The organism is Bacillus sp. FSL K6-0073 (assembly GCF_038006085.1).
Classification (GTDB): Bacteria; Bacillota; Bacilli; order Bacillales; family Bacillaceae_G; genus Bacillus_A; species Bacillus_A cereus.
Genome location: NZ_JBBOUN010000001.1, coordinates 5,097,432 through 5,155,102, shown reverse-complemented (window position 1 = coordinate 5,155,102; position 57,671 = coordinate 5,097,432). Strand labels below are relative to the sequence as shown.

Here is a 57,671-nt window from a genome sequence, read left to right as displayed (position 1 = left end):
TTTATATCAATAACATGTTACACCTCTTTACTTGATTGATCACACTGTAGTACCTAACTTTATTATAGAAGAAGCCCCATTTGCTAAGACGGTAGCAAATGGGGCTTCTGTTGTTTATAAGGCGAAGAAGAGATGTACCCAGTAGAATAAGAGGAATAGTGTGACGACTGTTGTGAGCGGGATAACGATAAGGGATACACTTAAATAGTCTTTCCATTTTACTTTAATTTTGTTTTGTTTCAGAATATACATCCAAATGAGTGAAGCTAGCGTGCCAATTGGTAGTAATAGTGAACCGATGTCACTACCAATGATGTTTGCAAGATAGATAGTTTTTAATGTGACTGGATCTAGTCCCATTTCTGTTAATGTGATTGTACCAATCATAAGGGCAGGATGGTTATTGAAGACGTTAGAGAGGATGGATACAAGTCCGCCCATCGCAAAGCTAGCATAGAGTAGATGCTGATTCACAAATGGCTCGAGCCATTGTACAAGTGCAGCTGTTAATCCTGCGTTGTGTAGTCCGTAAATAATGACGTACATAGAGAAGGCGAAAATTAAAATGTGCCACGGTGTCTTTTTCAAAATGTCGACAGGATTTGTTCGTAAGTAGTACCATCTCCAAATGAGCAGAACGAGTGAACCAAGTACCGCAACGATTTCAATTGGGATGGATAAGAAGGATGCAACGAATAGAAGACAGCGCATAAGGAAGACGAAACCTAATACTTTTAACATGAATCTTGTCCGTTTTTGTTTCGTATCAACAGAATTATTTCCTTTTAGTGGATGGAAGTTTTTCGTGAAGAAAATTTCTTCAATATCATATGAAGAAACAGGTAATTTTTTTGGAAGTTTTTTCTTCAAAACTGTATACATGAGCCATGACATAAATAATAAGCCTAATGTTGCAGGTACAAACATCATAGCAGTATGCATATAAAGAGTCATATGGACGATGTTTAATGCGATTAAATTTACGATATTACTTACACCAATTGGTGCACTAGATGCCGTAGCGATTAAAGCACCACTTAATAAATAAGGAATTTGTTGATGTGGTTTTAATTGAAGGTTTTTTAGAAGAAGAATTAAAATTGGAGTTGTAATTAAAATACTACCGTCGTTATTAAATAAAAGAGTCATAAGAAAACATAATAATTGAATATACCAGTATAAGCGGCGCCCAGAACCCTTTGCTAAATTTGCTAGTTTCGCTGCGGACCAATGGAAGAAGCCGAAGCTTTCTAATATAACTGCCATAACAATAGTTGCTAATATTGTTATGGAAGCACCGCCAATTTTACTTATAATATCCATGATGTCTGGTTTTGATACAAGTCCAGTAATTATGATGATACCAGCTCCGATTGCTGCTGGCCACGCCTCATTTAAACCTCTAGGCCGCCAAAAGATAACAATCATTGTTAAGAAGAATACAATAATAGTAATCCATATTTCAATGCTCATATTTTGCCTACCTTTCTATTTTCCCTTAAACAGATGTAGCTTGTCTCAAGTTTATATTGGTAGTATATTCAGCAAAAAATAAGAAGAACTAGACGTATAACGAGATGAAGTGAATATGTGTTTTTCAAGCTAAAGGACAAGTGTCACGAATAGTGAAATAACTATTATGAGAGGAGTCTATAAATTATTGGGGCAGTAAGATAGTAAATGAAATTTATATGGGCGATTATTGAGATATATTGGCGCAAGTTAAAATATATCAGCGCAACTCAAAATATATCAGCGATTTTTAAAATCTATCGACTTATCGACAAAACACGACAAAAGGAGTCTATCCCAAAATGCCTTTTGGAACAGACTCCAATGCTATATTATTTTTCCTTCAAAAAAGTACGATCCTTCAAGAATAAGTTCCAGAAGAAAATAAATCCTGGTAATAAAATTGCAATCCCAATTGCGTATAGAATGAGAAGTGCATAGAACGTTTCTTTCGTTGTAAAGCTTGTAAATACCGTTACGTCAGGATAAATAATATACGGTAAATGCGCGACCCCGTAAGCATAGCTTGCAAATGCATATTGAGCGACGACAGCTAAAACGGCAATGCGAGGGTATCCTAGTGTATTGTACTTTTTGTTTGTCCACCAAAGGGACGAGTATCCGATAACGAATAAAACAATAGAAACTGTAAACCACGGGAATTGCTTTATTAATCCTTGCATAAGCCAATGTGTTTCTGGATCCATTACAACGAGGGCAATAATTGCCGTAACGAGCGTTGCAGGACCAAGGATGATAGCATTTCTTCTATAAATTCTATACGTATCTTCTGAACTTTGTTCTCTCGAAAAATCAGCAAGAAAGAGAGAGGAGAGAAATAGTTCAGAAGTTAGTCCGAAGAGCATATAACAGTAGATAACTGGGCTAGAAAGAAGTTTTCCATATAGGAGTACTTCCTTTCCTTCAGACATTGTAATATAGGCTCCCTCTGTAACGGGTAAAACGGTAATTAATAGTGCTGGAATTAATAGACCAGTAATACCTGAAATAACCCGAAGAAGGTATTGATATTTTGGCAAGGAGTAAGCAAATACCATAAATGTACTACGTACTGCAATGAGCACTAAAATTAACATAACTGGTACGAACATTACTGTCGCAAGAGTAAAGGCCGCTTTCGGAAAGAAGCCGAGAAATGCGACAACGACGAAAACGAGAAACGTATTTGTTACTTCCCAAGTTGGTGATAAGTACCGATTCGCAAGTTTAGCAGCGAGCGTCGGATGTTTTGCGTATACCATGCCCCAAAAACCAGCGCCAAAATCAATGGACCCTAGTATACTGTATACGAAAATAAGGGCCCATAAGATGATGATTGCAATACTTTCCTCATGCATGAGAATCGCCTCCTTGGTGTTGTAAATCATTCTTTAATGGATGTCTTCTAAAGAATGTCCGTAGAACAATGACTGTTAAAATAGCGAGTCCAATATATAAAATGATGAACAAAACAAATAAAGGACCGACGAAATCGGCGCGTGTAGATGCATCGACGGTACGTTGCATACCATAAATTGTCCATGGTTGACGACCGCTACAACTGAAAATCCATCCGAATTCAATACCGAGCATCATAATTGGTCCGCATGCGGCAGCCCCCAAAAGTAGCCACTTCGGTAGTTCTGTTCCTTTTTTTCGGTAAACGAAGTACCAATATAAGAGCGCAATTGCTGCAACAGCGAAGGTAAACGCAGCAGTGCCGACCATTAAGTTGAATAGTGTATGTGTATAAAATGGTGGCCATGTTTCTTGTGGGAATTCGTTTAGTCCTTTTACGACAGTGCTAGGGTCTAGTCCCACTAATAAGCTAAGCATGTTTGGAATTTCAAGTGCATAGTTTAGTTCAAGTGTATTAGGATCCACAACTCCACCAATGGATAGCGGTGCGTGTGATGTCGTTTCAAATAAAGCTTCAGCAGATGCAAGTTTTTCAGGTGAGTGTTTATGTAAGGCAATCGCTGATTCATGTCCTGAAAGCCACATCGTAGCGCCTGTAATAAATGTAACGACAAGCCCTAATAGCAGCCCTTTTTTATGATAAGCAATTTCACGTGTACTTAAATTTTTCTTCAATAATTTAAATCCAGCAATAGAAGCAATGACAGCCGCACCAGTTGCATAAGCCGTAATAACGACATGAAATGCACTTGTGCCAAAACTTGGATTAAAGAAAGCTTTCCACGGATCAACGTTAAAAACAGATCCATCTGGATTCATTGAAAAGCCTGCTGGTGTATTCATCCATGTATTTGCTGATGTAATAAGAACGGCGGATGCCGTGGCACCAAGCATGACGAAAAATAGCGAGATTAATCTCATAAATGGAGGAAGTTTATCGGCTGCATATACGTAAATCGACATGAATAAAGCCTCCAAAAAGAAGGCGAAAATCTCAATTTGGAAGGGAACAGAAATAACTTGCCCAACAATTTTGGCGAAACCAGGCCAAAGAAGTGAGATTTGCACACCAACAATTGTTCCAGTTGGAATTGCTACACCGAGAAGAATAGCAAACGCCTTTGTCCATCTTTTCGCCATAATGGCATAGTCGGAGTCTTTCTTCCAGTGATAGAGTATTTCGCTTATAAAAATCATCAATGAAAGTCCGACGCCAAGTGTTGCAAAAATAATGTGGAATGCTAATGAAGAACCAAAAAATGCTCTTGCTAATGTTACCGTATCCATATGTAAACTCCTCTTCTTTTTTGCCATTATTTTCTGATTGAATTGGAAGATTTATTCAAAAAAACTACCAAAAATATATATGTATTTAAAAAGTGAATATGATAATATAATGTTGTAATATTTTGAATAGAAAGAAATAAATAGTTTCTCATGTTTTGTTTGTTTTTTTTACAGGAATCTTTTATAATCTTTTATGCGAACATAAGTTCTGTTTTTCGGAATAAAGAAGTTTATGTGAAATGGAGAGGGTGTTTTATGTATCCTGAAGTCATTAAAAAGATGGCATTTTCAAAAGAGCATAGAGATTTATTATTGAAGCTATATAATAAAGAGATTACACGTCGTGAATATGATCGACTTGTACAATCGCTATATAAACCTTCTAAAGAGGTTTGCGAGGGATAGAAATGGGAGAGACAATCTAGTGGATTGTCTTTTTTAAATTTATGTATGTTCTGATAAAATTAAGGTTAGCCTTACTAGGGAGGTGAAAAGATTGCGGAAACGTTTATATATAGGGATTGGAGTTATCTTCTTAATCGCTTTAGGTGGAATTGTATTTTGGTCAGCTTTACAAGGAAACCGTACAGAAAATTTTATTTTAAGACATATGGTGAATGATAATGGAACTCTTGCCACGTATCGTTTAGTAGATACTAAGGCAGGTACGGGTGAAGCCGAGGGACGTGAAGCTTTATCAGAATCAGCGGGATTATGGTTACAATATACACTTGATAAAGATGATCAGGCGTTATTTGATGAGCAAGTAAAGGTTATTCAAGATAATTTCGTATATAAGAATCATATCGTTTTATGGAAACTCTCTGAAAAGGGAGAGAGGCAGTCAGCTACAAATGCACTTATAGATGATCTTCGTATTATAGAACAATTATATCGTGCTTATGAAATGTATAAGGAAGAGCGTTATAAAAACCTTGCCGATCAATTAAGTGATGCTGTACTTCGTTATAATAAAAAAGATAATTATTATGTTGATTATTATGATGCAGATGCAGGGAAACAAAATAATTTTGTAACAACATCATACATAAATCCGCGTGCATTCTCCTATATGAAGAAGTACGACAAAGTTTCTGCTCAGCAATATCAGGAAGTCGTTCAATTTTTAGCGGATTATCCAAGGCATGGCTGGGCATTCCCGAAAGAGTATAAAGAAGATGGTACATTTACGTACGATAAAGAAGTGAATCTTATTGACCAATCATACGTTGCATACCATCGAAGTTTAGGTGGTCTTTCATCAGCTGCTTATTTGGAATTTATAAAGAAGAAATTCCAGGAGGATGGAAAACTATACGGTCGTTACAATTTAGAAACGGGAAAACAAACTGTGAATTATGAATCGCCAGCCGCATACGGATTAACGATTTTGTACGTACTACAAACAGGTGATAAAAAGTTTGCGAAAGAATTGTATGATCATATGGCCACATTCCGAAATGATAACGTATTTAGTAGATATTACGGTGGATATGTAACAGGTGAAAATAATAATACGCATATTTTTGATAATGTACTACCACTTTTAGCTGAAATGGAATTAAAAAAGAGTGAACAATAAAAGTTGCCACCATATGAGGGTGGCAACTTTTATTTGTTGATATAATTTTACGTCCTAATGTTGGAGAAGTAATCAATCACGAATTCACGGAATTGCTGAGCTGTTTTTGATAAGTAGCGTTTTTTTGACCAACTTAATCCGATGGTTCGCTGACAATTGGGTTCAATAATACGCAACTTGCTTGATGCTAAAGTAGAGTTTTTTAATAAAGTTAAACTTGGAACAAAAGCGATGCCGAGACCTTGCTTAATGAGGTCGCTAATCACAGTCGGTTCATCTACTTCAAAAGCAATATGCGGAGTGAAACCAGCTTCTTTGCAAAATCCATCCGTTAAGTGTCGAAATCCATAGCCAGTGTTCATACTAATAAACGGTTCGTTTTTTACTTCATGCAGGTGGATATTTTCTCGGCCTGATAAACGATGGCCTGAAGGGACGACTAAGAAAATTTCTTCTGTAATAAGTGGTTCCCAAACAATCTCCTGACCTTCAATTGGCACAGAGGAGATACAAAAGTCAATTTCTATATTATCTAGTTGTCGTTTCATAGAAGGAGTGGATGCAAGAAATTGTTGGAATCGAACGTTACGATGTTCTAGTAAAAAAGAGCCAAGTAGTTCTGGTAATATTCTTGGAATAGAAACGGCCAGTGTAATAGAGCTTTGTTGTAATTCGGCTAAATCTTTAATTTCTCGTTGCCCTTCACTTAATTCATGAAAAATACGTTCTACTCGTTTTAAAAATACTTTTCCGAAAGAATTTAAAGTAATCTGTCGGCCTTGGCGATCAAATAAAGGAACTCCTAAATCCATTTCGAGTCTAGCGATTGTTTTGCTGAGTGAAGGTTGCGCAATATGCAATTCTTCAGCTGCCTTTGTCATGTGTTCTAGTCGTGCAACTGTCTGAAAGTATTTTAACTGGAGCAGTTCCATTTCGAGTCTCCTTTCTATAGACCAAAAGGAATGGATTAATAATTAAAGATGTATTATACAGTATGTAAAGTGACGTGTATAGTAAATCTGTTAAACCATTCGAAGGGTGTTAAATTAGAAGAGGAGTATGTTTCATGAAGGGAATTAAACTTATATTTAAAGATTGGAAAGCGATGTGGCACCATAAACATGGACGTATCGCTTTAATTTTTTTATTAATCGTTCCGTTAATTTATTCAGGATTCTTTTTAGCTGGATATTGGGATCCGTACGGAAAATTAGATAAATTACCTGTTGCGGTTGTGAATTTAGATAAGGGTGCTGCGATGGATGAAAAAACAATTCATGCAGGAGACGATTTTGTTAAAAATTTAAAAGAGAATAAGGAATTGGCTTTTCATTTCGTATCAGAAAAAAATGCGGATGAAGGGTTAAAAGAAGATAAATATTATATGGTTGTTACGATTCCGGAAGATTTCTCTAAAAAGGTAAGTACACTTATGAATGAGAAACCAGAGCCAGCAAAGTTGCAGTACAAAGTAAATCCAGGTAAAAACTTTGTAGCGGCTCAAATTGGAACGACAGCTGTTGAAAATATGAAAACAAAAATCTCAAACAGTATTACGAAATCTTATACAGAAGGTGTCTTTTCAAAGTTTCAAGATTTGGCACAAGGGTTGAGTGATGCAAGTAACGGTGCGGGGAAATTACATGAAGGAACGACCGATGCAAAAAATGGAGCAAGTCAGCTTGCGAATGGTATTGATCGTTTAAGTGATGGGACATCGAAATTGAAAGAAGGAACTGAAAAGCTTGCATCTAGTCAATCTGCTTTAACCGGGGGAGCAAATGAGCTGAGTCAAGGAGCGACATCACTTCATAGTGGTATGGAGTTATTAGCACAAGGTGAAAAAACGTTACAATCAGGAATTAGTGAATTAAGTGCTGGTACAAATGATTGGGTGAATGGAAATGAAAAACTTGCTGAAGGGCAAGCGAAAGCGGACAATGCGGCAAATAGTGTGAAACAACAATTAGAAGAGTACGTGAAAAATCATCCAGAAGTGCAGCAAGATCCCGCTTTTCAAAAAATTGTTGCTACGTCTAATGGACTAGCTAAAGCAACAAGTACTTTAAATAATAGCCAACAACAATTGACACAAGGTGCGAAGAAGCTAACTGATGGTCAACATAAGATTGAAGAAGGCATGAATACATTCGGATTTAAGTTAAATGAAGCTACTGCTGGAACGAAAAAGATAGCAGATGGTGCATCGAATTTGGCTGATGGATTTATGAAGTGGGGAAATGGCTTTACATCATTGCAAGAAGGTGTAAATCAGCTTGCGAGTGGTGGAACGGAGCTGAATAACGGTGCTAGTAAATTAACAAATGGACTTGTTAAACTTGATGATGGTGCGAAAGAACTTTCTACGAAATTAGGAGAGGGCGCAGAGAAGATAGCGGATGTTCGTAATGATGATGCACGCAATACGATGTTCTCAGAGCCAGTTCAGTTAGTGAAGTCAACAGTTTCTGACGTTCCTAACTACGGTTCAGGCATTGCACCATATTTCTTATCACTTGCATTTTATGTTGGCGGAATTATGGCATCGAATATTTTACCTCTTGGCCGCAGACAAAACATGAAGGTAAGCGGAACGGTACATTTTATTAATAAACTAGGATTGGTATATTTAATTGGACTCATTCAAGCGCTACTCGTAGATGTAGTTGTGCTAGGAGTTATGAAATTAGAAGTTGCAAGTGTGCCACTTTTTGTTTTATCAAGTATTGTTATTTCCTTTACGTTCATGACATTTATTCTTATGTTAGTAACAGTATTTGGTCTTGTTGGAAAGTTCTTAGCGGTAACGCTTCTTGTCCTGCAATTAGCGACGAGCGGAGGTACTTTCCCAGGAGAATTAAATATAGCTGTTCTTAGCAAAATTGGACAGTTTCTCCCAATGTCTCATTCTCTTAGAGGATTACAAGATGTTATCTCTTTAGGAGATTGGTCGCAATTACAAATGCAAATTTTAATATTGTTATGTTATCTCGTTGTTGCCGGTGGAATTGCTTGGGTCACGAGCCATATACAGCATAGAGAAACGAATGCAGAACAAGTTTCTTAAAATGAAATAAGCTATCCGATTTTTTCGGATAGCTTATTTTTTATTTACGTTCCATTACTGCAAAGTAATTATTTTCATTATCAGCAAAGTTGAATGCTCTACCAGTAGGTAAATCTACAACCTGTCCAACTGTGACATTTTTCTCAGAAAGATCTTTATATAGACGGTCTAAGTCATTTGAGAAGAACATAAGTGAAGGTGTATTTAGGTTTAGTTCAGGTTGCATCTTCGCGATTAACGCTTTATCGTGAAGGACGATGCTTGTTCCTGCTTCTTTCGCCGGTGCAATTTCAATCCAGCGGAATCCGTTTCCGTTATTTTCTTCCGCAATGATTTGGAACCCTACTTTTTCTGTCCAAAATTGTACTGTTTCGTCTTGGTTATTTACATATAGCATAATTTGTCCAACTTGATTAATCATAGGTGTCTCTCGCTTTCTTTTTATATGCGTATTATTATATCAAATATATGGCTTGAATAGTTTTTTATGATTTTTTCGTAATACAACCTTCGTCCATTTCATCTTTGTTGTAGGAGAAGGACCTGTAATCCAAGTATGAAATGGTATTGTGCTACAAATGACCATTGTTGAAATAGAGATAATAGCCGTTAACACAAATAGTAATAGGCTATATAATATAGTATTTTCTTGCAGCGTGAATAAGGAAAGAAGTTTTGTGCATAGTTGCAAGAAGAATAAATGAGCTAAATAAGCACCATACGTGTAATTTCCAATGAAACGTAACGTTTTATATAAGAAACCACGACGCTGTACTATCATAATAGATAACACATACAGTATGATAATTTCGCATACGATATATAAAAACATAGATGGTTTTAAATAGGTAGAAACAGTTAAATGAATAGAGTTTGCTCCGTAAAAACTAAACAACTCATAATTGATGAATAAAAATAAGATGAAAAATAATATTGTTATAAGCGGGATATGTTTCATGACGAATAGACGCCAAGTTTTTAGTGCTACAGCGGCAATGCCGCCCATAACGAAATAGAATGAGTAGAATAGAAATGATCGATCTGTATAATGTAAAATTGTTGAACTTGTTAATTTTTCTCCATTAAAAATATAGTGAGAAGAGAACCACATTAATAGAAAATATAGGCAAGCGAAAAAGGTCATATATTTATATATGTCTTTTTTATTTTCTGTTCGTTTTTGAAACCAATAAAAAAGTGTGCATAGTAAAGGGAACAATAAGTGAATTTGGAACATCATAATAACGTACCAAAGATGGGGCGCGGCTGTTCCGAGTAATAAACTTTTTATTCCACTTTGTAATGTAATAAGATCGTTTGTTGTTAATAAGTAAAGAATAGACCAAAAGAAATACGGAATGAGTAAGTGTATCGCTTTTTCAGAAATATATTCTTTATATACTAATTGCTTCGTATAGTGACGAATTAAGTGGAATCCAACGATAAATATGAATGCTGGTGCTGAGAATTTTGCAAGATTAAATAGCATGCCCATAATGAGGGATTCCTCAAGTAAGACATTTCCTTGATTCATTGTATATAATAAAGAACTTTGCAAAACGACAGCGAGAAATGCAATGCTTTGCAAAACTTTAAATTCTGGTGCGCTTTGAGTCATTAGATCCATCTCCTTTTCCATACATGATTATAGTACGGAGAATGGATAAGAGGTGTGGAATATTTGTGAAGGTTTTAACAAATTTGTGGCGGAATGGATTAACAACAAAGAAAGAGGATGCTCGTTTGGAGCATCCTCTTTCTATTTATTAAGCAAATTTGTTTTTGATCCAGTTCTTACCTTCTACAAGGCGAGCTGTCATTACGGCACAAGCGTTATCTGCTGTTACGTTTAACATCGTTGCAGGAGGATCAATGATTGTACTGATTGCTGCGATAATTGGCAATGCTTCTGGCGGGAAGCCATATAAAGAAACGATTAACATTTCACCAATCATACCGCCGCCTGGAATAGCGCCCATTACTGTTCCTACTAATAGAGAAACAACAAGTGCGATTGCTAATGTTTTCGGTCCTTCGAATTCCATGTTGAAAATACCGAATAAGAAAGCAATTTTTAATACGCCGCCTAAAACAGAGCCATCTTTATGAAGAGTAGAACCAAGAAGGACAACTGTTTCACGAACGTCTGAAGAAATACCCATTTTCTTTGTTGCTTCTAAGTTTGCTGGAATACTAGCAGCACTACTACAAGTTGCAAGTGATGTAACTGTAGGAGAGACCATGTTCTTCCAAAATACTTGTACACCTTGTTTGCGACCTGCAAGGTATGCATAGAATGTGAAGAATACAAAGAAATAAATTAGAGAAGCAGGATAGTATACCATTGCTGCTCGGAAGTAAGTTCCAAGAAGTTGTGGTCCGAATTCGCCAACTAATGCTGCGAAGTAAGCAGCAAGTCCGATTGGAGCGTAGTACATAATGAAAGATACAACCTTCATTGAAATCTCTGCACCAGCTTGTAGGAATGTAGCAAATGGCTTTCCTTTTTCGCCAACTGCTGAAGTTGCAATCCCCATTAAGATAGAGAAGAAAATAAGAGCTAACATATTTTCACGAGATAGTAACTTCGAGAAGTCAGATACTGTTAAAATACCGACGATTTGATCTGCAACACTAACAGCTTTGCCGGCTTTGTCAGGTTGTGTTAGTTCTAGTACAACACCTTGTGCTGGCGGGAATACTTTCACGACAATAATCATAAAAATAGCAGCTAAAATACTTGTAAATAAGAAAGTCCCAGCCATACTAGACATAATTTTACCGAAACGTTTTAATCCATCCATATTAGCAATAGACGATGCGATGCTAAAGAACACTAGAGGTACAACAATCGTAAACATTAAGTTTAAGAAAATGTCACCAAGCGGCTTTAAAGCAACTGCATCGGCACCCATGAAATAACCAATGAAACCACCAATTAGGATAGAAGATAATAAAATAAGTGGAAAGCGATATGCCTTCATAAATATATCCTCCTATCAATTAAAAAAATCATACTGAATCATTATAGCGAGTTAGGGGCCCCTTTACTAGGAGAATACGGATAAATGGAATAGCGTGAAAATCAAGAAATTTTTGTTTTTAAGCTCGGCATACAGCAGGAAATCTAGACATATATATTTGTAACCTAGTGGTGGCAAGGAGTGCACCATAGCTTAGGTAGAGAAAAAGGGGGAGGGAAGCGGGATGAATATTTTACTTTGCTGTGCAGCGGGAATGTCTTCCAGTTTGATTGTTACAAAGATGGAGAAAGCAGCAGAGGCAAGAGGGATAGAAGTAACAATCTGGGCAGTATCAGGTTCTGAAGTGAATAGTCATATTGATAAAGCTGATGTCCTTTTACTTGGACCGCAAGTACGTTATTTATTACCGAAAATGAAAGAACTATGTAAGGATAAAGGGATACCTGTTGATGTCATTCAATCTGTTCATTACGGACTTTGTAATGGAGAAGCTATCTTGCAAGCAGCTTTGTTAATGAAACCATGAGGAGAGTGGGATAGATGATACGGTTTTTAGAGAAGTATGTGATGCCGGTAGCAGGGAAGGTTGCAGAGCAGAGGCATTTACAAGCAATTCGAGATGGAATTATTTTAACGATGCCTTTCTTAATTATTGGATCGTTTTTCCTCATTATTAGTGCACTGCCGATACCGGGATATAACGATTTTATGGCAGGTTTGTTTGGGGAGAATTGGCAGCGAGCTTTAGGGTATCCAGTTAGTGCAACTTTTAATATAATGGCTTTAATAGCTGTTTTTGGAATCGCTTACAGACTTGGAGAGTATTATAAAGTAGATGCTTTAGCATCCGGGGCATTGTCGCTTGTGACGTTTTTACTTGCGACTCCATTTCAAGTTGCATATATTATACCAAGTACAAAAGAAAGTGTACTTGTAGAAGGCGCTATCCCAGCTGCATTAATGGGAAGCCAAGGGTTATTTGTAGCAATGATTATTGCACTTATATCTACTGAACTTTATCGGTTTATTGTACAAAAAAAGATAATTATAAAGATGCCAGAGACAGTTCCACCAGCTGTCACGCGTTCATTTGCAGCACTTGTTCCAGGATTTATTGTTGTAACAGTTATTTGGATTTTACGCTTAATTATAGAAAATACTTCTTTTGGCAGTATCCATAATATTATAGGACAAATTTTACAGGAACCGCTTAGTGTAATTGGTGCTAGTCTTTGGGGCGCAATAATAGCAGTTATTCTCGTTCATGTTCTTTGGTCGTGTGGAATTCATGGTGCTACTATTGTTGGTGGTGTAATGAGCCCCGTTTGGTTGTCGTTAATGGATCAAAACCGAGTTGCTTTTCAAGCTGGGCAAGATGTACCAAATACGATTACGGCACAGTTTTTTGACTTATGGATTTATATGGGCGGTTCTGGTGCAACGCTTGCTCTAGTTGTCGGAATGTTACTATTTGCACGAAGTCAACAATTAAAAAGTTTAGGGAGATTGTCAATTGCACCTGGTATATTTAATATTAATGAGATGGTAACTTTTGGTATGCCGATTGTGATGAACCCACTTTTACTAATTCCATTTATATTAGTTCCAGTCGTGCTAACAATTGTTTCTTACTTTGCAATGGAATGGGGATGGGTTGCACGTCCGAGTGGGGCCGCTGTACCTTGGACGACACCTATTCTTTTTAGTGGATATTTAGGATCGGGCGGGAAAATTTCAGGTGTTATTTTGCAACTTGTTAACTTTGCGCTAGCATTCTTCATTTATTTACCGTTCTTAAAAATATGGGATAAACAAAAACTGGCGGAAGAAAAGGGGGAGTAAAGAACTACAATGGATACGATAGAGACGAAAGCTTTTCATTTAATCTTGCATGGGGGAAACGCGAGAAGTTGTTCAATGGAAGCAATTGATTGTGCGAAGCGTGGGGAGTTTACAGAAGCTGAAGCTAAATTACAAGAAGCACTAGAGGAATTAAAGGAGGCGCACCGCGTACAAACGGAGCTTATCCAGAAAGAGGCTGGTGGCGAAAAGACCGAAGTTACTCTTTTAATGGTACACGCGCAAGACCATTTAATGAATGCAATTACGGTGAAAGAATTAGCGAGTGAGTTTGTAGAGTTATATAGGAAGATGTCGGTGGATGAATGAACCTTGCTTATGCAAGGTTTTTTTATGTATGTTTCTGTACCATCAGTGGAATGTTCGTTCCACTGATGGTATTTTACAATCCTCCTTTTTTCGGATGAGTAAGAGTTATAATTAATCGGCAGTAACAATTTCTCCTATACCACGAATTAATCTTTTTATATGCATCCGTTCCGGTTTTAATATATTTACGATATAATCAATCGCTATTTGTGGTTCAACGGTTGTACCGCAAGTATAACAGTCAATAGCTGCAAAATTTTGTTCCGGGTAAGTGTGAATGGAAAGATGGCTTTCTGATAATAACACTAATACAGTAACACCATATGGCTGGAACTCTTTTTTACTTACGTTTAAAACATGGGCACCAGAGTAATCTGCAGCTGTAACTAGATGATATTCTAAAAAGTGCATATCATCTAATAGGGAAAAGTCCACTCCCCACAAATCTACTATTATATGCTTGCCAAAAGTAGAATATTCCATAGGGCAGCACTCCTTACTATTAATATCGTCAAAACTTCATTTCCTGTTTGTAGCATCGATGTAAGATAAGATTTGATTCTGAATTTAAAAGAGCGAGGTTACGTTGTTCTAGATGTTCTTCTTTAAATTGGAATAAAGGAAAAAGAAGAGAAGGCAATGTTCGAGGATTTGGTATTACATATAATTGTTCAATTTGATCGAGTACATGTGCAGAATTAGTAGCAAGATGAAATCCCCAGTCAGTTCCGAAAGAAGGAACGATTGTATGATAACTTTTCACAGTTAATCCTGCATGTTCAATTGTGTTACCAATACTCCAATACACTAGTGGTGCATCAGCTGGTGAATTAGATTGACAGACGAAAGCACCATCTTCTGTTAAGAATGTAGCTATACGAGCAAATAGTTCGCTTGTATATAAAGTACTTAGCAACTCTGTCGCTGGTAAAATCGGATCGCAACGTCACTTAGCTGCGATCCGTGACGGATTTATTGCAGTTATGCCACTTATTTTAGTTGGTGCACTGGCATCACTAATTAATGGTTTTCCATCTGAAGTTTTCCAAGATTTCATGAAAGGTTTGTTTGGTGAAACGTGGAAACAAGTCGGCGGCGGAATGTGGACTGGTTCTTTCGCGATTCTAGCACTAATCATAGCATTTACAACAAGTTATAACTTAGCAAAATCTTACGGCGTTGATGGTTTGTCAGCAGGTATTATTTCATTTGGTGCGTTAATTATTCTTACACCAACAACACCGAAAGAAGGCGGATTGAACTTAGCTTGGACAGGTGCACAAGGGTTATTCGTAGCAATTATTGTGGCACTCCTTGTTACTGAAGTATTCCGTTTCTTTGTACAAAGAAACATTACTTTTAAAATGCCTGATGGAGTACCACCAGCAGTTTTAAGATCTTTCGCAGCTATAGTTCCAGCATTTGTTATCTTAACAGTAGTTGCAGGTATTCAATTAGCAGTGAAATTATCTGGTACAAGTGTTCATGAATTTATTTTTAATACGATTCAATCACCACTGCAAAGTTTAGCAGGGACATTACCAAGTGCAATTATCATTGTAATCCTTGTTCATCTTCTTTGGTTCTTCGGTTTACATGGGCCAAATATCGTTGGTGGTATTATTGAGCCATTATACTTACCGGCATTAGAGAAAAATATGAATTTATTCAAAGGTGGTACATCTGCATTTGATGTTCCAAATATTATTACAAAACCATTCTTTGATACTTTCGTATACCTTGGTGGTTCTGGTGCGACATTAGCATTCTTAGTAGTGGTATTACTCGTAGCAAAAAGTGCACAATTACGTGGTGTATCTCGCTTATCAATTGGACCTGGTGCATTTAACATTAACGAACCAGTAATATTTGGTACACCAATTATTTTAAATCCAATTTTATTCTTACCTTTTATCCTAACACCAATTGTATTAGTAATTACTTCTTATACAGCTATATCTATGGGGTGGGTACCAAAAACAGTTGTGATGATTCCATGGGCAACACCACCAATTATTAGTGGTTATCTTGTAACAGGTGGACATATTTCTGGTGCAATTCTACAGTTATTCAACTTTGTAATTGCAATGGTAATTTATTATCCATTCGTTGTGTTATGTGACCGTTCAGTTGTTCGTACTGAAAAAGCAGCAGCGCAAGGTAATAGTAATTCTTTACCTATGTAACATAGTAATTGTTCTCATAGACAACGATACCTGTGAGAACAATTACCTTTATATCATGTTCAAAAAGATGAAAAACATCTATATGAACACTAAACTATCATTAATAAATTCATACTTTAATAGACATGTTCAAACTGAAGGGGTATTTAAATCGGTTGAACCTTATAGAGAGGGCGGTAATTATGATGACTACAGCAGAACAAATTCCATTCCAATTGATTTTAAATAGTGGTAACGCACGAAGCTTTGCGATGGAGGCACTTCAATTTGCCAAACAGGGGAAAATGGTAGAAGCAGATGAAGCGATGGTAAAGGCGAAAGAAGCGATTAATGAAGCGCATCATTTCCAAACAGAGCTCATACAATCAGAAGCAAGAGGAGAAAAAACAGAGGTTAGTGTTCTTTTAATTCACGCACAAGATCATTTAATGAATGCGATTACAGTAAAAGAATTAGCAGCAGAGTTTATCGATCTTTATAAAAAGTTTGAAGCGAAAGGGGAATAAAGCATGACTGGAATTAAAATTGCTACAATCGGCGGTGGATCTAGTTATACACCAGAGTTAATTGAAGGATTTATTAAGCGTTATGATGAGCTTCCTGTTCGTGAAATTTGGTTAGTAGATATTGAGGCAGGAAAAGAAAAGTTAGAAATCGTTGGTAACTTAGCGAAACGTATGGTGAAAAAATCAGGTTTACCAATCGAGGTTCATTTAACACTTGATCGCCGTGAGGCATTAAAAGATGCAGACTTCGTAACAACACAACTTCGCGTTGGTTTATTAGAAGCACGTGCAAAAGATGAAGCAATCCCGTTAAAATATGATGTAATCGGTCAGGAAACAAATGGTCCTGGTGGTCTATTTAAAGCGTTGAGAACGATTCCTGTTATTTTAGATATTTGTAAAGATATGGAGGAGCTCTGTCCGAATGCATGGTTAATTAACTTTGCAAATCCAGCTGGTATGGTAACAGAGGCTGTCCTTCGTTATACAAATATCCAAAGAGTAGTTGGTCTATGTAACGTTCCAATCGGAATCCGCATGGGTCTTGCAAGATTACTTGAAGTAGATGCAAGTCGTGTCCACGTTGATTTCGCAGGTTTAAATCATATGGTATACGGACTAGACGTATACTTAGATGGCGTAAGTGTAATGGATCGTGTGTTAGAGCTTGTGACAGATCCAGAAAAGCAAATTACGATGGAAAATATCGCAGCGCTTAACTGGGAACCAGACTTTATTCGCGGCCTTCGTGCAATTCCATGTCCATACCATCGTTACTACTACAAAACACGTGAAATGTTAGAAGAAGAGAAAGAGGCTTCTGTTGAAAAAGGTACACGTGCAGAAGTAGTAAAACAATTAGAAAATGATTTATTTGAGTTATATAAAGACCCGAACTTAGATATTAAACCACCACAATTAGAAAAACGTGGCGGAGCTTATTATAGTGATGCAGCATGTAGCTTAATTACGTCTATTTACAATAATAAAGGTGATATCCAGCCTGTTAATACACGAAACAACGGAACAATTGCAAGCTTGCCACATGATTCAGCTGTTGAAGTGAACTGTATTATTACGAAAGAAGGTCCAAAACCAATTGCAGTTGGAGACCTTCCAGTACCAGTTCGCGGTTTAGTACAACAAATTAAATCATTCGAGCGCACAACAATTGAAGCTGCTGTTACAGGGGATTATCATAAGGCGCTGCTTGCTATGACAATCAATCCACTTGTACCATCAGATACAGTTGCAAAACAAATTTTAGATGAAATGTTGGAAGCACATAAAGAATATCTTCCACAGTTCTTTAAAAAGGTAGAGAAGTAAAAGCGGCGCTATTTAGCCCGCTTTTTTTATTCTATTAGGAGGTATTATGATGATTAAGTTAATTGTAAATGCAGATGATTTCGGTCTTACAGAAGGTACAAATTACGGCATTATTGATGGGCATATAAATGGACTTGTAAATTCAACGACGATGATGATGAATATGCCAGGAACAGAGCATGCGGTACGCTTAGTGAAAGAGTATAACCTACTCGGAGTAGGCGTACATCTCGTATTAACAGCAGGGGAACCACTTCTTGGAGACGTACCATCACTTGTAGGTAGCGACGGATCGTTTCATAAACAAAGTGTTGTAAGGGAAGGGAATATAAATCCAGAAGAAGTTGAGAGAGAGTGGACTGCTCAAATTGAGAAATTCCTATCTTACGGATTAACACCAACTCATTTAGATAGTCATCATCATGTACACGGATTACCGATCTTACACGATGTTCTTGAGAGATTAGCAGCTAAATATAATGTTCCAATTCGTCGTTGTGGGGAAGATAGAGCGGTGCATCCATTTTCTGATGTATTTTACAGTGACTTTTATGCGGATGGTGTGACGGAAGATTACTTTGTGAAGTTAAAAGAAAGAGTACAAGGTGAACAAACGGTAGAAATTATGGTTCATCCAGCTTATATTGATCCAGAGCTTGTGAAGCGTTCTTCTTACGTAATGGATCGTGTGAAGGAATTGCGTATTTTAACAGAGAGTGAGTTGCCTGAAGGGATAGAACTTGTGAAGTTTTAATAGAAAAACGACGGCTACATCATGCCGTCGTTTTTTATTTATAAAATGGATAGAGCATATCCGCCAAATGCCCCGAGTATAACGATAACCCAAGGTGGTGTTTTCCAAAAAGCTAGTAAGCAAAAAAGAAGCGAAGCGAAAACGAAATCTGAAGCATTCATAACTGTACTCGTCCAAATGGGATCGTAAAAAGCGGCAATTAAAATACCGACAACAGCGGCATTGACTCCAAGTAGTGCGCCTTGTATGAATGATATTTTTCTCACGCTGTTCCAAAATGGTAAAACACCAATAACGAGTAAGAAAGCAGGGAGGAAAATCGCAATTGTTGCGAGTATTGCCCCAATCGTCCCGTTTAACACTGCTCCTATATACGAGGCGAATGTAAATAGTGGTCCTGGTACTGCTTGTGTTAATCCGTATCCAGCTAGGAACTGTTCTTTCGTCATCATGCCGTTTTGTACGAACTCACCTTCAAGAAGGGGCAGCACGACGTGTCCTCCTCCAAATACAAGTGCGCCAGAGCGATAGAAACTATCAAATAAAGCGATGTAATAAGAGAACGGTCTTAATATTGGTAGCAGTAGTAAGAGTCCAAAGAATAAGACGAGACAAGAAACTGCTATCTTTTTTGAAATAGGTACTTTTATATGTTGAGATTGGCTAATTGGTTGGTTGCGATATAAAAACCAGCTGATAAAGCCACATATTATAATGAGGATCACTTGCGTCCAGCTACTTGGCCATAATAAGGCGATTGCGGCAGTTACAATCGCAATCGTCGCACGGTTGCGATCTGGAGTTAACTTTTGCGCCATTCCCCATATGGCGTGAGCGACAATAGCGACTGCTACAAGTTTTAGTCCATGAATCCAGCCAGCACTCCCAAGATCGAACTGATTAAGGAATGAGGCGAAGAAAACTAAAACAAGGACAGACGGTAAAGTGAATCCAATCCATGAAATAATAGCTCCTAAAAGCCCGCCCCGTAATAATCCAACCCCCATACCGACTTGACTGCTGGCAGGGCCAGGAAGGAATTGACACAGTGCTACTAAGTCTCCATAACTTTTTTCATCCATCCATTTTCTTTTTTGCACGTATTCGTGGTGGAAATAACCAAGATGAGCGACAGGACCGCCGAATGAAGTAAGTCCTAATTTAAATGAGACGAGAAAAATCTCTAATAATGTGTGAAAGGTGTGTTTGTTTTTTTTCAAAATAACCTCCTAGAATGTTTTTGCTATGTGCATTATACAAGAAGTGGTAAAGCAAAAGGAACAAATCTAATGTAAAGATTTTGTGAATCTTTTCTTTGTAATTAAAATTGAAAAAGTCATAAATGATTATGTCTAAACCATAAAGTAGTAGAAGTAGTGCTGGGAAATTTATATAAGGAGAATGCCTTATGACAACACATTTCTTTGCCAGGTTAACAGGTAAGAGGGAAGTGCCTCCTGTAAATACAGAAGCTTTTGGGGTAGCAGAGTTTATTTTTAGTGATGATTTAACGAAATTGCATTACAGAGTAATAATAAAAAATATAGAAAAGGTTATATCGTGTCAAATTCATTTAGGGAAGTCTACTCAAATTGGTCCTGTTGTTTTATATTTGTATGGTCCACTGGAGCAAGGGATTAGCTTGAACGAGGGAAGTATTACTGGTGTAGTGAATGTGGAGGATTTTGAGGGACCTTTACAAGGGAAATCATTTGTACATTTACTTCAAGAAATTATTCAGGCAAATGTATATGTTAATGTCCATACGAAATCACAAAAAAGAGGAGAAATAAGAGGGCGAGTTAGAAAAGTAAAGAAATAGAGGAAAAGGCTGTCCATATGTTGGAACAGCCTTTTCTCATTATATAAGGTGCTAGTTTTAGCGATTATTGTCGGTAAATCGATATATTTTGAAAATCGCTGATATAATGTGAGTTGCGCCGATATATTTTGAAAATCGCTGATATAATCTGAGTTACGCCGATATATTTTGAAAATCGCTGATATAATCTGAGTTGCGCCGATATATTTCAATAATCGCTGATATAACTCACGTTACGGTCGATATTTTTAAAAATTGCCTCAATTAATTTTTAACAGGCTGATTTTTAATAAAGAAGTCCATAACATAAAATACTTCGTCATCAGGTATTTGTATTTCAAATGTGTTTTCAATTGGTTGCAATGCTTTTTTTACTTTCATATACATCCAGTACTCATCTTGTCTTCTTTTCTCTTTATCAGGGTGAGGAAGAAGGCTTTCTCCTTTTTGAAGACGGTCAACCATACAGCTCATATGCAGAATAACACCCATTAAGCTATCAGGAGTTAGCTGTAAGGAAATTAATTCCTGAATTGTATTTAATGCGTAACGAATTGTTTTGATTAGTAATGCTCCATCGTTACGCTGCATTTGTTGTTCAAGAATATCCGCCATTTTTGCATATGTTTCTTCATACGTAATTAATTCTTGAATGGGCTGAATCGCTGTGTAGTTTACGATGTCTTGGAAATGATATGTTAAGCATGGTACTTGCACATCGAAATTCGTGACGATACAAATGATGTTACGCTCTTTTTTTATGTTCTCAATCATTTTCGTTAAATCTTTTTCATGGACGATACTAATCGGAATAATTTCAATTAAGTCTTTATCAAATCGTAAATAGTTCTCTAACATTTTTTGAATAGCTAAAGCACTTCCTTCACCAGTTAAGCAAGCTGTTAAAATAACAGATTTCATTGGAGAGAGAGGTTTTTTCTTTTCTTCTTGTACGTTTAAGTAAAATGGTGTTAAATTTTTTACTGTTTCATACAGCGCATCTAATGAATAACCGAGCTGAGCTTTTCGAGCTGCTTCTAGTGCGTGTGGTGTGCTCGTCATCGAGAGAACACGTACAGGGATTTTGAACTCCGTTTCTAATATGTCACCGATATAAGCAAGTGACCCCATATCGACAAGTAAGAGAAGCCCATTTACATTTTGTAGTGTTTTCATATACACTTTCACACGTTCCAAGAAATCTTTCGGTGATTCGTGTAACGGCATATCAATACCGGTTACTTCCTCAATGCCGAGAAGTTCGTTTGCGACGTTTGCCATTTCAGTTGCGATGCCATTACCGTGTGCTAATATTAATACTTTTACTTCTGTTTGTGAGGCAGGAATTGGATCAACAACGAAGAACATTGTTAAAAAGCCAGCTTCATCAATAGGCATTGTTATTTGTAATTCTTCCTCTAGTAGTTGAATGCATTGCATAGCTACGGAAAAAGCTTCTTTATATTTCGTACGAATTTGATTTAATTGTGGGTGATGTATTTGTTTTCCGCTTTGTAAACGTTGTAGAGTTGTCTGTACATGTAAACTTAAAGCGAGAAATACTTTTTCATCAAACGTCTTAGATAAATGCTTTTCAGCAAGTTCCGCTATTTTTTCACATACGGAAACGATATTACGATCCACAATTTTAAAAACATTTTCATGGCTTGTTTTTTTTGATATTTGGTTAAAATATTGTACGAAAAAGCTTTGAACATCATTTTCTATTAGTAATTCTAATTCTTCCTCTTCAATACCACGTGCTTGAAGTTCTTCGTATTTATAATCAATATAATCGTAAATAGAAGAGCGTTTTTCATCTTCTGTTTTATGATTACTCCAACCTTCCTCACCTGTAAATACAAATGTTTCATTTGGTATTTGGTATAAGTGACGGCTCTTCCTTTCAATGAACAATCCTTCTTTCATATACCAAGGTAAATCTGTACTTGAAACATAGACAGAATCACGTTTCTTTGTTACCAAATCAGAATAGGCTTTCGCACAGGCAATTTGTACATCTGTTTTTAATTGACCAATGTTATTGGGACAATTGTAAAAGACGAAAGCACGCATTGCATTTGGGCTAACGTGAATGTCTTTTCGCAGACGAATTGCTTCATTTGTGAAAAATAGCTGTAGTAAAGCAAAGCGCTCTTTATGTGTACGCTCACGAAGTGGTGGCAGCGTAACAGTCATCGGTATACGTCTTGTAAATGTTTTTAATAAAAATGAATTTGGTTCTTCTGTTGTTGCAGTAATGATTAATACTTGTGCTTTACGTTCGTTCTCTGTTTCTCCAAGGCGGCGGTATACTCCGCGGTCAATAAAGGTGAAAAGCATTTCTTGTCCCTCTGGAGGCAGGCGATGTACTTCATCTAAGAAAAGAATTCCTTCATGTGCTTTTTCAATTAACCCTTTTTGATCACTTGCTCCTGTATAAGCTCCTTTTTTAATCCCAAATAATTGCCCGAGTAGTAACTGTGGATTATTTGCATAATCAGCACAGTTAAAGACGATAAATGGTGCATCTTTGGGAAGCTGTTCAACTTCAATTGCATATTCGTGCATTAAAGAAGCAAACATAGACTTTCCGACCCCTGTTTCTCCCAGTAGTAAAGTATGCATACCGTTTGGAGGATAGAGAATAGAAGCTTTCGCTTTTTCAATTGCAATTTTAAGGCTCGTATTTTCAATTGCAAATGTATCTAATGAAGTTATGTCTTTTGAATGCGTTTCCAACGAAGTGTTCGTTTCTATGTAAAAACGAACAGGTCGCGTATTTGTTTTTAATAAACGTTTATCTTTTACAAGTTTGTTTAAATCGCTACTTACATTGGCGCGATCTAGTTGCAGAAATGTAGCGAGTTCTGATGCGGTTACACCTTCTGTATAATTGCCTTTTTGTATTGCGTTAAAAATGAGATCTATTCGTTTCATTTCTATTCACCTCGAAACTTCATCACTATTTAAAATTTTACACAAAAATGGGAAGGGTGGGAAGAGAAAAATAAAACAGCTTTAGCACATAGGCACTAAAGCTGTTACAATCTTGTGTCTTTCCAAAAATTCACCTTGAGATGAGAAGAAGGATTATAGGGAAGAAGTTTGTATCCTTGTGACTGTAAATAATCAATTACTTTTGGCAGTATTTGTACGGTTACACTCGAATCATGCATTAAAATGACTTCGATTTGTTCATCACTTTGATTACGTACTCTTTCGAGTATGGCAGAAGGATTGTCATAGCTTTTCCAGTCGTATGTATCGATCGTCCAATCCCACATTTTATACTGGGCCGATACAAGTGCGTCACGGTAATTCTTTTTTAAGTAAGGCATACTACCATATGGAACGCGAACGAGATGTGTATTTAATTTCGTAACTTGCTGGACAATGCTTTGTGTTTGCTCCATTTCTGCAATTAAAGTGGAAGGGTCACCAGTGTAAAGGCGTTTTACATCATGTGACATGCTGTGGAGCCCGATATAATGTCCTTCTTTAATTAATCGTTGCATCGTTTTTGTGTAATGTGGCACTTTTCCGCCAATAACAAAGAAAGTTGCTTTTCCGTTCTTTTCTTTTAAGATGTTTAAAATCTGTGTAGTATATTTGTTTGGCCCGTCATCAAATGTTAAGTACGCAATTTTTTGTGTAGGAGAAGTTGTTTCAGTATTTGGATGATATTCAGCAGGAATAACAGTTGTTGCTTCAGTATTAGATGATACGTACATAGTAATCGTTAAAAATAAAATAATACATTGAAATACTCGCTTGATCATAACATTCACCCTCAGTTTGACAATCAAGATGTAAAAAAGAAAACTTGATACTTTTCTTATTATGTATATCTTTCTCCAATAGAGGAACTCTCAAACAATCTATATTTTGGAAATATAAAATGAGAATAAAAAATAGCATCCTCTTATAAGAAAGAGGATGCTATTTGAATATTTCATAATTGAAAAGGCTATACTACAATTAGTCTTCGCGTTTTTTCACTTTTTTATAAAAGGAAATGATTGGTTTGTAGCGTTCATGTACAAGCCCGATTATTTCAGCGATGATTTCTGTGAAGAAAATCAAAGCGAAAAGAAGAATAATGGATAACCATAACGTTGCACTAGTGAAAATAATGGCATTTACACTAAAGAAAATACCGAATGCGTATATAATTAGTACCGTTTTGCGATGAGAGAATCCCATTGCAAGTAAGCGGTGATGTAAATGCGATTTATCTGGTGCTGAAATAGGTTTTTTATTTACGATACGACGGATGATTGCAAATATCGTATCAAATATAGGTACACCTAAAATGATAATTGGAACGATAAAACTGAATAACGTTACACTTTTGTATAATCCAAGTAACGATATAACAGAAATACAGTATCCTAAAAATAGTGCTCCTGTATCTCCCATGAAAATTTTTGCTGGATGGAAGTTGTAGAATAAAAATCCAATTGTACTTGCTAATATAATTAATGCAAGTGGCAAGATAATAGCTGTTCCAGTACCCCATGGGCTAGTGAAGGCCATATATGCTAGCGTTGCAAGTACGATAGATGAAATCCCAGCAGATAATCCATCTAAGCCGTCAATTAAGTTGATTGCATTCGTAATACCTACAAGCCAAAATACTGTAATTGGATAAGCAAGCCATCCAAGTTCAGTATCCCCAAGGAATGGGATATATAATACTTGCACTAATAATCCACTTTTTACAATCATAATGGCAACTAACAGTTGTCCACCGAATTTTACTCTCGCAGATAACTCGTACATATCATCTAAAATTCCGATGATTACAATGATAATCGCACCTAGCGTTATCGATAACATTCTTTGTTCATATAAGCCGCCGACAACAAATCCTACAGCTACACCAATAAATATTGCCAACCCGCCAAGACGTGGCATAATCTTTTGGTGCACTTTACGTGCGTTTGGCTTATCTGTCGCTCCTATTTTAAAAGCTAATTTAATAACTAAAGGAGTAACGACGAGTACAGTGATGAATGATGCCAAAATGGCATAAATCACTTGTGAGTCCATTAATACCCCACCCTTTATAGTCTAACGTAATTTTTTTTTGAAAATATATTTATCTGAAAATTATGATGTTTATTTACAGGCTCATAACATATGGTATCACAAAAAGATTAGAATTCAATCTTTTTTTCTTTTTACGGTTAATGGAAGCGGATAGAATATATGACAATTGTATATAGAATGTTGAATCATATAAGAAGGTTAATCGTACTGGGCTTTGGAATGTAACATTTCCTCTTTTTCTTCAATAGTGAATACTTTTATTTCAGTATTATAAGTGTTGCACGTAGAAATGAGTAAGTTTCGTGTTAAAATGTGGGAATTTATCACGCGTGACCTGGCAGTCTGATTCTCACTGATTAAGTTTTACTTTATAGTGCATTTAATTTTACAAAAACTTAAAAAAAAGTAAGGGAAGTAATTCATATAATGAAGAAGGAAAAGGGTTTTCTCATTTTTAATATGAGAGGGGGAAGCGCAGGGAGAGTTCTATATTTCATATCTTTTCTATTGTAAATTCCTGTGCGAAAAGGAAATGAAAATTACGATAGTAGGTACTGGATATGTTGGATTGATTACAGGAGTAGGATTGGCAAAATTAGGACATTCAGTTACATGTTTTGATATAGATGATGAAAAAATTGAACGGATAAAACAAGGGGATTTACCTATTTATGAGGCCAGATTACATGAATTAATAAATTATGCATATGAGAATAATGCTTTAACTTTTACATCAAATAAAGAAGAGGCATTTGATGATGTAGAGTTTATATTTATTGCAGTTGGAACACCACCTTTATTAGATGGGACGGCAGATTTAACGTATATTCAGAGTGCTTGTAACGATATTGGATTATATGCGACGAACGATATTATTGTTGTTACGAAAAGTACAGTTCCAGTAGGTACAAATGATGTAATGAAGGGATGGATTGAGGAGAAGTTAAAAGGGAGGCATACAGTACATATCGTATCGAATCCAGAGTTTTTGCGTGAAGGTTCAGGTATTTATGATTTCTTTCATGGAGATCGTATTGTAATTGGAGCGGATAGTGAAGAAGTAGCAAGAAGAGTAGAGAGTTTGTATAGTGAATTATGTTTAGAAACGTATGTTACAGATATTAAAAGTGCAGAGATGATTAAATACGCGTCGAATGCCTTTTTAGCTACAAAGATTAGTTTCATTAATGAAATTTCAAATATATGTGAGAAGGTAGGTGCGAATGTATTGGATGTTGCCAAAGGGATGGGAATGGATAAGAGAATCGGTGCATCTTTTTTAAATGCGGGCATTGGCTACGGAGGATCGTGTTTTCCGAAAGATACGAAAGCGCTGGTGCAAATTGCGGGAAATGTTGCTCATGATTTTCGTTTGTTAAAAGCAGTTATTGAAGTAAATAATAAGCAACAGCTGCTATTGATTGAAAAAGCGAAAAAAGTTATGAACATGAATAAAAAGCGAATTGCAGTTCTTGGCGCATCCTTTAAACCGAATACGGATGATATTAGAGAGGCATCATCTCTTATTATAATAGAAGCATTAATTAATATAGGTGCAGATATTGTTCTTTATGACCCAAAAGCAATTCAATATGTAAAGAATATATTTGGAGATGCTATACAATATAGTAGATGTATAGATGAATCGATTAGAGATGCGAGTGCGGTTTTTATCGTAACAGAATGGGGAGATATTCAAACTTATCCGTTAGAAAAGTACGTACAACTTATGAGGGAGCCTATTTTATTTGATGGGAGAAATTGTTATACTGATGAAGATGTTAAGAAACAAAAGATAGATTATTACTCGGTGGGAAGAAAAAGTATTTGTAATAGAAAAGTTTCTGTTATGCGTTAAAAAGGGATGTACTCATGCATATTTTTATATGTCATAATAGAAGCTGTAATTAGTGAAAGAAAAGAGGCAATCACATGACTGAACGTTTAAAAGTAATGACAATTTTCGGGACACGTCCAGAAGCAATTAAAATGGCACCTCTTGTATTAGAGTTGCAAAAACACCCAGAAAAAATTGAATCGATTGTGACTGTAACAGCACAACATCGCCAAATGTTAGATCAAGTATTAAGTATCTTTGGAATTACGCCAGATTTCGATTTAAATATTATGAAAGACCGCCAAACTTTAATTGATGTTACAACGCGTGGTTTAGAAGGTTTGGATAAAGTAATGAAAGAAGCGAAGCCGGATATTGTACTTGTACATGGTGATACAACAACAACATTTATTGCAAGTTTAGCTGCTTTTTATAATCAAATTCCAGTAGGGCATGTTGAGGCGGGCCTTCGTACATGGGATAAGTATTCTCCATACCCAGAAGAGATGAATCGTCAATTAACAGGTGTAATGGCGGATCTTCATTTCTCACCGACAGCAAAATCAGCAACGAACTTACAGAAGGAAAATAAAGATGAGTCACGTATTTTCATCACAGGAAATACAGCGATTGACGCGCTACAAACGACTGTAAAAGAAACATATAGTCATCCTGTACTAGAGAAACTTGGAAATGATCGTCTTGTACTTATGACAGCTCACCGCCGTGAAAACTTAGGTGAACCGATGCGTAATATGTTCCGTGCAATTAAGCGTCTTGTTGACAAACATGAAGATGTACAAGTTGTGTACCCTGTTCATATGAACCCTGTTGTTCGTGAAATAGCAAATGAAATTTTAGGTGAACATAACCGTATTCATTTAATTGAGCCGCTAGATGTAATTGATTTCCACAATGTTGCAGCTCGTTCATACTTAATGTTAACGGATTCTGGTGGTGTACAAGAAGAAGCTCCATCACTTGGTGTACCAGTTCTTGTTCTTCGTGATACAACAGAGCGCCCTGAAGGTATTGAAGCAGGTACGCTGAAATTAGCAGGAACAGACGAAGAGACAATCTTTGGTCTTGCTGATGAGTTGTTATCAGATAAAGAAGCTCATGATAAGATGGCGAAAGCATCTAACCCTTACGGTGATGGTCGTGCATCAGAGCGTATTGTAGAAGCAATTTTACAGCACTTTAATAAGTAAATAAAAAAGGCCCAATCGCATAGATTGGGCCTTTTTGTTACGGCTGATTGCGCATAATCCACTCTGCATGAGCATTTGTAGAAGGTGGCGGATCAGTTGGTGTTTTATTTTGGTTTGTTTCTTTTTTTGTTTGTTCGTTAGAATTAGAACTTGAATTTGAATCAGGATTTGAGTTGTTTTTTGTAGTTGGGTTTTTTGCTTTTTCTCCTAATTCTTTTTCAATTTCGTTACGCACCGTTTCTACACTGATTGGATCTGGAAGGAAGTAATAAATACCGCCTATCTTTTTGTCTTCGCCTTCAAGCTTTAACGTTTGCATTGTAGAAGGATCAAATCCAGAAAGTTTATTGTAAAGAGCAAGTCCGTCTGAAATAGGAATGTCGGTTTTTATATATTTTCCAACGACAGCTGTTAAATCTTTAATTTTAAATACAGTAGAGGTGGAGTTTAGTTTATGAGCAACAGCGGCCAGTAATTGTCTTTGTCTAGCAGCTCGACCATAATCGCCATTTGGATCTTGCTTTCGCATACGGACATAAGCAAGTGCTTCTTCACCGTTTAAGTTTTGCTGTCCTTGCTTAAATTGAATTTTTTTGTAGTAATCCACGTCAGAGCGCTCCCAGAAATCGAAGGGTACGTCAACGGTAACGCCGCCAACAGCATCAACGATACCTTTAAAGCCTTGGAAATCAATTTTCAGATAATGGTCTACAGGAACTTTTAGAAAGCCTTCGACAGTTTTGATTGCCATTTCTTCTCCGCCGTAAGCATGGGCAGCGTTAATTTTGTCTTCCTTATTTTTGCCAACAATTTTAACTCGAGAATCACGAGGAATACTCATAAGTGAAATCTTTTGCGTTTTTGGATTGACTGTTGCGAACATTAATGAGTCTGTACGACCATTTTGACCATCTGTCGCATAATCTTCTATACCCATAATGAGAATTGTAAAAGGTTCCTTTGTAATTTCTACATCTTTGTTTCTTAAATCTGATTTTTCACGAGTAAAACCACTATACATCCCCATAAGAGAAGAGTAAGAATTTAACACATAAACTCCTATGCTGCCAAATAAAAATGCGAAAATAAGGAAGAAGAAAAGTTTCCTTCTTCGCTTCTTTTTTATTCTGCTATTTTGGAGATGATAATAACGTTCTTCCATATATAATCTCCTTAGTTCGTTAGTTCATTTGTAGGGAAGTAATTCACTACATTAATCTTTGAAGGTGATAAATGGGTTATGCTTAGATAACATCTTGTTCTAAGTACAACATATCTCCTTCTGTAATTGTACATTTCCCGTTTGTTAATTCAATCATCCAATCTGTAAATGCTTGTTTGCCATCTTCTTCTACATACGTATCAAATGTGACATTTTCTAGATAATGTATATCTTTAATGGCATATTTTGAATTGCGTAATTCATTTTCCACTTTGCCAAGTAATGTGTAATCAATCTCGGTTTGCATCACACGCATTAGTTTTCGCTGGACAACACCGACATGATTAATGCCTTCGCTTGTACACTTTCCATATGCACGAATTAATCCACCTGCGCCAAGTTTAATGCCACCAAAATAGCGTGTTACGACAACAACGGTATCTTTTAGTCCACGTTTTTTAAGTACCTCTAGCATTGGTACGCCAGCTGTACCGCTAGGCTCGCCGTCATCATTTGCTTTTTGAATATGATCTTGTTCGCCAATTAAATAAGCGGAACAATTATGTGTTGCATTCCAATGTTGTTTTTTTATTTTTTGTATAAATTTTTGAGCCTCTTCCTCAGTCGTTGCTCGGCTAATATAACAAATAAATCTTGATTTTTGAATGACGATTTCGTGTTCGCCGTAGTCTTTGATTGTAAAATATTGTAATAGCACTTGTGTACGCCCCTATCTATCAAAATGACTAGTACTTTCCATTTTAAAAGCGAGCCTTTTTATATTCAAACATTTTTTCTAAATATGCTGAAGTTTTTGGTGAGTATTTTATCTTTTTGTTGTAATTTGTCGAGATGGTAGGTATAATTTCAACCGGCATTTTCATGTATGGATGCACCATTTGTAGTTTTCGTGTAAAATTAGGAAATAAAACTTTTTATAAGGCAGGTACGAAAATGAAAATAGCTATTGTTACTGATAGTACGGCATATATACCGAAGCAAATTCGTGATGAACTCAATATATATATGATTCCATTAAACGTTGTGTTTGGAACAGAATCTTATCAAGAAGAAGCTGAAATTTCAGCAGATGATTTTTATGTGAAAGTACGTGAACAAGAGGAACTTCCAAAAACTTCTCAACCAGCAATCGGAAAGTTTGTTGAGCTATATGAAGAACTAGCTAAAGATTATGATGCAGTTATTAGTATTCACCTATCAAGTGGAATTAGTGGTACATATCAAACATCAACGACAGCTGGACAGATGGTAGAGGGTATTGATGTATACACGTATGACTCTGAAATTAGTTGTGAAGTACAAGGATTTTATGTGCGTGAAGGTGCAAAGTTAGCAAGTGAAGGAAAGAACCCGAAAGAGATTATCGCTCGTTTTGATGAAATGAAGAAAACGATGGACGCCTATTTTGTAGTTGATGATTTACATCATTTACAGCGTGGTGGTCGATTGAATAGCGCGCAAGCTTTCATCGGCAGTCTGTTACAAGTGAAGCCAGTTTTATATTTTAGAGATAAAATCATTATTCCGTTTGAAAAGATTCGTACACGTAAAAAAGCATTAAAACGTATCATTGAAATTTTTGATGAGCAAGCAAGTAAAGGTGTACCTATGGAAGCAGTTATCATTCATGCGCAACGTGAAGAAGAAGCGAATGAATGGAAGAAAGAATTAGAAGCAAAATATCCTCACGTCACAATTCGTACAGGTTATTTTGGAGCTGTAATTGGTACGCACTTAGGTGAAGGTGCATTAGGTCTTGGATGGTATACGAAGTAATAAAGATATAAAAGCTCTCTTTTTAAGAGGGTTTTTTTACGGGTATGTTACGTTTAGTTGACAAGTTAATATTTGGAAATGGTAAAATGTACGTAAAATAAAATAATGAGGAAAGTTTTATAACTTACTTTTTACAAGAAACTATATTATAATAGAAGAGAGGTGAAACATATGGAGCATAATTCTTGTTTATGTCCAAAGTTTGAGTCAGCTTTTACTCTGCTTAGTAAGAAGTGGACTGGCTTAATTATTAAATCTTTGCTTGAAGAGTCGAAACGTTTTAGAGAAATCGCAGATATTATCCCAAATATGAGCGATCGTATGTTGTCAGAGCGTTTAAAGGAATTGGAAAGCGAGGGCATTGTAGTTCGTAATGTCTATCCAGAAGTACCAGTTCGAATCGAGTATGGCTTAACTGACAAGGGAAAAGCGTTAGAAAGTGTTATGGATGAGGTCCAAAATTGGGCTGAGAAATGGATGAAGTAGCATTTCATCTGTATTCGTATATTTAATAAAACGTAAGGAATTCCTTACGTTTTTTCTTTGTTTATAGAAGTGAGAAAAGTATATAAATTTCTACACATACATACAAAAATATACGCATTTTGCGCTAGAGCTACATATAATATTACATTTGTTTTACAAAAACGTAACATTAGCAAAAAAAATCCCGAATTATGGTATAAATTTTATAGGTTATATACGGAAAAAGAAAAAAGAAAGCGGTGTAAAAAATAAAATGAAAAAGCTAAAAATGGCATCTTGTGCATTAGTTGCAGGATTAATGTTTTCTGGGCTAACACCAAATGTATTTGCAGAAGATAAAATTTCTGATGTGAAATCACAAATTAACACGCAAAATGACACTTTACATAAACAACAACAAGAACGTGATGAATTACAAAAACAAATGAATGACTTAAACAAAACAATTCAAGGTTTAGATAAATCTGTTCAAGAGAATGCTGCAAAGCTTGATGAAACAATGAAAAAAGTTGCTGATACTGAGCAATTAATTGAAAAGAAAAATAAAGATATTGCAGAATTACAAACAAAGATTGCAAAACGTGAAGAGTTATTAAGAAAGCGTTTAGTTGCACTTCAAGAACAACCAAATACGAACGTTGTAACAGAAGTTCTTGTAAACTCTAAAAACGTTGCAGATTTAGTTGATCGTTTAACTTCTGTTTCTAAAATTCTTGAGTCTGATGAAGATATCATGAAAACACAACAAGAAGACCAAGCTAGTGTGAAAAAAGATGTTGCAACGGTAAAAGAAAAACAAAAAGAATTAAAAGAAGCACAAGCTCAAATTGAAACTGCTAAGAAAGAACTTGACGCTGAAAAAGAGAAAAAAGCAACAGCGGTAAACGATTTAAGCGGTAAAATGGATACAGTTGTAACTTCAATGACAAGTACGGAAGGTCAATTGAAAGAGCTTGAGAAACAAGCATTACAATTACAACGCATTGCCGAAGAAGAAGCACAAGCAAAAGCTGCACAAGAAGCTGCTGCTCAAAAACAAGCAGAGCAAGCTGCTAAAGCTGCGCAAGCTCAACCAGCACAAGCACCTGCAGAGCAAGCTGCACCAGCAAACAATGGTGGACAAGCTCAAAAAGAAGAGCCTAAAAAAGAAGAACCTAAAAAGGAAGAGCCTAAGAAAGAAGAGCCTAAAAAAGAAGCACCTAAACAAGAAGAGAAAAAACCAGCTCCAAATGTGGGTGGCGTAATTGGTAAAGCGCAAAGCTACTTAGGTTTACCATATGTTTGGGGAAGTGCATCTCCATCAAATGGTGGTTTTGACTGTAGTGGATTCATTTCTTACATCTTTGGTGTAGGTCGTCAAGACGTTAATGGTTACTGGAATTCTGTTTCAAAAGTGAGTAGCCCACAACCAGGAGACTTAGTATTCTTCCAAGGTACTTATAAAGCAGGTCCATCTCACATCGGTATTTACGTTGGTAATGGCCAAATGATCCATGCTAGCGATAAAGGAATTGCGTACGGTGATATTAACAGTTCGTATAACAAAAAACATTTCTTAGGATACGGTCGATTCTAGGATTTATAAAAGAATAAAAAACGTGTATAAAGTCGATAGCTTACTATTTTATAAGTAGGTTATCGGCTTTTTTGAGTTTTTACGAGATGATGAGAAAGGTTTATAGTAGTGCTGGAGGTGATTGTTGATGCTATCGGGGAAACAGTTGCTATTAGAAGAACTTTCTTCAGATTTACAGAGGGAATTAAACGATTTGAAAAAGAAGGGAGAGATCGTATGTGTACAAGGTGTAAAAAAGAAGAATTCTAAATATATGTGCCAACGCTGTGGAAATGTAGATCGGCGGCTATTTGCATCGTTTTTATGTAAAAGGTGCAGTAAAGTGTGCACATATTGCCGGAAGTGTATAACGATGGGGAGAGTAAGTGAATGTGCTGTACTTGTTCGCGGGATTGCTGAAAGAAAGAGAGAAAAGAATTCAAATTTGTTACAGTGGAACGGGACGTTGTCTACTGGCCAGAATTTGGCGGCGCAAGGAGTTATAGAGGCTATTAAGCAAAAAGAATCATTTTTTATTTGGGCTGTATGCGGGGCTGGGAAAACAGAGATGTTGTTTTACGGAATTAACGAAGCGCTTCAAAAAGGAGAAAGAGTTTGTATCGCAACGCCGAGAACGGATGTTGTTCTGGAATTAGCACCGAGATTGCAAGAAGTATTTCCATATATACAGGTAGCGGCTTTATATGGAGGGAGTGTGGATAAAGAAAAAGATGCAGTACTAGTCGTTGCGACTACGCATCAATTATTACGTTATTATAGGGCGTTTCATGTCATGGTTGTAGATGAGATAGATGCTTTTCCATATTGTGCAGATCAAATGTTACAGTACGCGGTAAAACAAGCGATGAAAGAAAAAGAGGCGCGTATTTATTTAACTGCGACTCCAGATGAAACATGGAAGCGAAAACTTAAACAAGGTAAACAAAAAGGTGTTATTGTTTCTGGACGATATCATCGTCATCCTTTGCCAGTTCCTTTATTTTGTTGGTGCGGGAATTGGAAAAAAAACCTCATTCATAAAAGAATTCCTCGAGTTTTACTACAGTGGTTACAAACATACTTAAATAAAAAATTCCCTATTTTTTTATTCGTCCCCCATGTGCGATATATAGAAGAAATAAGCTTGTTGTTAAAACCATTAAACAATCGAATTGAAGGTGTACATGCAGAAGATCCGGAGAGAAAAGAAAAAGTAGCGGCTTTCAGAAAGGGAGAAATCCCATTATTAGTTACAACGACAATTTTAGAGCGAGGCGTAACGGTGAAAAATTTGCAAGTCGCAGTTTTAGGGGCGGAAGAAGAAATATTTTCAGAAAGTGCGCTCGTACAAATTGCGGGCCGAGCAGGGCGGAGCTTTGAAGCACCGTATGGAGAGGTCATTTATTTTCACTATGGCAAGACAGAGGCGATGGTGCGCGCGAAAAAACATATTCAAGGTATGAATAAAAATGCGAAAGAACAAGGATTGATCGATTAATGCATTGTTTACTTTGTGATGAGTGTTTTGTAGAAAAGATTAGTTGGTACACTTTTTTTGTAAAGTGTCATAGAAAATATATATGTGATAGATGTGAGCAGAAACTTTCCTATATTATAGGAGAAATTTGCATGGAGTGCGGGCGACCTTTAGAATTTGTTCCTGCCTCATTTCAAGAAGACGGTATTTGTATAGATTGTATAAGGTGGACGAAAGAGGAGAAGTATCGTTCTTTTAAAAACCGTTCGTTATATATGTATGATGATGAGATGAAAGAAATAGTAGCACAGTTTAAGTTTCGGGGGGATGCAGAGTTAGTGCACATTTTTTATCGTCCTTTTCGAAGTTTATTTCAAAAGTATTTTGCCAATGTTTCAACCGTTATCGCTGTTCCGCTTAGTAAGGAAAGGGAAATTGAACGTGGTTTTAATCAAGCTGAGTTATTAGCAACTTGTTTGCCTGTCAAAATTTCTTATCCATCATTAAGAAGAAGGGAAACAGAAAAGCAAAGTAAGAAGACACGTAAAGAAAGGGTGTCAGGAAGCAATCCTTTTTATTTTCAGGGAGAAGAGATGTTTTCTGGGCAACATATTTTACTCGTTGATGACGTGTATACGACAGGGATTACAGTTAGGCAAATCGGAAGTTTGTTATATGAAAGAGGGGCAAGGGAAGTATCTAGTTTGACACTTTGTAGAAGTTAATATGGAAGTGTCGAAAGGGATAATAAAAAGGCGATAAGTCTTCTTTGACTTCATATGTTGTCATTCGTTATAGTCAAAATATGGGGCGAATGCCCTGATTTTTAGAGTGAAGGGAATGGAATGAACATGCAAGGAAGAGTGAAATGGTTCAATGCAGAAAAGGGATTTGGGTTTATTGAGCGTGAAGATGGTGACGATGTATTTGTCCATTTTTCTGCTATTCAACAAGATGGATATAAGTCATTAGAAGAAGGGCAACAAGTAGAGTTTGACATTGTAGATGGAGCACGTGGACCACAAGCAGCTAATGTTGTGAAACTGTAGGGTATATTGTTTTTGGAAGAGAAAGCTGCATTTGTGGCAACGTTATATATAGTAGAACCTCTTGTTTTTCGCAAGGGGTTTTTGTTATAGGATAAGTTGTCAAAAAGTTGTTTCTTTTCTGTAACGAATTGTCCACAGAAATATTCGTTATTCACGATGTTAATAGGATAAAATAAAGATAGAAACGATGCATCTTTTCATTTCAACAAAAAACGATAAAAAAATCGCAATTCCACTAATTTTTTTAAAAAAGTTAGAAGGAGTTTTTAAGCCAATGTCGAAATTATAATACATAGGCTTGAAAGGAGGAATTCATCTATGAAATTCAACATTCGTGGTGAAAATATTGAAGTAACTCCAGCATTAAAGGAATATGTAGAGAAAAAACTAAGTAAGTTAGAGCGTTATTTTGATACATTCCCAGAGATTAAAGTTAATTTAAAAGTATACTCTGACAAGCAACGTGTCGAAGTAACAATACCATTTACTGATTTATTACTTCGTGCAGAAGAAACTAATAGCGATATGTACGCTGCTATCGATTTAGTAGTTGATAAAATTGAGCGACAAATTCGTAAACATAAAACAAAAGTCAATCGTAAGTTACGTGAGAAAGGTTCTATGAAAACGAACTTTATCCTTCCAGAAGCAGTAGCTGTTTTGGATGAGGTAGAAGAAGATGAATTAGAACTTGTACGTACAAAACGATTCGATTTAAAACCGATGGACGTTGAAGAGGCAATCCTACAAATGGATATGCTAGGACATAATTTCTTCGTCTTCACAAATGCTGATACAAACGAAACTAATGTTGTATATGGCCGTAAAGATGGGAAATACGGTTTAATCGAAACTAAATAATAATTCGAAAGCGCAGCCGAAATGGCTGCGCTTTTTTTGTATTTTTCGCAGCAAGGCTAAAAAAGTTTTATAAGTAGCCGATTTCATTAAGAAGTGATTTTTAGGCGGTATTTCCTCAAAACAGCAGGAGAAAATTCGAAACTTAGAGAGGTGAGTTACTCTTTATTATTTGGAACAAGCATAGGAATGTAGCTAACTTTACAAGTAATTCTTTGCTAGGGATATAGTATTGTTTTTAAAAATTTAACGAAATGTTCGCAAGTGTAAAAGTAATATTAAATATTCTGAAATCCATTGAAGGTGTGTTGAGGTGTTGTTACCATAATATTGTATTATATTGATTTTATTCATTCAGTGGAAAAATACAATCAATATAATGCTACAAATTATCGGAGGTGCTTTTAGTGAGCATTAAGAAAAAAAGTCGTTTTATGTTTGGATCTGTTTTATCGTTAGGTATTTTAGCTAGTACTTTCGCTTTAACCGAACCGGCTAAGGCTAGTACAAGGGATGACCATGTGAATTTTACCTTTAGACTTTGGAGTCCATATGATTATACTAATGCACGTCCTAAAGAGACGCCTACCTCTATGTATATGCGTGTGAAGAGCAGTGAGAAGGGCGGAGGTTCTTTCAATGTTTGGACAGAAGCAGATAAAAATAAAAATGCAGAAGATAGAAAATGGGTAAATGTTTCAGGTAAGCATGAAGGAACAGTGATACCAGGTAGAACATATCTTTTTCAAAATTATGCATATGAAAACCATGGGAAAAATGTGCCTGTGAGATTTGGTGGTTATTCTAGAGAAAATAATGCTTATCCTACTGCTTGGAGTCCTGATAGTGTAAGACCTAGTGGACCTTACATTGAATATTGATTTAGAAATTATAAATTGAAATTATTTATTTTATAGTGCTAGAAAAAGTCGTATAGTTTCAAATCCGGATTATACGACTTTTCCTGTTATTTCATTTTTAAAATAGGAGGAGCTGTAATGAGGTTTATTTCAAAAAATATTTTAGTTTGTTTTTTTATATTGAGTATTAGTTTCTTAGTTTCTTGTCAAAAGAAAGTAGATGAACCTATTGTACATATTGAAGATACTTTAACGGAAAAAGATAATTTGAAAAGTATTGAATTAAAAGGAATTAACAAAAATACTATTTTTGAACAAGTGTTTTTGGAAAGTGAAAATGGTGATGATTTCTTTCAAGGACAAATAGAAAAAAATGATAGTTTAATAGAGGATAAGCTTTCAAATAAAAAATTGAAATTAGGAGTTATACCAGAAAATTATTATGTTTTTTTGACGGGTGTTACGAATAAGAAAAAACCAACGTATCTCTTGGGACGGATTGAACAAACTGATGGAGAAGTAATTCAGTGGAAACAAGAAGTTAAGAGTGTAAAAAGAAAAGGCACAAATGATGTTTATCAGTATGAAGTTGAGTTTCCTAAATTTGAAGGAGAGAGAGCAAATGTTTCTTTTCGTTACATTTGGTTAAATAAAGAAAAGAAATGTTATGGTGTTGCGGATCAATTGTTCATATTAAAAAAGATTTAAATTTAATGGTTTATGGAGGAGCTATAGATGAGTTACTTTTTAGGAAGGATTTTAAAAGGTAGGATGTTTTGGTTGTCTTTATTTATTATGTTAGTAATTGTTATTGCTCAATATATTGCTATGTTTGTGACAACTAAAGGATTTAACGATGCTGGGATTATAAAGGTATCCCCATATTTATCTAATATTTTATATTTTAATAGATTATCGTTTTATAGTGAGTTTTATTTACTTATATTTCCTATGCTTTCCGCAATGGCTGTAGCAGGGATTTATAGAATTGATAAAAATTATGGATTTATTTATCCTGTTATTTCTAAGATGGGAACATGTTATTATTTTAAGCTGCTTTATTTTATTAATTTTATTGTATCTTTTTTTATTATAAGTGTCCCTTTACTATTTAATTTTTATTTATATGTGATGACTTATCCAACAGTTGCTCCGCATCCAATATTAAATTATATGGCTTCTACTGTTTCGCCAACAGCTCAATTTCATATAGTTTATTATAAGTACCCTACTTTATATTTTCTAATGTATGTATTTTTAAATGGTTTATACGGTGCGGTTTTTTCGAGTTTAGCTTTATCAGTTTCGTTTTTTATAAAACGAGTTTATTTTATTTATTTAGTTCCATTTATTTTACATATTTTTTGGCTTGGTATTGGAAAAGGGATTCTCAATCCTAAAGATTATTTAATTAAAGATTTTGGCTTTTTTGAATTACAAATTTTTCTTAGTGTACTGTTATGTATTTGGTTTTGTTCTGTAGTTCTTTATTTACGGGGGAGTAGGAAGCATGTTCTTTTATAATGTTATGAAAGAAACTATAAGGATGAAATATGTTTGGTTAAGTATTCTCTTTTTACTTAATGTCAGTATCATTGGTTGTTTGTTCAATTATTTTGAAACCGGAATTATAAAAGAGCAAATGAACGAATTGGAAGCTTTGTATAAGGTTATGTCGTTGTATAATTTGTCGACTATATTTATTCCTTTAACAATTGTTTTTTCTGTATATTCTATGTCGAACTTTTTTAGTATTTATGTTGTTTACAGAGTGAATAATGCATTGAAATTAGTTTCTATATATTATTTAAAATTATTCGTTTTTGTTTACTTTTTTGCTGGGAGTATGATTTTACAGTTGTTTTTGATGTCAACTATGATGGCTGTAACTAGTGTTGATGTAAATTATCCATTATTATTTTGCATTCAATTATTTGCGAGTGTTTTTATATGTATGATAAGTGCTTTATTGCAATTATTTTTACCTAGTTTACTTGTAATAATATGTATGATTACTGCTGTTTTATTAGATAGATTTATATTACATGGATTTTTATTTACAAATGCTTTTTATATAAATGTCTTTGAAGATGCTACTGGTTTATTTATACGCTTATTTGGCTGTTTTTTTATCTTTTTTATAAGTGTATGGATTTTATCTAAAAAAAGTTATATTTCTATGAATGATGAGACAGAGGTGGTCTAGTTTACATTATGATCTTATATTATTTGTTAAAAAGAGATTTATATGTAAGGTTTCGAGATTCCATCAAGATAATGGTTTTTTTATTCTTAATTTACGCTATTATTGCAATTGCTTTTTTATACAATCAGCCTCTTAGTAATGGTAAAGAATCTGTATTAGTAGATGTTACCTTTTATCGATTTTTTCATGGAGTAGACTTTGTGGATTTATCTTATTTTTATAAGGAGGGGCGATTTTCTATCCCTTTTTATTGGATATTCTTTCAAATCACTCCTTTGTTGCTTGTAGGGAATTTTGCTTTTTCAGATATTCAACAGAATGGTGTTTATTTATTTCCTCGTGTTAAGAAGAAGCATTTTCTGTGGTTAACGAAAATATTATCTTTGTTTTTTTATATAATTATTATTTGGATTGGTATGTATTTTATTTGGTTTAGCGCTTACTATTTGCTTTCTTTAGGCGAGTATAATTTTTTGAATTTATATAGTCAATTTCCTTATAAGATATTAGGTACTATGCTAATTCAAATAATTATAAGCTTTTTATTAGCTTTGATTTTTGAGTTTTTAACTTTTTATATACCGATAACTATTGTTTTTGTACTAATGTTGTTGTACCTATTTTTGTCTATTTTCTTTCATAGTATTTATTTTTTAGGCTCTTTTGTTATGCCAAATCGTTGGTATTTTGTTGATCACAGTTCAATTCAATTGACTTTAGGTAATAATCAATCTATTCAATATAATAATTTACTTTTAATAGGAGTAGTAATTGTTGTTGTAATGATTTTATTAGGTAGTTTTTGTTTTAAAAAACTAGATGTGATAGGTGAATAATTTATGGACAATTATATTAAATGTGAATGTATGACGAAAAGATTAAAAGGAAATATTGTGTTAGATAATATTAGTTTGTCAGTAAAAAAAGGCGAATTTTTAGTTTTGAAGGGGCATAATGGCTCTGGTAAAACGATGATTTTACGCGCTATATCAGGGTTAATGCGCTTGAATTCTGGAGTTGTTTATATAGATAATGAAATAATTGGAAAATAAAAGCAATTTCCTGATTCTATGGGAATATTGATTGAATATCCAAGTTTTATTCCAGGGTATACTGGTTTTCAGAATTTGAAATTTTTATCATCGATTAACAATAAAATCTCCGATGAGGAGATTTATAATATTATTCAAAGGGTTGGACTTGATAAAACAGATAAGAGAAAGTATAAAAGATACTCTTTAGGTATGAAACAACGTTTAGGGATAGCGCAAGCTTTAATGGAACAACCAAAATTACTGTTATTAGACGAGCCAACTAATGCTTTAGATAGTGATGGGATAAAAGATGTTTTAGATATTTTGAAAGTAGAAAAAGCCAAGGGAACGACTATTGTTGTAGCCAGTCATGATGTGCATGTTCTAGATAATGAAATGGTAGATCGTATTGTACATGTTAATAATGGAAAGTTGGTAGATTAAGAGTGACGAGAAAACATATCTTAATAAGTATTGGATTATGTCTGTTGCTATGTATATTTGCTAGTTTATTAAGATTTAAAACATTAAATCTTAATAATGAATCTTATAAAGTGGTAAAAGATGAGTTTTTATCTAATAGAACTTTTGAAGATGGGCAAGGAGTTACGTTTCATGCACTTAATCCTCTTGATCCTACAAAAGTTTATGATCCCTATGAAGACCGTGAAGTAGTGACGTATGTTTTACCTTTAGATATTACAAATACAACAAATCGAGATATTAACTTGCTTAGTAATAAGTCTATTTCCGATACAATGTTTTATTCTAAAATAGGTGAGTTTTATAATTTAATCCCTTATTCAATGGAATTACCTAAAAAATATCAGTTTGATCCTGTAATACCTGCTGGTAAAACAGTACGAGGGTATATAGGGACAAATTATTTTATAGGAGATGACCCTTATAAAAATTATAAAAACTTTTCAAATGAATCAACTAAAGTGAAATTCATTTCTTGTATAAAGGATAAGAAAGGGAAATATCATGAATTAGAAATACCGATAAATTAATAAAATTTATGATTGATACAGCTATATTTTAATGGTGTTTGTAGATCTTGCAACATAACAATATCTTTTAAAGTCGGAGTTTTTTTGTAGGTGTAAGTATCTATGGATGCTGCACCTGCAAAGTTTCCGGCTTTTTGTAATTGTTGATTTAGATTTTATTAAGGAATTTCTGGTAGTCATATTCTTTAAAAGGAAACTTGAAAGAATATGACTTAGATTGAATACGAAATTTGTAACGTGAAATTGAAATAGCGAGACAGAGAAAAGGAACGTAACAAATGAAATAAAAACTTTTTTTGAATATAAGGCCCGACATCTTGCCGATTGTTGTCATAGTTATAAGACAAGTGTTACAATTATCATTAGGTATATACATTTTAGTTTTTTTAATTAGGAGAAAAATTGGCATAACATACATTTGATTTTTATAACGACTGATTGTAATAGAGAAAAAGAAAAACAATCGGAAGTTTTATTTTAATAAAAAGAGGAGCGTATTTCCTATGATCGGTATTTTAAAAAAGGTGTTTGATGTAAATCAACGCCAAATTAAACGTATGCAGAAAACAGTTGAGCAAATTGATGCATTAGAGTCATCTATTAAGCCACTAACTGATGAACAATTAAAAGGAAAGACGCTTGAATTTAAAGAACGTCTAACAAAAGGTGAAACAGTAGATGATCTACTACCTGAAGCTTTCGCGGTTGTTCGCGAAGCGGCAACTCGTGTTCTTGGAATGCGTCCATATGGCGTACAGTTAATGGGTGGTATTGCCTTACATGAAGGGAATATTTCTGAGATGAAAACGGGTGAAGGTAAAACGTTAACATCTACATTACCTGTATATTTAAATGCTTTAACAGGAAAAGGTGTTCATGTTGTTACAGTCAATGAATATTTAGCACAACGTGATGCGAGCGAAATGGGACAACTTCATGAGTTCCTTGGCTTAACGGTAGGAATTAACTTAAATAGTATGTCACGCGAAGAGAAACAAGAGGCTTATGCTGCTGATATTACGTATAGCACAAATAATGAGCTTGGATTCGATTACTTACGTGATAACATGGTTTTATATAAAGAGCAGTGCGTTCAACGTCCACTTCACTTTGCTATTATCGATGAAGTCGATTCTATTTTAGTCGATGAAGCACGTACGCCGCTTATTATTTCAGGACAAGCTCAAAAATCAACAGAGCTATACATGTTTGCAAATGCATTTGTTCGTACGTTAGAAAATGAAAAAGATTATTCATTTGATGTGAAAACGAAAAATGTAATGCTAACAGAAGATGGTATTACGAAAGCAGAGAAAGCTTTCCATATTGAAAACTTATTCGATTTAAAACATGTAGCACTTCTTCACCATATTAATCAGGGACTTCGTGCACACGTTGTTATGCACCGTGATACAGATTATGTTGTACAAGAAGGCGAAATCGTAATTGTAGACCAATTCACTGGTCGTCTTATGAAAGGTCGTCGTTATAGCGAAGGATTACACCAAGCGATTGAAGCAAAAGAAGGTGTAGAAATTCAAAATGAAAGCATGACGCTTGCAACAATTACATTCCAGAACTACTTCCGTATGTATGAAAAATTATCTGGTATGACTGGTACAGCGAAAACAGAGGAAGAGGAATTCCGTAACATTTACAATATGAACGTTATTGTAATTCCGACCAACAAACCGATTATTCGTGATGATCGTGCCGATTTAATCTTTAAATCAATGGAAGGTAAGTTCAATGCTGTTGTTGAGGATATTGTAAATCGTCATAAAAAAGGACAACCTGTTCTTGTAGGTACAGTTGCAATTGAAACTTCAGAGCTTATTTCAAAAATGTTAACGCGTAAAGGTGTACGTCATAACATCTTAAATGCGAAAAACCATGCTCGTGAAGCAGATATCATTGCAGAGGCTGGTATGAAAGGTGCTGTAACAATCGCGACGAACATGGCAGGTCGTGGTACAGATATTAAGCTTGGAGACGATGTGAAAAACGTTGGTTTAGCAGTTATCGGTACAGAGCGTCACGAAAGTCGTCGTATTGATAATCAGTTACGTGGTCGTGCTGGTCGTCAAGGGGACCCTGGTGTTACGCAGTTCTACTTATCGATGGAAGATGAATTAATGCGCCGATTTGGTTCAGATAATATGAAAGCAATGATGGACCGCCTTGGTATGGATGATTCTCAGCCGATTGAAAGTAAAATGGTTTCTCGTGCGGTAGAATCTGCACAAAAACGTGTTGAAGGAAATAACTATGATGCACGTAAGCAGTTACTGCAATATGATGATGTACTTCGTCAACAACGTGAAGTTATTTACAAACAGCGTCAAGAGGTAATGGAGTCTGACAACTTACGCGGCATTATTGAAGGTATGATGAAATCTACAGTAGAACGTGCTGTTGCCCTTCATACACAAGAGGAAATTGAAGAAGATTGGAACATTAAAGGTCTTGTTGACTACTTAAATACAAACCTTCTTCAAGACGGAGATGTAAAAGAAGAAGAATTACGTCGCCTTGCTCCTGAGGAAATGAGCGAACCGATTATCGCGAAATTAATAGAGCGATACAATGAAAAAGAAAAGCTTATGCCAGAAGAGCAAATGCGTGAGTTTGAGAAGGTTGTTGTATTCCGCGTTGTAGATACGAAATGGACAGAGCATATTGATGCGATGGATCACCTTCGTGAAGGTATTCATTTACGTGCTTACGGTCAAATCGATCCACTTCGTGAGTACCAAATGGAAGGATTCGCGATGTTCGAGTCAATGGTTGCCTCTATTGAAGAGGAAATTTCTCGTTACATTATGAAAGCTGAAATTGAACAAAACTTAGAACGTCAAGAAGTTGTTCAAGGTGAAGCTGTTCATCCTTCTAGCGATGGCGAAGAAGCAAAGAAAAAGCCAGTTGTAAAAGGTGACCAAGTGGGCCGCAACGATTTATGTAAATGTGGTAGCGGTAAAAAATATAAAAACTGCTGTGGTATCGTTCAGTAATATAGGACGGTAGCTTTGGCTGTTTTGCAAACTTTTATATCAAAAATGTATAATTAAGAAGGATTAAACTCTCTCCGTAATAAGTGGAGAGAGTTTCCCTTGTTTTCATACGAAAGTAATAGCAATTACATAGAGGTGAAGGAAATGGAATTAGTAGAAATTAGACAGGAATTAGAGAAAATGGCTAAGCGATTAGCGGCTTTTAGGGGGTCTCTTTGACCTCCCTACTAAGGAGAAACAAATTGCAGAATTAGAAGAAAAAATGATGGGCGCAGGATTTTGGGATGACCAACAAGGCGCACAAGCTGTAATTAATGAAGCGAATGCGTTAAAAGATATGGTTGGAAAGTTCCGTCAGTTAGATGAGACGTTCGAAAATTTAGAAATCACGCATGAGCTTTTAAAAGAAGAGTATGATGAAGATTTACATGAGGAATTAGAATCAGAAGTAAAAGGCTTAATTCAAGAAATGAATGAGTATGAGCTTCAGTTACTATTAAGTGATCCTTATGATAAAAATAATGCGATTTTAGAATTACATCCAGGTGCAGGTGGAACTGAGTCACAAGACTGGGGTTCTATGTTATTACGTATGTACACACGCTGGGCTGAAAAACGCGGATTCAAAGTAGAAACGGTTGATTATTTACCAGGTGATGAAGCTGGTATTAAGAGTGTAACTTTATTAATTAAAGGTCATAACGCTTACGGTTACTTAAAAGCAGAGAAAGGTGTACATCGTCTTGTACGTATTTCACCATTCGATTCTTCAGGGCGCCGTCATACATCGTTCGTATCTTGTGAAGTTGTACCAGAGTTCAATGATGAAGTTGAAATCGAAGTACGTACAGAAGACTTAAAAATTGATACGTACCGAGCAAGTGGAGCTGGTGGGCAGCACGTAAATACGACAGATTCAGCAGTTCGTATTACACATACACCGACAAATACGGTTGTAACATGTCAGTCGGAGCGTTCTCAAATTAAAAACCGTGAGCATGCGATGAAAATGTTAAAAGCGAAATTATATCAAAAGAAACTAGAAGAGCAACAAGCAGAATTAAATGAAATTCGCGGAGAGCAAAAAGAAATCGGATGGGGTAGCCAAATCCGTTCTTACGTATTCCACCCGTATTCTCTTGTAAAAGACCATCGTACAAATACGGAGGTTGGTAACGTACAAGCTGTTATGGATGGAGAGATTGATCCATTTATTGATGCTTACTTACGTTCTCGTATCTAATAAGCGAAAAAAAGCCAACGAAATTGTTGGCGCATGCTGAGGACAATAGAGGATATAAAGAATTTGATTCTATTTTTATAGATGAAGTAAAGAGGAAGAGAAGTTGGAAACGACAACTTCTCTTTTTGATGGGATTATATGTAGATTACAATGCTGTATATTGTTTTGTAAAAAGTAGAGAATAGTAAAATAGAGCGGTAATAGGGTAAAGATTTATATAGAACTTTTCTAATTTTCCTTTTAAAAAGGATACTTTATAGAAGTTTTTTAAGTTGTTCACAGAATTGAAACAACTTATGAAAGCTTTATTTTATCAAGGTTCTCACTGTATTTTTGAGGAATATGAAATACACCTTAGTTTTTCTATATAAAGATAATGCTTATAATGAAAATGAGTGTGTTAGGAATAAAAAGAATATCAACAATGGGGAGCGATAGAAGTGAAAAAGAAATTGTTGGCTATTGCGCTAGGGACATCGGTTGTTTTTGCTTTAGGAGCATGCGGAAATAAAGAAGAGAGTAAGTCTTCGAAACAGTCTGCAAGCACAGACAGCGCAGAACAAATTTTCCAAAGAAGTTGTGCGGGATGTCACGCAACAGATTTATCAGGGGCAACTGGACCTGATTTAAGAAAAGTAGGCGGTAAGTACGACGCTGCAGATATCGAAGAGATTATTAAAAAAGGCCGTGGTTCAATGTCACCAGGACTTATTCAAGGTGAAGATGCGAAAAAAGTATCTGCATGGTTAGCTGAACATAAATAAAAAGGTGAAATGGGCGAGTTGATAATATAGTCAGCTCGTTTTCCTTTTTTCTGGTATGTAACATAACTGTAACAAAAATGTATCCAAATTGGAAACCGTTTGATGTTACAATGGGGTTTGTAGAATTTTGCTGAAATATATTACATAGAGTGGTATTGCTTATGAGAAAGCATAAGTAAACTACCTTCAACAAGGATGACTAAATGAAAATGAAGGATGTCTTTTATTTTCAGATGTACAGAAAAGTATTTCGAAAAAAATCATTAAGTATTGGGTGATAAATAATGATAAAAATGACGAATGTTTATAAGGAGTACCCGAATGGTATGAAAGCCATTGCTGGTCTTACAGTTAACATTAAACAAGGTGAATTCGTATACGTAGTTGGACCGAGTGGAGCCGGGAAATCTACATTTATTAAAATGATGTATCGTGAAGAGAAACCATCTACAGGATCTATTAATGTAAATGGACTTACTATCGAAACATTGGCAGAAAGAGACGTTCCGTATTTTCGTCGTCAATTAGGTGTAATTTTCCAAGATTTCAAATTGCTGCCTAAATTAACGGTATATGAGAATGTTTCGTTTGCTTTAGAAGTAATTGAAGAAGAACCGGATGCAATTCGTGAGCGTGTAACAGAAGTTCTAGGTCTTGTAGGCCTTGAAGATCGTGCAGACGCACTTCCAAGTGAGCTTTCAGGTGGGGAGCAACAACGTGTGGCTATTGCAAGAGCAATTGTAAATAGACCAAAGGTTGTAATTGCCGATGAGCCAACAGGTAACTTAGATATTGAAACAGCTCTTGATATTATGAATATTTTTACTCGCATTAATGAGCGCGGCACAACGATCGTTATGGCGACGCATAATGCAGATATCGTAAATACAATCCGTCATCGTGTAATCGCGATTGAAGGCGGAAAAATTGTTCGAGATGAGATTGAGGGAGGATACGGATATGAAGGCTAAGACCCTTAGTCGACATTTGCGAGAAGGTGTAAAGAATCTATCACGTAACGGATGGATGACATTTGCTTCTGTTAGTGCAGTAACAGTTACATTATTACTTGTAGGTGTCTTTTTAACAGCGATTATGAATATGAACCATTTTGCGACGAAAGTAGAGCAAGATGTAGAGATTCGTGTACACATTGATCCAGCTGCAAAAGAAGCGGATCAAAAGAAATTAGAAGAAGATATGAGTAAGATTGCAAAAGTAGATTCTATTAAATATTCTTCTAAAGAAGAAGAGTTAAAACGTTTAATTAAAAGCTTAGGTGATAGTGGAAAAACGTTTGAGTTATTTGAACAAGATAACCCACTTAAAAACGTATTCATTGTAAAAGCAAAAGAACCAACCGATACAGCGACAATCGCGAAGAAAGTTGAAAAAATGCAGTTTGTTAGTAATGTTCAGTACGGAAAAGGGCAAGTTGAACGATTATTTGATACTGTAAAAACTGGTCGTAACATTGGGATTGCGTTAATTGCTGGTCTTTTATTCACAGCGATGTTCTTAATCTCTAATACAATTAAAATTACAATTTATGCTCGTAGTACAGAAATTGAAATTATGAAACTTGTTGGTGCAACAAACTGGTTTATTCGTTGGCCATTCTTGCTAGAGGGATTATTCTTAGGAGTATTAGGATCAATTATTCCAATTGGCCTAATTCTAATTACGTATAATTCGTTGCAAGGTGTGTTTAACGAAAAACTTGGCGGAACAATTTTCGAGCTTCTACCATACAGTCCGTTCGTATTCCAATTAGCTGGTTTACTAGTGTTAATCGGTGCTTTAATCGGTATGTGGGGAAGTGTAATGTCAATTCGTCGCTTCTTAAAAGTATAAAAAGTTGCAAACATAATTCGTACAAGCTTATCATATAGTAGAAATAGGTAAAGGCATCACACACTGTGTGATGCCTTTTGCTACACCACCTGTGTGTTTTGGAAAGGGGAATTCCGCATTGAAACGTAGAGTTGCAATTATTGGAATGGTTGTTGCATTTTTAATTGGTGCTGGCGGAATGTTTGCAGGCATGTCTGTATTTGGGGTTAACCCATCAGAAGTAACGCAAACAATTTCGAGTGGGAATGCTAGCACTGCGCAAGGGAATTTGGCAAAAATTAATGAGGCGTATGCACTAATTGATTCACGTTATGTGGAAGACGTGAAAGATGAAAAGTTAGTTGAAGGTGCAATACAAGGTATGTTGTCTACGCTGAAGGACCCTTATTCCACGTATATGGATAAAGAAACAGCCAAACAGTTTAGTGAATCGCTTGATCCCGAATTAGAGGGGATTGGGGCTGAGGTGAACAAGACGGACGGTAAGCTTATTATCGTATCGCCAATTAAAGGTTCACCAGCAGAAAAGATAGGAATTAAACCGAATGACCAAATTTTATCTGTAGATGGAAACAGTGTGAAAGACTTATCACGTGAAGAAGCAGTATTAAAAATTCGTGGTAAAAAGGGAACGACTGTCGCAATTGAAATTAAACGTGCGGGAGTAACTGATCCGATCGTATTTAAAATTAAGCGTGAAAAGATTCCAATCTTTACAGTATTTAGTTCTGTGAAGCAAGAGAGTGGAAAAGATATCGGTTATATGCAAATCACTTCTTTTGCTGAAAATACAGCGAAAGAATTTAAGGATCAGTTAAAAGAGTTAGAGAAGAAAAATATAAAAGGCTTAGTTATTGACGTGCGTGGTAATCCTGGTGGCTATTTAAATAGTGTAGAAGATATACTAGGGGAAATTATGACGAATAAAAAGCCGATGCTACAAGTAGAGCAGCGAAATGGTGAGAAGAAGAAATTCTCTACGGAACTGAAAGAGAGAAAACCATATCCAATTTCAGTATTAATTGATAATGGAAGTGCTTCTGCTTCAGAGATTTTAGCGGGTGCGCTAAAAGAAGGAGAAGGATACGATTTAATTGGTGAAAAGACATTTGGTAAAGGTACTGTCCAGCAAGCTGTTCCATTTAAAGACGGCAGCAACATTAAATTAACGATGTTTAAATGGTTAACACCGGATGGGAACTGGATTCATAAAAAAGGAATCGCGCCAACAGTAGAAGTGAAGCAACCAAATTATTATCATGCGACACCAATTCAAATTGAAAAAACACTTTCATACAATTCAAATGATGTACAAGTAAAACATGCTCAAGAAATGCTTAAGAGCTTAGGGTATGTACCAGGTCGTGAAGATGGATACTTTAGTAAAGAGACAGAATCGGCTCTGAAAGCATTCCAAAATGCAAATGAGATGGAAGCGACAGGACAGCTTGATAAAAAGACAGCTGAAGCGATTCAAACTAAAATTATCGAAAAAATTCGTTCTGGAGAAAATGATCTACAATTACAGTCAGCATTAAAATTAATGGCAAAATAAGAAGAAATACAGGCAGTTTGCTGCCTGTATTTTTTTGTGTTAAACAAACGTTTGTTTAGTTATGATAATATAAAAAGAAAGAATGATATAAATGGTGGTGAATGAGTTCATGGAGGCGTGGATTTTTGAAATAATGCGGGCAGTTGGACGTTTTTTCTTACACCCTGCTGTCTATATATTTGTAATAAGTAGTATCTTCGTTGGATACTTACGTATGTTAAGAGAACGAAAAGATTTTTCTTTTAAAGTTTATGATATTTGGTTTGAACTGCGAACCTCTCTATTTGCAGGGATTGGATACGGATTAGTAGTATCTATTGTTACGATTGGGCTTGGACTTGTTGTTTCTAAAGCGAGCTTATGGGCCATTTTAATTTGGACGTTACTATTTGGATTAACGGCTATGTATCGATATTTATCGGCGGCTTATACATTTAGCATTGCGATTGTATGTGTTCTATTATCTTCTAAGCTACCAGTTTCCTTTTTACAGCTTCGAGAAGGTGAAGAGAGTACCATTGTATCCCTTGTTATTTTACTAGGCGTTATGCTTATTGTAGAAGGCTTATTGATTTCTAAAAACGCAGTAGGATATTCGACGCCGAGGATTAGGAAGGGGAAGCGTGGATTAAAGATTGGTTTACACGAATCAAAGCGTTTATGGATCGTTCCTATTTTTATTCTTGTACCGGGTGATGCGGTAACGCAGTTTATTTCATGGTGGCCTGTCGTTTCAATCGGTTCAAATACATATTCTCTATTCCTCGTTCCATTTTTAATTGGATTTATGAGAAAGATTAAAAGTTATGAGCCGACGGAAGCTTTATTATTTACAGGAAGACGTGTTTATGGATTAGCAGGACTTGTGCTCATTTTAGGAATCGCAAGTTATTGGTGGCACGTACTTGCAATTATCGCGATGGGAGTCGCAATGCTTGGGCGTTTCACAATCTCGATGCAAGAGAAAATTGCCGATGAAACAAGACCAGCATATTTTGCTGCACGCAATGATGGGCTCGTTGTACTAGATACAATTCCAAATACAATTGGAGCAGAGCTGAAATTACTACCTGGAGAAATTATTACGAGAGTAAATGGAGTTATTCCAAAAAGCGCTGAGGAATTTTATGATGCGCTTCAAACGAAGACGACAGGAGCATTTTGTAAATTAGAAGTATTAGATACAAATGGTGAGCTTCGTCTTGCACAAACTGCATTATATGCTGGTGGGCATCACGAATTAGGTATTGTATTCGTTGAGCAGGAGCACGAGTGGGATTCGGAAGCGATGTAATAGAAGGAAAGGTATCACCTTGTGGTGGTACCTTTTTTGTTTTTTGGGGGGAGGATAGTTAGTAAATGAAATTTATATCGGCGATTATCCGAATATATCAGCGCAACTTGAAATATATCGGCGATTTTGCAAATATATCAGCGCAACTCGAAATATATCGGCGACTATTCGAATATATCGACTTTCCAGCAAAAAACGACAACTATCGCAAAGCTTATTTTCAGTTTCATAGACGGATAACTTGAATAATTATTTGATAATGGTTATCATTTAGGGAGTCTTTTTAATTTTGGAAAATGGAGGTAAGATATGCTGCGTAAATTTTTCTCGTACTATAAACCGTATAAAGGTTTATTTATACTCGACTTTTCTTGTGCGGTTGTCGCAGGATTATTAGAACTCGGCTTCCCGCTTATCGTAAATCAATTTATTGATAAGTTATTGCCAGGGCAAAACTGGACGCTTATTTTATGGGCTTGTTTCGGTTTACTCGCAGTTTATATGTTAAATGCAGGCTTACAATATGTCGTTACATATTGGGGACATATGCTTGGTGTTAACATTGAAACAGATATGAGGCAGAAATTATTTGATCATATTCAAAAGCTATCATTCAGATTTTTTGACAATAATAAAACAGGTCATTTAATTTCCCGCCTTACAAACGATTTAATGGAAATTGGGGAAATTGCTCACCATGGACCGGAAGATTTATTTATCGCCGTAATGACTTTAGTTGGGGCATTTTCATTTATGATGATGATTAACTGGAAGTTAGCGTTATTAACGTTCTTCGTCATTCCATTCCTATTATGGTTAGCACTTTACTTCAATAAAAAAATGACAGGTACATTTAGACGTTTATTCTCAGACGTTGCTGATTTTAATGCATGCATTGAGAACAATGTTGGGGGAATTCGTGTTGTACAAGCATTCGGAAATGAAAAGTTTGAGAAAGAGCAATTTGCTGTCAACAACGCTCGTTTCCGTACAACGAAATTAATGGCGTATAAAATTATGGCGTTAAATTCATCGATTAGTTATATGCTCATGCGGCTCGTAACGCTCTTCGTCTTAATATGCGGTACATGGTTTGTTCTGCAAGGAGAATTAACGTACGGTGGATTTATCGGATTCGTTCTATTAACGAATATTTTCTTCCGCCCAATTGAAAAAATTAACGCGGTAATCGAAAGCTATCCGAAGGGAATCGCTGGTTTTAAAAGGTATGTAGAGCTTCTTGAAACAGAGCCTGACATTGTAGACTCTAAAGATGCAATGGAAGTTAAACATGTACATGGTGATATTCAATATAACAACATTACGTTCGGATATGAAAATAAAGAACCAATTTTAAATGACATTAGTTTGAAAATACATGCAGGTGAAACGGTTGCGTTCGTTGGACCATCAGGAGCTGGGAAAACGACGTTATGTAGCCTATTACCACGTTTTTATGAGCAATCATCTGGATCAATTCAAATTGATGGGATTGATACGAAAGATATGACATTATCTTCACTTCGTAAGCAAATTGGAATTGTGCAGCAAGACGTGTTCTTATTTTCAGGAACAATTCGTGAAAATATCGCTTACGGAAATTTAAAGGCATCAGAGCCTGAAATTTGGCAGGCAGTAAAACGTGCGCAGTTAGAAGATTTAATTTACTCACAGCCGGAAGGTTTAGATACTGTTATCGGTGAGCGCGGCGTGAAACTTTCAGGTGGACAAAAGCAGCGTCTAGCTATTGCTCGTATGTTCTTGAAAAACCCACCAATTTTAATATTGGATGAAGCAACTTCTGCACTAGATACAGAGACAGAACTTGCGATTCAAAAATCGCTTGCTGAATTAGCTGTCGGTCGCACAACGCTAGTTATCGCTCACAGACTTGCAACGATTAAAAATGCAGATCGCATCGTCGTTGTAAATAAAGATGGCATTGCAGAACAAGGTTCACATAATGAATTAATTGAGCAAGGTGGAGGATACAGTAGGTTATACGAAGCTCAGTTTAGTTCGTAAATATAATTTGTACTGAATTAGTGCACCATAAGTAGGTAAAAATCTCATATGGGAGGCTATAAAGTATGATTGTAACAACAACGTCTACAATTCAAGGAAAAGAAATTATTGAGTATATTGATATTGTCAATGGAGAAGCGATTATGGGCGCGAATATCGTTCGTGACCTTTTCGCTTCTGTTCGTGACGTTGTCGGCGGTCGTGCTGGCGCTTATGAAAGTAAATTAAAAGAAGCGCGCGACATCGCAATGGAAGAGATGAAAACTTTCGCAAGACAAAAAAATGCAAATGCAATTGTTGGTATTGACGTGGATTACGAAGTAGTTCGCGAAGGTATGTTAATGGTTGCGGTGAGCGGGACTGCTGTCCGTATTTAAAGTAAAAGCCGTGCTGATGCACGGCTTTTTACTTTGTATGTCGAAGTTTCAATATTTCTTGGGAAATGTGGAAGGCCCCGTCGATATATAGGGAAGACATCAGAGCGCTTATTTACATTTTTGAATTTGAGTTAATAATTTTGCGTATTCTTGTTCGAGAGATGTGATGTCATCGTGCTGATTTGGTATGGAAATTCGGCCGATGATTTCTGTTAATTTTGTTTGTAATCGTAATAATTCTTGTTCAGTAACGTTTACAGAATCCCCGGTTGTTCTTTTTGTGTAATGCTCGTAATTACCGTGGAATACTCTTGGCTCACTCTCATCTACTTGTATAATATGGTCTGCAACAGAGCGAATAAAAGCACGGTCATGGCTAATGAAAAGTATTGTACCAGGGTATTCTTGTAACATGCTTTCTAATTCTTCTTGCGTTGCTAAATCTAGATAGTTTGTCGGTTCATCAAGCAGAAGCATATTATAGTTTCCTAAAAATATTTTTGCGAGCGCAACCTTCATCCGCTCGCCGCCGCTTAGAACGTGTACAGGCTTATGAACGTCTTCACGGCGGAATAGGAGCCTTGCCAGTATTGTGCGAACGAACGATTCTGTATAGTTTGTTTCTTCTAGAACGTTTTCTAAAATGGTTTTATTTGTTTTTAAAATAGATAGTGTTTGTTCGAAGTATCCAATTTTACAACTTTTCGAAAGCTGAATGCCACGCTCGTTTGCGAGAAGCATGTTGAACAAAGTTGTTTTGCCGCTTCCGTTTGCCCCTAAAACAGCAAGCTTTGCACCAGGAGCAATCGTTCCATTCATATTTTTAAATAGTGTGCGGTCACCTATTTTCTTTGTTGCTTTATTAAACTGTACTGCCACTTTACTATGAATCGGTGTATGGTATTGTACGTCAAACTGAGCTTGAGAAAAATCTTTCGGCTTTTCTTTCTTTTCTAATTTTTCGAGGCGTGTTTCTAATGCTTTTGCTGCTTTGCTAACCTGTTCTTGGCCGTGAGCCCCACTTAATTTATACAGTTTAGATTCAGATGAGCTGAACCGTTTTGGGATTTTTGTCATGTTAGAAGCACGTTGCTTTCTTTGTAAAATGGACTGCTCTAAACGATTTTTTTCTTGTACATATTGCTCATACTCTGCTTGTTTTTGTATTCGTTCACGTTCTTTTTGTTTTCGATAGTTGGAATAATTCCCTTTATACTCTTGAATCGTACCGTCTTCAATTTCAATAATTTTAGTACATATATTATCTAGAAATTCACGATCATGTGATATTAAAACAAGAGCCCCTTTATAAGATAAGAGTGCCTTTTCTAATTGCTCTGTACCAACCATATCTAAGTGGCTTGTTGGTTCATCAGCGAATAAAATGCCTGCATCCTGTTCGAGAGCATGGGCAATCTTTAGCCGCATTCGCTCACCGCCGCTCATTGCATCTGTAACATTTGAAATACTCCATTTTCCTTTTGAGAGAGAGGAAGCGGTTTCCGGTAGTTCCTCACTAAGCTGAGGAATGATGCTGATAGAACTATGATGAGTTACTATGCCATTGTCAGCTTCTATTTCTTTACTTAATATTTGTAATAACGTAGATTTACCAGCTCCGTTGACGCCGACAATTCCTATACGGTCATGTGCTTGTATTTCCAGTGATGGTAACGTAAATAGTGTGCGATCACCAAAGCTCTTCTCAATATTACTTGCGAATAATATAGTCATAAAAAAACCTCCCTAGTTTTACTAGAGAGGATAAACGTCGCCCTTGCATGTAAAAAATCGTACATAAATAAACGACTTTTTTACATGATCGTTTCGAAAGAAAGTATCGACAAATGGACAGACTAATCCCCTGCTAGTTTTCATCATTTTTTGTTCACTATTTGTGATGGATGAAATAAATAAGAGAATTAGAACTTCATTGGTCAAAGTACCTTCCTTTCATAATATTACTTTTATTGTATGCGCATACAAAATGGTTTGTCAAACTTATTTCTGTTCGCTATTTTTGAATTTATCATTATACAATTGTGCTTTTGTCAGCGCCTCAGCATCGTTTTTAATTTCATCCAGTCCATTCGCATCCCCAATAACATAACCTTCAAATGAAGAGCCAACAAAATCAAAGATATATTGGAATTGAGCAATAAGCGGTAATGCTTTTAGTTTTGGATTGTCCCCGCCAACGATGACAACGTACATTTTTTTGCCTTTCATTTTTTCTTTGAAATGAAGGGATGTATCGCGCAAGCTTTGTGACCAGCGATCAACAAAGTTTTTCATATGTCCACTCATTCCATACCAGTATAGCGGTATAGCAAAGATAATCGTGTCGTGTTCTAGCATGCGTTTCGTTAACTGCTCATAGTCATCATTTACGGATTGGAATCCTTCTGCATCATGACGTTGGTCTGTAATAGGATAGACGGTATGATCACGCAAATAAATTTGTTCTGTTTCAATGTCCTCTATCATCATATGTGTTAAAGCTTCTGTATTTCCGTTTTGTCTTGAACTGCCATGTATAACAAACATGTAATCATCCCTTTTCTTTTGCATGTTTTAGGAGTGAAACGTGTTTTTGCAAATTCGTTTGGATGTTGGAAAGCAATGAGATTTGCTTTGTTACTTCATTGAGTTTATCTTCGTAAAGCGTAAGGATACTGCTGCACGGATTGTCGTACAGGTGCGGTTCAATTTCAAGGCAGCACAGCATCCTTGCCGTCTCTTCTAAATTTAAGCCAATTTGTAAGTACATTTGAATAAGCTCCACTTTTTCGATGGCACTTTCATCAAAATCACGGTAACCATTTGCAAGGCGCTTAGAAGGGAGTAATCCCTTTTCTTCGTAATGTCTTAGTGATCTTTCACTAACGCCAGTTTCTTTTGATAATTCTCCAATTCGCAATGTATTTCACTCCTTTTACATGTATTGTAAACCTTCACACTAATGTGAAGGTCAACTCTGTTTTTTTGCAAAAGAATGTACATGATTTAAGAACACTTGAATGGCTTTAGATGGAATGAAATATTTGCCGCGCACGATGGAGAATGGACGGATGAGTTGTTCATTTGGAACTTCGACGTGGAATAGTTCTTTTGCTAGTAGCTCTTTCCGTACAGTCCAATCAGAAAGGATAGCGATGCCAAGCCCGGCACTAACTGCTTCCTTCACGCTTTGGATACTACTGAATGTAAAGAATCGTTTCATTTTCAAATGGTGTTGATGAATAAAACGGTCACTATAAGCACGTGTACCAGAGCCACTTTCTCTTAATACCCATACTTGATCTTGGAGTGTGTTTTCATTTATTTCATT

The 57,671-nt window shown here is 35.9% G+C and carries 54 protein-coding genes and 2 pseudogenes (2 of these 56 cut by a window edge); 37 read left to right on the top strand and 19 right to left on the bottom strand.

What is annotated here, in order from left to right:
* A protein-coding gene (thiC, locus tag MHB52_RS26785) for a phosphomethylpyrimidine synthase ThiC (protein WP_000814479.1) crosses the window boundary here: on the top strand, positions 1-13 show its end. Its footprint begins 1,748 nt before the window's first position; only the last 13 of its 1,761 coding nucleotides appear in the window; its start codon lies off the left edge, out of view; the stop codon is at positions 11-13.
* A gap of 101 nt (positions 14-114) precedes the next feature.
* On the opposite strand, the gene MHB52_RS26780 is transcribed toward thiC, so the two are convergent.
* The 3 genes from MHB52_RS26780 to cydA all read right to left on the bottom strand — a co-directional run bounded on the left by MHB52_RS26780 (position 115) and on the right by cydA (position 4,218).
* A complete protein-coding gene (locus MHB52_RS26780) occupies positions 115-1,473 on the bottom strand; it encodes an arsenic transporter (protein WP_000021119.1) in 1,359 nt (452 codons plus the stop codon).
* 371 nt (positions 1,474-1,844) lie between these two features.
* A complete protein-coding gene (locus MHB52_RS26775; protein ID WP_000544169.1) occupies positions 1,845-2,870 on the bottom strand; it encodes a cytochrome d ubiquinol oxidase subunit II in 1,026 nt (341 codons plus the stop codon).
* Complete coding sequence (cydA, locus tag MHB52_RS26770) at positions 2,863-4,218, bottom strand: cytochrome ubiquinol oxidase subunit I (protein ID WP_000381982.1); 1,356 nt, start codon at positions 4,216-4,218, stop codon at positions 2,863-2,865. The genes MHB52_RS26775 and cydA overlap by 8 nt, the downstream gene beginning before the upstream one ends.
* 255 nt (positions 4,219-4,473) lie before the next feature.
* Between cydA and MHB52_RS26765 the strand changes: the two genes are divergently transcribed.
* Positions 4,474-4,623 carry a hypothetical protein gene (locus MHB52_RS26765; protein WP_000283179.1) on the top strand — a complete coding sequence of 50 codons (150 nt, stop codon included), beginning with the start codon at positions 4,474-4,476 and terminating at the stop codon, positions 4,621-4,623.
* Between the two features lie 91 nt (positions 4,624-4,714).
* On the top strand, positions 4,715-5,800 hold the full coding sequence (locus MHB52_RS26760) for a hypothetical protein (protein WP_061664414.1): 1,086 nt from the start codon (positions 4,715-4,717) through the stop codon (positions 5,798-5,800).
* A 47-nt stretch (positions 5,801-5,847) separates the two neighbouring features.
* Here MHB52_RS26760 and MHB52_RS26755 read toward each other — a convergent pair whose 3' ends face one another.
* Positions 5,848-6,732, bottom strand: a complete 885-nt coding sequence (locus MHB52_RS26755) for a LysR family transcriptional regulator (protein WP_061664413.1) — start codon at positions 6,730-6,732, stop codon at positions 5,848-5,850.
* A gap of 134 nt (positions 6,733-6,866) precedes the next feature.
* Between MHB52_RS26755 and MHB52_RS26750 the strand changes: the two genes are divergently transcribed.
* The gene (locus MHB52_RS26750) at positions 6,867-8,867 is read left to right on the top strand and encodes a YhgE/Pip domain-containing protein (RefSeq protein WP_061664412.1); all 2,001 of its coding nucleotides are present in this window, start codon (positions 6,867-6,869) and stop codon (positions 8,865-8,867) included.
* A gap of 40 nt (positions 8,868-8,907) precedes the next feature.
* Here the strand turns inward: MHB52_RS26750 and MHB52_RS26745 are convergent, their stop codons facing one another.
* From MHB52_RS26745 to MHB52_RS26735, 3 genes are all read right to left on the bottom strand, one after another.
* Positions 8,908-9,288 (bottom strand): VOC family protein, encoded by a 381-nt coding sequence (locus MHB52_RS26745; protein WP_000610162.1) that lies wholly within the window; start codon positions 9,286-9,288, stop codon positions 8,908-8,910.
* A 39-nt stretch (positions 9,289-9,327) separates the two neighbouring features.
* Positions 9,328-10,485 carry an acyltransferase gene (locus MHB52_RS26740; RefSeq protein ID WP_000194295.1) on the bottom strand — a complete coding sequence of 386 codons (1,158 nt, stop codon included), beginning with the start codon at positions 10,483-10,485 and terminating at the stop codon, positions 9,328-9,330.
* Between the two features lie 148 nt (positions 10,486-10,633).
* Positions 10,634-11,851 (bottom strand): dicarboxylate/amino acid:cation symporter, encoded by a 1,218-nt coding sequence (locus tag MHB52_RS26735; protein WP_000649376.1) that lies wholly within the window; start codon positions 11,849-11,851, stop codon positions 10,634-10,636.
* A 223-nt stretch (positions 11,852-12,074) separates the two neighbouring features.
* Here MHB52_RS26735 and MHB52_RS26730 point away from each other — a divergent pair, with 223 nt between their 5' ends.
* Genes MHB52_RS26730 through MHB52_RS26720 form a run of 3 tightly spaced genes read left to right on the top strand, consistent with a single transcriptional unit; the run spans position 12,075 to position 14,020 of the window.
* Positions 12,075-12,377, top strand: a complete 303-nt coding sequence (locus tag MHB52_RS26730; protein WP_001023554.1) for a PTS sugar transporter subunit IIB — start codon at positions 12,075-12,077, stop codon at positions 12,375-12,377.
* Between the two features lie 14 nt (positions 12,378-12,391).
* Positions 12,392-13,693 (top strand): PTS cellobiose transporter subunit IIC, encoded by a 1,302-nt coding sequence (gene celB, locus MHB52_RS26725; protein WP_061664411.1) that lies wholly within the window; start codon positions 12,392-12,394, stop codon positions 13,691-13,693.
* Between the two features lie 9 nt (positions 13,694-13,702).
* Complete coding sequence (locus tag MHB52_RS26720) at positions 13,703-14,020, top strand: PTS lactose/cellobiose transporter subunit IIA (RefSeq protein ID WP_000379645.1); 318 nt, start codon at positions 13,703-13,705, stop codon at positions 14,018-14,020.
* 111 nt (positions 14,021-14,131) lie between these two features.
* On the opposite strand, the gene speD is transcribed toward MHB52_RS26720, so the two are convergent.
* Together speD and MHB52_RS26710 are read right to left on the bottom strand one after the other, a co-directional pair.
* Entirely contained in the window at positions 14,132-14,503 is a 372-nt protein-coding gene (speD, locus tag MHB52_RS26715) for an adenosylmethionine decarboxylase (protein ID WP_000456821.1), read from the bottom strand.
* A gap of 28 nt (positions 14,504-14,531) precedes the next feature.
* Positions 14,532-14,948: pseudogene (locus MHB52_RS26710) on the bottom strand (polyamine aminopropyltransferase); the annotation flags it as partial.
* On the opposite strand from MHB52_RS26710, the gene celB (MHB52_RS26705) reads away from it, so the two are divergent.
* The 4 genes from celB (MHB52_RS26705) to chbG all read left to right on the top strand — a co-directional run bounded on the left by celB (MHB52_RS26705) (position 14,896) and on the right by chbG (position 18,795).
* The gene (gene celB / locus MHB52_RS26705) at positions 14,896-16,206 is read left to right on the top strand and encodes a PTS cellobiose transporter subunit IIC (RefSeq protein ID WP_061664410.1); all 1,311 of its coding nucleotides are present in this window, start codon (positions 14,896-14,898) and stop codon (positions 16,204-16,206) included. The pseudogene MHB52_RS26710 and the gene celB (MHB52_RS26705) overlap by 53 nt on opposite strands.
* A 182-nt stretch (positions 16,207-16,388) precedes the next feature.
* On the top strand, positions 16,389-16,712 hold the full coding sequence (locus MHB52_RS26700) for a PTS lactose/cellobiose transporter subunit IIA (RefSeq protein ID WP_000989058.1): 324 nt from the start codon (positions 16,389-16,391) through the stop codon (positions 16,710-16,712).
* A 3-nt stretch (positions 16,713-16,715) separates the two neighbouring features.
* Positions 16,716-18,041 carry a 6-phospho-beta-glucosidase gene (celF, locus tag MHB52_RS26695; RefSeq protein ID WP_000145763.1) on the top strand — a complete coding sequence of 442 codons (1,326 nt, stop codon included), beginning with the start codon at positions 16,716-16,718 and terminating at the stop codon, positions 18,039-18,041.
* Positions 18,042-18,090: 49 nt separating this feature from the next.
* Positions 18,091-18,795, top strand: coding sequence for a chitin disaccharide deacetylase (gene chbG / locus MHB52_RS26690; RefSeq protein ID WP_061664409.1), 705 nt, complete (start codon positions 18,091-18,093; stop codon positions 18,793-18,795).
* 38 nt (positions 18,796-18,833) lie between these two features.
* On the opposite strand, the gene MHB52_RS26685 is transcribed toward chbG, so the two are convergent.
* The gene (locus MHB52_RS26685; protein ID WP_016118902.1) at positions 18,834-20,015 is read right to left on the bottom strand and encodes a chromate transporter; all 1,182 of its coding nucleotides are present in this window, start codon (positions 20,013-20,015) and stop codon (positions 18,834-18,836) included.
* 188 nt (positions 20,016-20,203) lie between these two features.
* Here MHB52_RS26685 and exsM point away from each other — a divergent pair, with 188 nt between their 5' ends.
* Entirely contained in the window at positions 20,204-20,617 is a 414-nt protein-coding gene (gene exsM, locus MHB52_RS26680; RefSeq protein WP_016118901.1) for an exosporium regulatory protein ExsM, read from the top strand.
* 264 nt (positions 20,618-20,881) lie between these two features.
* Here the strand turns inward: exsM and MHB52_RS26675 are convergent, their stop codons facing one another.
* The 3 genes from MHB52_RS26675 to MHB52_RS26665 all read right to left on the bottom strand — a co-directional run bounded on the left by MHB52_RS26675 (position 20,882) and on the right by MHB52_RS26665 (position 25,672).
* Positions 20,882-23,557 (bottom strand): PRD domain-containing protein, encoded by a 2,676-nt coding sequence (locus MHB52_RS26675; RefSeq protein ID WP_000820967.1) that lies wholly within the window; start codon positions 23,555-23,557, stop codon positions 20,882-20,884.
* A gap of 104 nt (positions 23,558-23,661) precedes the next feature.
* Positions 23,662-24,399: a polysaccharide deacetylase family protein gene (locus MHB52_RS26670; RefSeq protein WP_016118900.1), complete on the bottom strand. Its 738-nt coding sequence runs from the start codon at positions 24,397-24,399 to the stop codon at positions 23,662-23,664.
* Positions 24,400-24,598: 199 nt separating this feature from the next.
* Positions 24,599-25,672 carry a glycosyltransferase family 4 protein gene (locus MHB52_RS26665; protein ID WP_000378319.1) on the bottom strand — a complete coding sequence of 358 codons (1,074 nt, stop codon included), beginning with the start codon at positions 25,670-25,672 and terminating at the stop codon, positions 24,599-24,601.
* 532 nt (positions 25,673-26,204) lie between these two features.
* Here MHB52_RS26665 and MHB52_RS26660 point away from each other — a divergent pair.
* Positions 26,205-27,530: a UDP-glucose dehydrogenase family protein gene (locus MHB52_RS26660; protein ID WP_000704918.1), complete on the top strand. Its 1,326-nt coding sequence runs from the start codon at positions 26,205-26,207 to the stop codon at positions 27,528-27,530.
* Positions 27,531-27,604: 74 nt separating this feature from the next.
* Complete coding sequence (gene wecB / locus MHB52_RS26655; protein WP_000140145.1) at positions 27,605-28,720, top strand: non-hydrolyzing UDP-N-acetylglucosamine 2-epimerase; 1,116 nt, start codon at positions 27,605-27,607, stop codon at positions 28,718-28,720.
* 37 nt (positions 28,721-28,757) lie between these two features.
* Here the strand turns inward: wecB and MHB52_RS26650 are convergent, their stop codons facing one another.
* Both MHB52_RS26650 and MHB52_RS26645 read right to left on the bottom strand, forming a co-directional pair.
* Positions 28,758-29,882, bottom strand: a complete 1,125-nt coding sequence (locus tag MHB52_RS26650; RefSeq protein WP_000392797.1) for an LCP family protein — start codon at positions 29,880-29,882, stop codon at positions 28,758-28,760.
* An 82-nt stretch (positions 29,883-29,964) separates the two neighbouring features.
* Positions 29,965-30,600: a YigZ family protein gene (locus MHB52_RS26645; RefSeq protein ID WP_016118898.1), complete on the bottom strand. Its 636-nt coding sequence runs from the start codon at positions 30,598-30,600 to the stop codon at positions 29,965-29,967.
* 236 nt (positions 30,601-30,836) lie between these two features.
* On the opposite strand from MHB52_RS26645, the gene MHB52_RS26640 reads away from it, so the two are divergent.
* The 23 genes and pseudogenes from MHB52_RS26640 to MHB52_RS26530 all read left to right on the top strand — a co-directional run bounded on the left by MHB52_RS26640 (position 30,837) and on the right by MHB52_RS26530 (position 54,340).
* Positions 30,837-31,679: a DegV family protein gene (locus tag MHB52_RS26640; protein WP_000684725.1), complete on the top strand. Its 843-nt coding sequence runs from the start codon at positions 30,837-30,839 to the stop codon at positions 31,677-31,679.
* A gap of 171 nt (positions 31,680-31,850) precedes the next feature.
* Positions 31,851-32,165 (top strand): winged helix-turn-helix transcriptional regulator, encoded by a 315-nt coding sequence (locus MHB52_RS26635; RefSeq protein ID WP_000400857.1) that lies wholly within the window; start codon positions 31,851-31,853, stop codon positions 32,163-32,165.
* Positions 32,166-32,313: 148 nt separating this feature from the next.
* Positions 32,314-33,741 (top strand): C40 family peptidase, encoded by a 1,428-nt coding sequence (locus MHB52_RS26630; RefSeq protein WP_016118897.1) that lies wholly within the window; start codon positions 32,314-32,316, stop codon positions 33,739-33,741.
* Positions 33,742-33,868: 127 nt separating this feature from the next.
* The gene (gene comFA, locus MHB52_RS26625; protein WP_016118896.1) at positions 33,869-35,218 is read left to right on the top strand and encodes an ATP-dependent helicase ComFA; all 1,350 of its coding nucleotides are present in this window, start codon (positions 33,869-33,871) and stop codon (positions 35,216-35,218) included.
* On the top strand, positions 35,218-35,922 hold the full coding sequence (locus MHB52_RS26620) for a ComF family protein (RefSeq protein ID WP_033683590.1): 705 nt from the start codon (positions 35,218-35,220) through the stop codon (positions 35,920-35,922). The genes comFA and MHB52_RS26620 overlap by 1 nt, the downstream gene beginning before the upstream one ends.
* Before the next feature lie 126 nt (positions 35,923-36,048).
* The gene (gene cspC, locus MHB52_RS26615) at positions 36,049-36,246 is read left to right on the top strand and encodes a cold shock protein CspC (protein ID WP_001990088.1); all 198 of its coding nucleotides are present in this window, start codon (positions 36,049-36,051) and stop codon (positions 36,244-36,246) included.
* A 318-nt stretch (positions 36,247-36,564) separates the two neighbouring features.
* Positions 36,565-37,107 (top strand): ribosome hibernation-promoting factor, HPF/YfiA family, encoded by a 543-nt coding sequence (gene hpf / locus MHB52_RS26610; protein ID WP_000671186.1) that lies wholly within the window; start codon positions 36,565-36,567, stop codon positions 37,105-37,107.
* A gap of 404 nt (positions 37,108-37,511) precedes the next feature.
* Positions 37,512-37,985, top strand: coding sequence for a hypothetical protein (locus MHB52_RS26605; protein WP_000023377.1), 474 nt, complete (start codon positions 37,512-37,514; stop codon positions 37,983-37,985).
* A 117-nt stretch (positions 37,986-38,102) separates the two neighbouring features.
* A complete protein-coding gene (locus MHB52_RS26600; protein WP_061664408.1) occupies positions 38,103-38,672 on the top strand; it encodes a hypothetical protein in 570 nt (189 codons plus the stop codon).
* Between the two features lie 27 nt (positions 38,673-38,699).
* On the top strand, positions 38,700-39,488 hold the full coding sequence (locus MHB52_RS26595) for a hypothetical protein (RefSeq protein ID WP_000120044.1): 789 nt from the start codon (positions 38,700-38,702) through the stop codon (positions 39,486-39,488).
* A complete protein-coding gene (locus tag MHB52_RS26590; protein WP_000466507.1) occupies positions 39,475-40,170 on the top strand; it encodes a hypothetical protein in 696 nt (231 codons plus the stop codon). Before MHB52_RS26595 ends, MHB52_RS26590 begins: the two co-directional genes overlap by 14 nt.
* Before the next feature lie 71 nt (positions 40,171-40,241).
* The gene (locus MHB52_RS26585) at positions 40,242-41,006 is read left to right on the top strand and encodes a hypothetical protein (protein ID WP_061664422.1); all 765 of its coding nucleotides are present in this window, start codon (positions 40,242-40,244) and stop codon (positions 41,004-41,006) included.
* 3 nt (positions 41,007-41,009) lie between these two features.
* Positions 41,010-41,648, top strand: a pseudogene (locus MHB52_RS26580) (ATP-binding cassette domain-containing protein).
* A 41-nt stretch (positions 41,649-41,689) separates the two neighbouring features.
* Positions 41,690-42,217 carry a hypothetical protein gene (locus MHB52_RS26575; RefSeq protein WP_033668381.1) on the top strand — a complete coding sequence of 176 codons (528 nt, stop codon included), beginning with the start codon at positions 41,690-41,692 and terminating at the stop codon, positions 42,215-42,217.
* Positions 42,218-42,720: 503 nt separating this feature from the next.
* Entirely contained in the window at positions 42,721-45,228 is a 2,508-nt protein-coding gene (gene secA, locus MHB52_RS26570; protein WP_000579387.1) for a preprotein translocase subunit SecA, read from the top strand.
* A gap of 144 nt (positions 45,229-45,372) precedes the next feature.
* A protein-coding gene (gene prfB / locus MHB52_RS26565) for a peptide chain release factor 2 (protein ID WP_154698677.1) occupies positions 45,373-46,471 on the top strand; the annotation gives its coding sequence in 2 pieces (ribosomal slippage) (positions 45,373-45,444 and positions 45,446-46,471; 1,098 coding nt in all).
* Between the two features lie 440 nt (positions 46,472-46,911).
* Positions 46,912-47,235, top strand: coding sequence for a cytochrome c551 (gene cccB / locus MHB52_RS26560; RefSeq protein WP_000727970.1), 324 nt, complete (start codon positions 46,912-46,914; stop codon positions 47,233-47,235).
* A gap of 284 nt (positions 47,236-47,519) precedes the next feature.
* Positions 47,520-48,206 (top strand): cell division ATP-binding protein FtsE, encoded by a 687-nt coding sequence (ftsE, locus tag MHB52_RS26555; protein ID WP_000594321.1) that lies wholly within the window; start codon positions 47,520-47,522, stop codon positions 48,204-48,206.
* Positions 48,196-49,089, top strand: a complete 894-nt coding sequence (gene ftsX, locus MHB52_RS26550) for a permease-like cell division protein FtsX (protein ID WP_000645025.1) — start codon at positions 48,196-48,198, stop codon at positions 49,087-49,089. The genes ftsE and ftsX overlap by 11 nt, the downstream gene beginning before the upstream one ends.
* Before the next feature lie 118 nt (positions 49,090-49,207).
* Complete coding sequence (locus MHB52_RS26545) at positions 49,208-50,644, top strand: S41 family peptidase (protein ID WP_000830313.1); 1,437 nt, start codon at positions 49,208-49,210, stop codon at positions 50,642-50,644.
* Positions 50,645-50,753: 109 nt separating this feature from the next.
* The gene (locus MHB52_RS26540) at positions 50,754-51,938 is read left to right on the top strand and encodes a PDZ domain-containing protein (protein WP_061664406.1); all 1,185 of its coding nucleotides are present in this window, start codon (positions 50,754-50,756) and stop codon (positions 51,936-51,938) included.
* A gap of 309 nt (positions 51,939-52,247) precedes the next feature.
* Complete coding sequence (locus tag MHB52_RS26535; protein ID WP_000944624.1) at positions 52,248-53,963, top strand: ABC transporter ATP-binding protein; 1,716 nt, start codon at positions 52,248-52,250, stop codon at positions 53,961-53,963.
* A gap of 65 nt (positions 53,964-54,028) precedes the next feature.
* Positions 54,029-54,340 (top strand): heavy metal-binding domain-containing protein, encoded by a 312-nt coding sequence (locus tag MHB52_RS26530; protein ID WP_000637523.1) that lies wholly within the window; start codon positions 54,029-54,031, stop codon positions 54,338-54,340.
* 108 nt (positions 54,341-54,448) lie between these two features.
* Here the strand turns inward: MHB52_RS26530 and abc-f are convergent, their stop codons facing one another.
* The 4 genes from abc-f to MHB52_RS26510 form a co-directional block, all read right to left on the bottom strand.
* Positions 54,449-56,074, bottom strand: a complete 1,626-nt coding sequence (gene abc-f / locus MHB52_RS26525; RefSeq protein ID WP_061664405.1) for a ribosomal protection-like ABC-F family protein — start codon at positions 56,072-56,074, stop codon at positions 54,449-54,451.
* A gap of 267 nt (positions 56,075-56,341) precedes the next feature.
* Positions 56,342-56,887, bottom strand: coding sequence for a flavodoxin family protein (locus MHB52_RS26520; protein ID WP_061664404.1), 546 nt, complete (start codon positions 56,885-56,887; stop codon positions 56,342-56,344).
* 4 nt (positions 56,888-56,891) lie between these two features.
* On the bottom strand, positions 56,892-57,260 hold the full coding sequence (locus MHB52_RS26515) for a MerR family transcriptional regulator (RefSeq protein ID WP_061664403.1): 369 nt from the start codon (positions 57,258-57,260) through the stop codon (positions 56,892-56,894).
* Between the two features lie 51 nt (positions 57,261-57,311).
* Positions 57,312-57,671: the 3' portion of a LysR family transcriptional regulator gene (locus MHB52_RS26510; RefSeq protein ID WP_061664402.1), read on the bottom strand. The gene runs 534 nt beyond the window's last position; only the last 360 of its 894 coding nucleotides appear in the window; the start codon falls outside the window, past its right edge; its stop codon occupies positions 57,312-57,314.

Coding starts and splice junctions, on each gene's coding strand:
- MHB52_RS26780 (WP_000021119.1), bottom strand. CDS start 1,473: ATGAGCATTGAAATATGGATTACTATTATTGTATTCTTCTTAACAATG.
- MHB52_RS26775 (WP_000544169.1), bottom strand. CDS start 2,870: ATGCATGAGGAAAGTATTGCAATCATCATCTTATGGGCCCTTATTTTC.
- cydA (WP_000381982.1), bottom strand. CDS start 4,218: ATGGATACGGTAACATTAGCAAGAGCATTTTTTGGTTCTTCATTAGCA.
- MHB52_RS26765 (WP_000283179.1), top strand. CDS start 4,474: ATGTATCCTGAAGTCATTAAAAAGATGGCATTTTCAAAAGAGCATAGA.
- MHB52_RS26755 (WP_061664413.1), bottom strand. CDS start 6,732: ATGGAACTGCTCCAGTTAAAATACTTTCAGACAGTTGCACGACTAGAA.
- MHB52_RS26750 (WP_061664412.1), top strand. CDS start 6,867: ATGAAGGGAATTAAACTTATATTTAAAGATTGGAAAGCGATGTGGCAC.
- MHB52_RS26745 (WP_000610162.1), bottom strand. CDS start 9,288: ATGATTAATCAAGTTGGACAAATTATGCTATATGTAAATAACCAAGAC.
- MHB52_RS26740 (WP_000194295.1), bottom strand. CDS start 10,485: ATGACTCAAAGCGCACCAGAATTTAAAGTTTTGCAAAGCATTGCATTT.
- MHB52_RS26735 (WP_000649376.1), bottom strand. CDS start 11,851: ATGAAGGCATATCGCTTTCCACTTATTTTATTATCTTCTATCCTAATT.
- MHB52_RS26730 (WP_001023554.1), top strand. CDS start 12,075: ATGAATATTTTACTTTGCTGTGCAGCGGGAATGTCTTCCAGTTTGATT.
- celB (WP_061664411.1), top strand. CDS start 12,392: ATGATACGGTTTTTAGAGAAGTATGTGATGCCGGTAGCAGGGAAGGTT.
- MHB52_RS26720 (WP_000379645.1), top strand. CDS start 13,703: ATGGATACGATAGAGACGAAAGCTTTTCATTTAATCTTGCATGGGGGA.
- speD (WP_000456821.1), bottom strand. CDS start 14,503: ATGGAATATTCTACTTTTGGCAAGCATATAATAGTAGATTTGTGGGGA.
- MHB52_RS26700 (WP_000989058.1), top strand. CDS start 16,389: ATGATGACTACAGCAGAACAAATTCCATTCCAATTGATTTTAAATAGT.
- celF (WP_000145763.1), top strand. CDS start 16,716: ATGACTGGAATTAAAATTGCTACAATCGGCGGTGGATCTAGTTATACA.
- chbG (WP_061664409.1), top strand. CDS start 18,091: ATGATTAAGTTAATTGTAAATGCAGATGATTTCGGTCTTACAGAAGGT.
- exsM (WP_016118901.1), top strand. CDS start 20,204: ATGACAACACATTTCTTTGCCAGGTTAACAGGTAAGAGGGAAGTGCCT.
- MHB52_RS26675 (WP_000820967.1), bottom strand. CDS start 23,557: ATGAAACGAATAGATCTCATTTTTAACGCAATACAAAAAGGCAATTAT.
- MHB52_RS26670 (WP_016118900.1), bottom strand. CDS start 24,399: ATGATCAAGCGAGTATTTCAATGTATTATTTTATTTTTAACGATTACT.
- MHB52_RS26665 (WP_000378319.1), bottom strand. CDS start 25,672: ATGGACTCACAAGTGATTTATGCCATTTTGGCATCATTCATCACTGTA.
- MHB52_RS26660 (WP_000704918.1), top strand. CDS start 26,205: ATGAAAATTACGATAGTAGGTACTGGATATGTTGGATTGATTACAGGA.
- wecB (WP_000140145.1), top strand. CDS start 27,605: ATGACTGAACGTTTAAAAGTAATGACAATTTTCGGGACACGTCCAGAA.
- MHB52_RS26650 (WP_000392797.1), bottom strand. CDS start 29,882: ATGGAAGAACGTTATTATCATCTCCAAAATAGCAGAATAAAAAAGAAG.
- MHB52_RS26640 (WP_000684725.1), top strand. CDS start 30,837: ATGAAAATAGCTATTGTTACTGATAGTACGGCATATATACCGAAGCAA.
- MHB52_RS26635 (WP_000400857.1), top strand. CDS start 31,851: ATGGAGCATAATTCTTGTTTATGTCCAAAGTTTGAGTCAGCTTTTACT.
- comFA (WP_016118896.1), top strand. CDS start 33,869: ATGCTATCGGGGAAACAGTTGCTATTAGAAGAACTTTCTTCAGATTTA.
- MHB52_RS26620 (WP_033683590.1), top strand. CDS start 35,218: ATGCATTGTTTACTTTGTGATGAGTGTTTTGTAGAAAAGATTAGTTGG.
- cspC (WP_001990088.1), top strand. CDS start 36,049: ATGCAAGGAAGAGTGAAATGGTTCAATGCAGAAAAGGGATTTGGGTTT.
- hpf (WP_000671186.1), top strand. CDS start 36,565: ATGAAATTCAACATTCGTGGTGAAAATATTGAAGTAACTCCAGCATTA.
- MHB52_RS26600 (WP_061664408.1), top strand. CDS start 38,103: ATGAGGTTTATTTCAAAAAATATTTTAGTTTGTTTTTTTATATTGAGT.
- MHB52_RS26595 (WP_000120044.1), top strand. CDS start 38,700: ATGAGTTACTTTTTAGGAAGGATTTTAAAAGGTAGGATGTTTTGGTTG.
- MHB52_RS26590 (WP_000466507.1), top strand. CDS start 39,475: ATGTTCTTTTATAATGTTATGAAAGAAACTATAAGGATGAAATATGTT.
- MHB52_RS26585 (WP_061664422.1), top strand. CDS start 40,242: ATGGTTTTTTTATTCTTAATTTACGCTATTATTGCAATTGCTTTTTTA.
- secA (WP_000579387.1), top strand. CDS start 42,721: ATGATCGGTATTTTAAAAAAGGTGTTTGATGTAAATCAACGCCAAATT.
- ftsE (WP_000594321.1), top strand. CDS start 47,520: ATGATAAAAATGACGAATGTTTATAAGGAGTACCCGAATGGTATGAAA.
- ftsX (WP_000645025.1), top strand. CDS start 48,196: ATGAAGGCTAAGACCCTTAGTCGACATTTGCGAGAAGGTGTAAAGAAT.
- MHB52_RS26540 (WP_061664406.1), top strand. CDS start 50,754: ATGGAGGCGTGGATTTTTGAAATAATGCGGGCAGTTGGACGTTTTTTC.
- MHB52_RS26535 (WP_000944624.1), top strand. CDS start 52,248: ATGCTGCGTAAATTTTTCTCGTACTATAAACCGTATAAAGGTTTATTT.
- MHB52_RS26530 (WP_000637523.1), top strand. CDS start 54,029: ATGATTGTAACAACAACGTCTACAATTCAAGGAAAAGAAATTATTGAG.
- abc-f (WP_061664405.1), bottom strand. CDS start 56,074: ATGACTATATTATTCGCAAGTAATATTGAGAAGAGCTTTGGTGATCGC.
- MHB52_RS26520 (WP_061664404.1), bottom strand. CDS start 56,887: ATGTTTGTTATACATGGCAGTTCAAGACAAAACGGAAATACAGAAGCT.